We start from the raw sequence: 57,671 nt of genomic DNA on the forward strand, positions 1-57,671 counted from the left end.
TTGAGGCGTCCAATCGTCCTTCCTTTGCCTGCCGTCACTCTAAAAATGGCGTTGGGAGAAGGAGCCACCGTACTCCTTAGGAGTCAACGAGTACTCCCCGTCAAAGCCCAAGCGCTCGGATTTCAATTCCAATATCCATCGTTGGATGTAGCGCTCGCACATATTTTGGATATATCTTCTGTTCATATTCAGTCCATTCCATCTCAACAGGATACCTCTCAAGAGAACCACCCTAAGTCCTCCTATCTCAAGAAGCACCCACCTTCCTACCTGCTCAACACATCCTGTAGGCTTAACAAGAAAGTTGAGGAAGCCTACCATTTTTTCTCAACTCCCGACAACCTCGGATTTCTCACCCCTTCTAAGTTTCATTTCCATATCCAAGAAACACACACTGTAATGGGGCAAGGCACTGAAATCCACTATCGATTACGTCTTGGCCCTATCCCACTCCGGTGGCGAACCAAAATTGAAATCTGGCAGCCAGGCCGCTGTTTTGTAGATTCTCAGCAACAAGGTCCTTACTCTTGCTGGTGGCACGAACACTACTTCGATACGGAAGGGGGGCTTACGGTGATGAAGGATAAGATCTACTACGCACCTCCTTTCGGATGGCTAGGTAGGATTATACACTGGTTGCTGATCGCTCCCGCTCTGCGCGAAATTTTTAGCTACCGGGCTCATATGATTCAATTGCGATTCGGTGTTTCTCACAAAAGTTGAAACAACTTTCAGAAGAACAACTCTCCGGAGAACAAAACAAGACTTTCCGGAATGGAGAGGGAAAGTGGAATTGCCCCAGTCCAAAGGACAGATCAGCCCTCTTCACAGGATTCCCCTTCTTAAGCACTAAAGGAGAGCCTACTTTGATCGACGATCAATGGAATGCTTGTTCCGCAGACCTATTTTAATCTGGACGCAATAGAACTAGATTCCGAATCTAGATCAGAATTCGGTGTTTTAAATACTCTGCAGCAATCTGAAGAAAACGATTGCGAGCAAAAGGGTGGTTGACCACAGGAAGAGGGTAGTTCTCGCCCAAACATACGCCAGCATTGCGCAGAACGGAATCAGGAGCCTGCCATCGACAACAAATGTAAGGAGCGGGCATATGCGCTAATTCCACTACCCAACGACGTATCTCCCCTTTTGGATCGAACTTTTTGCCCTGGGTGATGGGATTGAAGATACGAAAATAAGGTTGTGCATCACAACCACAACCAGCTGACCACTGCCATCCCGCATTGTTATGTGCCCAATCGCCAGCAGTGATGTACTTCATGTAATGGGCTTCGCCATACCAATAATGAATCAGCAAATGCTTCTTCAGAAAACTCGCTGCACTCATCCAAGCGCATTTGTGTACAAAACCCTCCCCAAGCAGCTACCGAGCAGCAGCATCGACGACAGGACACCCTATTTTACCAGAAATCCACGCCTGCTACAGCATCTCATCATACTGCCACGGAAACTCGCGAAAAGAAGCGTAAAAGGGACGCTGTAGCAATTCAGGTCGATCCTACAGGATACTACACACAAACTAACGCCAGAGGAGTTCATCGAGGAAAGAGCGAGCTGGTGCTGGTTCTCCATTGAAAGCACGCACCACCACAGTTCACACTTGACGGACAGAAAGGGTGCCGAATTTTAAATCTGCGGAAAGTTGGCTTGTATAAGGTAAATCCATCCGATCGCGATGAATTGCATAGAGAGGTACGCCTCATCTAGAAAGCACTGGAGTCTCTTCTGCGCTGCATCCTCACCCCCAGGAGGAAGAAAAGCAGGATTCCAGTCAATACCGAGGCATGTCACACGTCGGGATCGCTGCTTGCTCCGTCGCGACATCCGACTGAACGGAGGCAATCGACAAGGTGCTTCAAGCGGTTTCTCAAGGGTTATACTGTGATGGGATGCTTTGGAAAAACTAGTGAACCCAGAATAAGGCGTCCCACTCCCTGTCCGCAGAGTTCCAGGCTTCCCTTCATAGAGCTAGAATCGGTCACCAAGAGCTTGACGCACCTGTCGATCTTGTTTCCGCGCGAATGATTCAACCGCTCGATGAGCCACAACGCGCTCGACCCTCCATGCGTTCAGCCAACCGGGAAGCTACTTCAGCACTCATTCCTGACATCATTCAAGCGAGAACCGAAATGAACGAGAGAGCCCTGCAGCGTACGCAGTGAATCGAGAAAAGACTGAATGCGGTAAGGGAACTCACAGGACCGAGCAGCATTTCCCAGAAATTCGGATCGGGCACGAAAGAGGGGGAAGACCTCATCCACACGAATGGCGTTACAGAGAGGAGTATGATCCGCAACCCGCAAGTCCTTGCCACGAAACCACACAATAGCTCTCATAATCGTAGAACAAGCTCCGGCTGTAGGACTCGAACCTACGACCAAGCGGTTAACAGCCACCCGCTCTACCAACTGAGCTAAGCCGGATCAGCACATTAATTTCCACTCCCTTTTAAAAGCGTCCCCCATCCGATGCAAGTAAAAAGAAAAAAAGAAACGTAAAGTGCTCATCCTGTGGCATAGAACTCATCCTCAACCAAATGGCAGGAGATACGTAATTTGCTTATGCATCGATCATCCATCTTGTCTCTATAAAAGGAGCCATATACATTTCCAACTCTCGTAAAAACACTCAGAAAGCTTCATTCCCATGGCTACTTCTTTTGATTCTACCCCTTTTGTGTCGCAGAGAATCCCTTTAACCCACGAGGAGAAAAGGCTTCTGCAATCCAATGCGCGTGTTCTCCATTGGAAAAAGTGGGGGCCTTATCTCAGTGAGCGCGCATGGGGTACCATCCGGGAAGACTATAGCGCTCAGGGAGATGCGTGGCATTTTTTTCCCCATGAGCATGCTCGATACAAAGCCTATCGCTGGAATGAAGATGGCCTTGGAGGGATTTGCGACCGCCGTCAGCTCATTTGCTTTGCCGTTAGCCTCTGGAACCGGAAGGATCCCATTCTCAAAGAACGTCTTTTCGGCTTAGCGGGCCCTGAAGGGAATCACGGGGAGGATGTCAAAGAACTTTATTACTACCTCGATAATACCCCCACCCATTCTTATATGTCTTATCTGTATAAGTACCCCCAAGAAGAATTTCCTTATGCAGACCTGGTGAAAACCAATAGTCAACGGAGCAGAAGCGCACCTGAATATCACATTCAAGACACGGGGATATGGGACCAGGGACGTTATTTCGACGTATACATTGAGTATGCGAAAGTAAATGTCGAAGACATACTCATTCGGATTCGCATCTTGAATCGAGGGCCAGAAGAGGCATGGATCGATGTGCTTCCAACCTTATGGTTTCGCAATACATGGACTTGGAAATTGAATATAGCCCGACCCGAATTGCGCAAAATCGATGAACAAACCATTCATGTAGAGCATCCTGAACGAGGAAACTACTGGTTTTACTTCAAGAAAGCCTCTCTTTTGCTTTTTACAGAAAATGAGACCAACTGCGCGCGCCTTTACGGAACACCCAACCCTCAGCCCTACGTCAAAGATGCCTTTCACAGCTATTTGATCGAAAAAAATGAGGCAAGTGTTAATCCGCTCAACCGCGGGACCAAAACCGCTGCTCACTACCCTCTTTTGATCCCTCCAGGAGAAGAGGCCGTCATCCAGCTGCGCCTCTCTCAAGCTCCTCATCACAGCCCTTTTGCTGGGTTTGACAACCTATTCAAACAACGCAAACTTGAGGCAGATGAGTTTTATCAGCGCATCATCCCCTCCTCCCTTTCTGAAGATGCGACGCGCGTTGTACGTCAAGCCTTCTCAGGGTTACTCTGGTCCAAACAGTTCTATCACTATGTGGTGACCGATTGGCTGATGGGCGATCCCACCCAGCATCTTCCACCGAAAGAGCGTCTCACAGGGAGAAACCACAGCTGGTCCCATCTGTACAACGCTGACGTCATCCTGATGCCCGACAAATGGGAATACCCCTGGTACGCTGCCTGGGATTTGGCTTTCCAGTGTGTGGCTCTTGCCCCTATCGATCCAGATCTTGCAAAGGAGCAATTAATCCTCCTCTTGCGTGAATGGTATATGCACCCTAACGGGCAGATCCCCGCTTATGAGTGGTCCCTCAATGAGGTCAATCCACCGGTCCACGCTTGGGCAGCTTGGCGCGTCTACAAGATCGAGAAAAAACGGAAAGGGCATGGTGATACTCTCTTTTTAGAGAGAGTATTTCACAAACTGATGCTGAATTTCACCTGGTGGGTCAATCAAAAGGACTCCGAGGGAAACAATGTTTTTGAAGGGGGGTTTTTAGGTCTAGATAATATCAGCGTATTCGACCGTAATCAGCCCGCTCCTTCAGGAGGCCGCATCGAACAATCGGACGGAACAAGCTGGATGGCCATGTTTTGCCTCAATATGCTTGCCATGGCTCTCGAGCTTGCGGACCAAGATCCCGCTTACGAAGACGTAGCAAGCAAATTCTGGGAACACTTCATCATGATTTCCCATGCTCTCAATACACTCGGCCTCTGGCACGATAAGGATGGATTCTACTATGATATGCTCAACCTTCCTGATGGAACGCGACAGCCACTTCAGGTGCGGTCGATGGTCGGCCTGATCCCGCTCTTTGCAGTGGAATCTTCCAATCCCGAACTTCTCGAAAAACTCCCATCCTTCAAACGGAGGCTGGAATGGTTTGTGGAAAATCGCCCTGACTTAACGAGAGGGTGCTCGGACATGATCACTCCTGGACAAGAACAGCGCCGGCTTGTCGCTATTCTCAATCAGGAGAAGCTGCAACGCGTTCTATCCCGCATGCTCAGCACAAAAGAATTTTTGTCCCCTTACGGCATTCGGTCTCTGTCAAAGGCTTACCTGCACTTCCCTTATTCCATTACCATCCATGGAACTATACACCCGATCGGCTATGAACCTGCAGAGTCCACCAGCGCTTTCCTAGGAGGGAATTCAAACTGGCGGGGGCCTGTCTGGTTTCCAGTCAATTACTTGATCATCGAATCGCTTCAAAAGTTTCATCACTATTACGGCGATACGTTTAAAGTCCCATTTCCAACAGAGAATGGTCCTCTAATGACTCTGCGAGAAATCGCCCAACAGCTCTCCAAAAGACTCAGTCATATTTTTCTCAGAAACGCAAACGGCCATCGACCTTGCTATGGAGAATCAGAATTGTTGCAGACTGACCCACATTTTAGAGATCACATTCTATTTTATGAGTATTTTCATGGAGATAACGGCAAGGGGCTAGGAGCAAGCCATCAGACGGGATGGACAGCTCTCGTCGCAAAACTCCTTATCCAAAACGGAGAATGAATAAAGAAGAAAGTGAGAGTTGACATACAATCATTTTTATGGCTAGCGTTTTTTAAAATGGGCTTGTTGCATCTTTTCTCATCTTTTTTTGTGTGAGAAATGCTTTCCTTTTCTTCAATCACCCACCTCAGGAATCCTGGACCAGATAAAAGGGCTGCTGTTATCTCCTGTCTCTTTTCCTGATGTCTTCTTCAACCCCTTTGAAATCTATCTCTATCTTGCTTCCCTTCTCCACTCTTCTATGGATCTTTCTCTGACCCCCATTTTGTTTTCCTTCGGCTCTAGCCTGCTTCAAAGGTTACTCCCCCCAATCCATCGCCACAAACCTACATTTATGTGCAGGCACCATTTCTTTTTGTCCTGAACTCAGAACCGAGGTTAGCCCATGTCCAGCTCACTTGCACGTACATTAATCACAAGCATGATTGGCAACTTATTCGAATGGTATGACTTTGCTCTCTTTGGCTACCTAGCCCCTTACATAGGTAAACTCTTTTTCCCCTCTTCCGACCCGATGAGTGAGACCATTTTGGCCCTGGGGGTATTTGCAACAGGATTCATCGTCAGGCCCCTCGGAGGGCTCCTGTTCGGATACATTGGAGACCGTTGCGGACGGAAGAAAGCGATGCTCGCCACCATTCTCTTGATGGCTCTTCCCATGGCTCTGATCGGCATGCTCCCTACCTACGCCACACTGGGAATCACAGCCTCTGTCCTACTGATCATCATGCGGATGCTCCAAGGGATCTCGATGGGAGGGAACTATGGAGGCTCCATCACCTTCACTACAGAGCACTTTGTCCGCCAGCACCAGGGGCTTGTTGGGAGTTTTACCGCAATCAGCTGCCTGACTGGGATCATGCTAGGGTCAGCCACTGCAGCTCTCCTTTCCTTTGTATTTAAAGAGGAAGAACTCCTCCGTTGGGGATGGCGTGTCCCTTTTTTACTCGGAATCACCATTTGCGGAGTAGGATTCTACATGCGCAGACAAGTCACCGAATCACCCGTCTACTTGAAGGAGGTCGCGTCAGGACAGATCAGCCAACGCCCTCCCGCTGCGGAAGTATTTCTCAACCATGGGAAAACATTATGGACACTGGTCTTTGTCGTCATGCTGCACGACTTGAGCTTTTACGTACTCCTTCTCTACATGATCACCCACCTCATTCAGATCATTGGTATGGACGAACAAGCCGCATTCACCATCAATACCACCAATTTGTTCACTGCCAGTGTAGCCACATGTTTTGCAGGATGGCTATCGGATAAAGTAGGCCGCAAGCCTGTCTTAATAGGGGCTGCCCTGATGTTTTTGGTAGGGACTTTCCCTCTCATGCATCTCATGTTTTCATCGCAAAACGTAGGGCTCGTTTTCTTCGCACAGTTTATTTTAGCGATTACGGTTGGATGTTATTTCGGTCCCCTCCCTGCTTTGATGGTCGAATCTTTTCCCACCAAGGTGCGCTATTCCGCCATCGCGATCACGACGAACATCAGTGGTCCCCTCTTTGGAGGAACAGCACCGATGCTGGTGGCTTACCTCGTCACGAAGACAGGTTCCAAGATGATACCTGCCTACTACCTGATGCTAGGTTCTGTCTTTTCCCTTTTGGCTCTGCGAAGCCTAAAACTGTATACATCCCCCACCCCTACCTCCTCTTCAACGCCTGTGTTCGATTCCTACAGCATCGACAACAAAAGCCTATCCTAAAGTACACGAGCTATCCGTTTCCCTTTACCGTAAGGATGTTGGCTCTTAAACAGAGGGCCCCTATCTGTCTTTTTCTCTTACAGACCTTGGAACCCATAGGTCGCTTGAATCATAGCCTCCTCTTACCCAGTCGACAGGCCTTGTCAAAATTGGGTTTTGCTCCCATCCAAAATAACAATCCATACCCTTACCTCTATCCATCAACTCAATCGTCGATCCATCAAAACCAATTAGAAACTCCCTGCACGACTTGCACTCTTATTTTCTCCCGTCACATTGATTAGGAAGGCAGGTCTCGTTTTACTTCCCCCTCTGGGATGGACTGGTAATCCAATCAGGTGAAACCTCGATTGATAAAGCATTGGAACAAGAGACAACCGCCCCATCTCAACGCCTCAACCTAAAAAGACGACTCCACGCAAACGACTGATTTATTCCAACACTAGACCAGGCTTAGCCTTAACCTTCTTCTAAGCTTACTGGCAAAATGTAAAGAACAAGCACAAAAAGAAGAGAACTATCCGCACATTAATTGGCAATGGACGCCGGTGTTGAAGAGCAAGATAACCAAATTCTACCAAAAGGAGAAATCACATCTTCTATTCATCAAACACATGAAGAAGCGTCATGGTTAACCACACAAAAAGAGATCGTCGAGAATGCTAATGACCATGCGGCGTTACTTCCAACGCATGTACCAAACGCTAATCAGTTTTGAAGGGAACATGGAATTTATTGGGAACGGGTTTATGTGAGAAGCACTCATCCAAGTTATAATCATGAACCCAGAATTAACTGAGAGAACTATTCAACGCTATGCAGACCGTTTTTCCCTATTGTCCGAAAGTTTCAAGCAAACTGGCGCTTTAATATCCTCTATCCGCTACATCCAACAAAATCTGAACGAAATGATTGGGGTCCTACTAAAAATATATCCTCACATCAACAAATCAAAAATCAGTTGTGAGAAAAACACAAGAGAAATCACCAAGCAATTTGAAACAGAGATCCAAAAAACAAGCACCCAAGAGTCCCTTTATATGCTCCAATTTGGATTGCTACTTAATAAAGCGGTTGGGCAAAGCAGCATCAAACTTGAAGAGTACGTTAGGAGAGCATACACGAATAACCATCAATAAAATAACGCTACATCTAAAAAAAATAATTTCAGATTAAAGTAAGAACACACAAATTACTGTCAAATAAAAAGAAGAAGACGAAACCGATCCTAAAGCTTTTGCCAATGATGAACAGTTCCATTCCCTAAAAGAGCTATCCATTAAAGAGAAACAAGATAGTCCTTCAATACCCTCTCACTCACCAGTCAAGAAAAAAAGAAGAACATCGATAGGAGAAAATCTTAAAAGAAATAAAAAATTATCTATTGTAAGGGAACTAGTTGCCACAAAATCACCAAAACTAAAAGGAAAAGGTTTTATTGACTTCTTCTTTAAATTACAAGAAGAGACTCTCTCACTTCCCACCAATCAATGCATTTTCATCAAGGATTCCAAATGAGAAAATGTAGTCTATTTTGGAAAGCAACGCATCTCATTCCATCGACCTCACCATCAAGGCTGGAAAATGCCTACGTCAGCTCTCAAAGAAGTCAATCTGAGGCTACAAGGAGATGGGATTGTAATTTTTCCTATGAATCCTAAGAAGAAACAAAGCCTCAATTTAATATTTAATGCATAAAAATCTTAAATCAGAAAGGAGACTTATCTTACGAACGTGATCTACAAAACCAAATGAAACAAAAACACAATATCGATCAGCCCGATTGTAGGACTCGTCACAGGATGTGAAGGAGAATTAGCAGAATAGGAGATGTTTTCCTCTCAAAGCATGGCGATGAAATTGAGCACAAAGAAGAAAAAAACGAAAACAATCACGAGTGAAGTGCAAGATTCCACGGATGTTCTCATCACTTCTCAAGAAGAACTTCTACAAAATCCTCCAAGTGAAGAAACCTGGCCGGAAACACGCTACATGATGGTTGATGAAACGAAAGCAGCTGTAGAATATATGGAACGGATGACCGCGCTTTTTAATAGTCCATCTGCCGATCTTGAGTTTGTCACTGCAGAACCTAGAGGGGAGGAGTCCAAGCTCCTCATGATGAACCCATCTACAATGGAACCGATATTTAAAATATATTGCATTCCACTATAATCAAATCAAAATTATTTAAAAAATGAAGCAATATATTAGCAGAAATCCATTTCGAGGGGCCTGAACTGAATGTTGTTCCCTCATTTTTAAATGATACATCCACACAGCTTAGCAAGTATAAAGAAAAATCTCTTAAAACAACAGAAAACATTAATTAACCACTTTATCAAAAGATAGGAGCTCAAGCATCTTCTACACACCGCTGTCCCTATGCTCTACCAAAAGAAATAGACACTGAATTCGCCTTCAGGTATTGACCAACAATACAAGCATGCTCGAAAACAAATCAGATAAATTAAGAATGTCTTACGAAACTGCAATCCTGATTAACACTAAAGCGGGTGATCGATTCGCTGCAGCACACAACAACGCGATCCAATTCCTGCAAGAGATTGGTTCCGTTCTCATTTCTTATAAGAATGCTATCCTTAAGCAAACTTATTTATAAGACCACGGAACAGTTCTTGAGTACTTTAAACAACTTTAGCAAACTTTCGCCTCACTGCTCAGTCGATAGAGTCCATGCAAGGAAAAACCAATCGGAGCAATGCTAATAATTTGATTGTATCATCGACTACCCATCCCTGGCAGAAGAAAAGATAACCCATTCTTTTGAAGAAGATTAGATCATAGCCTTTTCTTCTCCTGAAGCGAGTCTACACAAAGAAACAATCGTGGAAGAGAGCAAGACAGATACATTTTTAACGAATCAACACGCTTCTCGTCTGAAGCAACTATCCATCTATATTCAACAAGAAAAAAAATTATCTGGAATCAGAGAAGAGATCGCTACGCAATCTTCCAAACCAACAACGAACGAACTTGTCTTCTTCTTCACCAAAATGCAAGCAATCACCTCTTCTTTACCCTAAGAAAAACGGATTAAAATATGCAATGCGAAACTGGGATATATAGTCTGTTTTGACAAGGTATGTATTCTCTTTCATCGCTCTCATCGCAATGGAGGGATGATGCCCAAAGCTCATCTAAGATCAGCCCATTCAGCGGTTTCAGACGTTAGAGTAGGATCTAAGAGGATTTCTCACCTTCCGCAAACCATCAAGAAAAAAAGCCCTATACAGCACAATGGAGCCCAGCCATTCAACACGCTTGCAAATTATAAAAAATCAGGAAAAGATACACATGAGTTCTTTTTTCAAGAATTGTTCTGCTTTCTTATAAAATAAGGTATTCATGTCATGTCCTCGCCTGGTGTTTCCTCTCGCTGGATCTGCATTACTCTCTATGGAGCAGGAGTTATCCCGGCTTGTAACTCCTCCTTCACCGAAGATACATACCAACAAGGATCAGAGCTGGAGTCAGAGGACGATCCCTCTTCTCCAAGCATGGGCGCCAAGCAATCCCCCCCCTCTTCTTCTTCACACGAACCATCCCAACGTACACTCCCTCAGTACCCCAACCAAAAGGATGGAAAGCAGAAACATGCATCACAAGATTCAACCGAAAACTTCCACGAAGCGGCAGAAAACAACGAGCTGAATCATGATCCATGCGTGCAACAAGCCTGCCCCTCAGGAACGACTTGCATACTCAAAGACGATCAGCCTCTCTGCACTGCAATCGCCTTTATCACCTCCGTTCGCATCCGAGGAGACATGCAGAGTATAGCTAGCGATCTCGATAACCTTAAGCCGAACGGAACAGGGGTCAAAGCAGCAGAGGATTTCTGTAATCGGGTTGCAGCAACTGGAACGGCTACTCAATCGTTAAAGCTCCATTTTTCTCCATGGCTCAGCACAGAAAAAATAGGTACACCGACCGCATGGGTATCCATTGCGGAATATCCTGTGCACAATCCGAAAAATGAAGAGATTATTTCCAGATTAGCTAACATGTATACTACACTCAAATGGGGTGTCGACATCCTCAAAATACCTATCCATGTGGATGAAAATGGAAACAACGTACAATTATTTCCAGATACCCTTCCATATGTTTGGACAGGGATTTCAGGAGAAGGTCAAGCAACCCATTTTCATTGCAAAGAATGGACAGTAGCCACTCACATTAAGGAGGCGACAGTAGGGTCCTATCAAGAGATCAACTCTCTCTGGACTAACTATACTACTCGAAAATACTGCAACCTGTACTTCCGCTTGTATTGTATCTCTTCTTCGTCGATCCACGAATAGATACATAAGAGACACCGAAAATATTTATTCACAAGTTTCTCAATTCCAGAAAAAACAAAAGAGAAAAATTTGGAAATTCTTGGATCAAGATTCTACGCGTATTGGATTGATTCAACGCGAATGGACGCATCTCAACGTCACCTGTCACCCAGAGGTGGTAACATAAGTTTAGAAAAAGAGAAGTCTATTCCTGTGTTCGATGGATTGATAAATAAAACTTTAGTTTGGCACGAATTTCCTTGGATGAGAGCCAGCTCAAGATCACGTACTTGTATCCAGGGAGGAAGGGGATCCATGCACTTGCAATTTCAAAGCTATTCTTCATGTATCTTTAACGGAGGATCTTTTTTCGTAATGTGCAAACATCCATCTACGCATTCACAAGAGAGTTCAGATTTAGATGAGTAAATTCCATCTTGTCCGAAAGATGCTTCCTCTTCACAGCACAGTGCTGATCATCAAACACATCAAGCTTCACGTGATGAGCCAACAATCCATCCACCTGTACTCAATTCAAATCAAAAAAGCTCAAATACGGAGCAAGAAAAAACAGAAGGAGAGCAAAGCAAATTATCGATTGACGCCAGCTCCACCCAACCTCAACGAAGAGGAACTCCAAAAAAGAGAAGCAAAAAGCCTAACTGCTCTGTGCAGCGATAAAAATTGCCCACCAGGCCTCTTTGTATTTCCAAAATACAGCACATCCGCCTGTACCTCGATCATCTTTATTACCTCAGTCAAAATTCGAAGAGATATGCAAGAAACAAACTGCGATTCCCTTCCTTTTCACCCAACCGGAAAAGGGTTTGAAGAAGAAGAATTTTTTAATAAATTAGCCATTACATGGAAAGCCACCAAAGATCTCAATTCGTATTTCACGTCTTGGTTAAGTACACTAGGGAAAGAAATGAGAAAGATACTTGGTACCATCAAAGAATATCCGGTCCACGATTTAGAGTACGAGGAGTTCGTCCCCAAGCTGAAATACTTCTTTAATGTGACAGAATCTACCATGTTACAAAAAACTATTCATGTTACCGAAGACGGAAGATCTTTTATGGAAGAACACGGCTTTATCGTAGTCACTCCTGCACGCAACAATGAAGAAGACGAATATATATGGACAGGGACAAGCCATCAAAGCCAACTTGCCTCTCATTGCGATTCTTGGGTGGGTGTTATCGCTTTAAATCAGGGCACAGGGGGGAATCATACCAAACAAAACTACCAATGAACGGAGACTACCAGCACACCGTGCAATGGGTACAATCCTCTCTATTTCTACAGGCTCAAGAAGAGCTGCACTTTTTTCATCTGAAGAGGAAAACCAAGAAAAGAAAGAGAAGGGAATCCATCTTCCCTTCCCCCATCCCAACTCTGCACAGAAAACAAGAGAAGCCGCAAACTTCTTCCGTCAAAAACTAATCAAACAGAGACAAATGTGTTAATTGTGAATTGCTCATTCTTTTTCTAAGCGTGAACTAACGGGGAGATGCCCATGTTGTTCGATAAGTATACCTACGCAAATTTTGAAACTTGGCAAGGTGATTTTTTGCTAAATGATAGACAGCAGCACTCGCATAAAGGGGAAAAGGGGAAATACAACCATATAAATCGGTCGATTCACGTTTCTCAAAAATCGAGCCAGTATGATACAACACTTTCAAGTTAAGAATTTCAAATTAAGTAATCATCATCGCAAAAAGTGACGAGTGATAAATATGTAGAAATTTGTGACATATCTTTTCTAAAAAAAAGCCCATCCTTCCTTGCTTCCTTATTATAGATCCCCTTCTCTCCTATTATGATGTATGGGATCTCACCATGAGGCATGTTAGATTGTGGCAACAAACGCAAGCGCGTGCAGTTACTCTCTGGCGGCAAGTGAAAGACGAACAGTCCTCACCTGCTCAATTATCTTTAGCTGTAGGGCTCGGCGTTTTTATCGGATGCAGCCCTCTCGTAGGACTTCACGGATGGTTGGCCATAGGGGGAGCAACACTGCTCCGACTTAATCGGCTCTATTGTTTCCTTGGATCTAGAATAGCGAATTTTCTCACGCTCCCATGGATTATTCTAGCTGAAATTGAACTTTCCTATCGATTCCGAAGAGGGGTGTGTGCCCCTTTGGATATCGTTACCATCATTGATCAAGCAGGAGAATTATTTCTTGATTGGTGGATTGGCTTTCCCCTGGTCGGGATTACACTAGCTTTTTTCGTTGGATCGTTAACCTGGTTCTGGCTCCGTCGACAGGCGCTCCATAGATCATCCGATATCCCTTGAGTTTTCCCTACATGCTCCTTCTACTTCTTGAACCGTCTTTGGAAGCTCAGAGGTCAGATTGAGGAATCCGTCCTGCGTCACGATGATGTTATCTTCAAGGCGAACGCCTATCCCACGCCATTTGTCCTCCACCCTAGTGCAGTTCGCGGAGATATAGATCCCTGGCTCCACAGTAAATACCATACCAGGGGCCAAAACACGAGGGGCCCCCTTTACAAGATAAGCACCTACGTCATGGACATCCATGCCCAACCAGTGGCTTGTTCGATGGGGGAAAAACTGTTTATAGCCACCATTCTCTATCAGCTCCTGTGCATTCCCTGTGAGTAAACCCAACTCCACTAAGCCATGCGTGATAACCTCCACACTGCGTTGATGAATCTCCTCCAATGTTGTACCCACCCGAACGGACTGGAGACTGGCAAGCTGTGCGTGGTAAACCAGTTCATAGATCTCTTTTTGTTCCGGGAAAAAAATACCGTTTGCTGGGAAGGTTCTCGTCACATCGCTCGCATAGTAGTCATATTCGCACCCCGCATCGACCAGAAGGAGTTCACCATCCTGAAGCCTTCGAACTCCTGCTCGGTGATGCAATGTTGTCGCGTTCGAACCTGCAGCAACAATTGAAGGATAGGCTTCCCTCGCTGCTCCACGCCGTCGAAATGTGTCAAGAAGCATTGTCTCTATCTCATACTCACACAGGCCTGGACGAGCAAAGCGCATCACGCGCATGTGCGCTTCAGCCGTAATCGATGCAGCTTCACGCATGGCCAGCAGCTCCACGTCTCCTTTCAAAAGGCGCATCTCATGGAGATAGAGACTGAGTTCAACAATCCGTGTCGGCCGTTCCGTACCCCTCCGTTCCCGTAGTTCCCGTAAACTATCGAGAACCAACGCATCCCATGTTGGGAAGACTCCCAGATCATAATAGACCACAGAGTGGCTCTGGAGGAGCTTGGGAAGCTCGACACGTATTACAGAAGATGGGAAAGCTTGCTCAAATCGATAGCATTCGAGGGCCCCTTCTAATCCTATCCTGGGACCGTCCCAGAGCTCGCGCTCGCTGTCCCGTGGCTGTAAAAAGAGAGAAGCTTTCCTCTCACGAACATCTATCACACAAAGACTTTCTGGTTCTTCAAAACCGGTCAAATAGAAAAAATTGGAATCCTGACGATAGGGATGTTCCACGTCCCCATTCCGGAAAACGCGTGGAGCGGAAGGGAGCACTACTATCCCATCCTCCGCCTCCTGAGACAGAACCTGACAGAGTCGGGTTCGACGAACAGCACAGGTTTCGGGACAGAATGCCTCGCCTACCGAGAAACTCACTGACAGACCTCTACGTAACGACGGGGTGCTCGCCCTTTCCATACGCCTGTATGAAAAGCGTAAGAAATAATCAAAGGCATGAGTGTAGTCGCTTCACCGAAAACCATCTGTTCAAAAGCGAGATCGACTTTCCCCCAAGAGCAGGCCTCGCGCAGAGTAGAACCAGAAAGTCCCCCGTCGCGTTCGTCGGCGACCGTCACCTGCACTGCATATTTATGCATACTGACAGGCTTTCCAATCATCTCAGCAGAGACAACCGTATCTTGAGCAAAATTTTTAGGAACTCCACCCCCTATCATCAAAAGCCCCGTCTCCTCGGCAGCGAGCTTGATCTTGGTTAACTCAAGAAAATCACGCGCACTATCAATAGATAGGCACTGCTCTCTCTGCCGATCCCATTGGTGGCAGATAAGTCCAAATCCTGCCGAACAATCGCTAAAAGCAGGGCAGAAAATAGGGACCCCCTCTTCCCACGCGGCAAGGACAATTCCATCGACTCCTTTTTTCTGTCCTGCTATCCACTTCCCCATTTCTCCGATAAATTCCCGGGATGAATAAGGCCTAGGCATCAACCGATCAGCGAGCTGCGCAATTGTACGATCGCAAATACGCAGCTCCTCTTCATCAATAAACGTATCATAAATGCGATCGATCCCCTGTTCACGCAATTGATGGTCGTCCACAAAGGGGGAACCGATGTAATGCTTAAAGCCAAGACCTTCAAAAAAATCCTGATCGACAATATTGGCCCCTGTGGAAACAATTGCATCCACCATTTGATTTCTGATCATATCCACAATGACCTGCTTGAGCCCAGCCGAAACCAGAGAACCTGCTAGGCAGAGAATCACCCCTCCTTTCTGTTCCTGAAGCATAGCCTCATAAATCTTACAAGCGCGATACAAATTCCTCGCTTGAAACCCCATTTTACCCATGGCGTCCACCAGTGGACGAGCATCCCACTGTTTAATATCAATATGCTCAATCGGCTGCTGAAGGTAATCTTGTTTTGTTACTATCATCGTCATTTCGTTTTCCATCTTTGTTCTCATAGTAGCAGTAGATACATCTTTTTACAATGTACACGTCAAAATGGCCTCGCTTTCATCCTTTACAATTAGAATGTTCCTGCCTCAATCAATCCAAGCCATCCGTTTCTTCCTCACGATGAAAAACGGATGAAGCAAAAAGCGCTGCTATTCCCAATGGGATAGGCGATTCCGATTGACCTAATCTTCATTTCACGCTAGGGGCTTTTCTTGGATGAAGGCAAGATTTCCCCTTCACCCGTTAACCACTCAACGCTCATTCTTTTTGTTGGAGAGCTCTATGAGGGTCCCTTCCTTGCCACTTCCACAAGCAGGTGGCGAAATCGATAGCTGGTGCACGAAGTGCCTATTAACACTGAATCATCGAATTATTGCTGTTGTCAAGGGGGTTCCGGCGAAAGTAGAATGTCTTACCTGCTATAGCTCACATAAGTACCGTCCGAATCCACACAACTCTGCCTCTTCTATACCACCTTCCCCTTCACGTAGTGCGCTTTCTTCTAAAACTCTATCCAAAAAAGGGCGTAAGACTAACTCAGAAGAAAAGAGCATGAGTTTTTGGGCTTTCGAAGTAGCTCAACAGCCAGCAGATGTGTTCAAATTATACGCAGTCTCTTCCCTATTCCAAGAGGGGGACTGGATTGTTCACTTTAAGTTCGGTAAAGGGAAAGTGAAGCGGGTGATAGAAAGGCACAAGATAGAAGTGCTGTTTCAAGATGGGGTCCGCCTTTTGGTGCAGGGTTTTATTGCGAGCTAAGTGCTCCATTCATCCACGCCCCCTTTCCGTTTTCGCATGCGACCCGTTTTCCTAGGTTGCTCTTACAAGACAAGGTGGTTGTTGTTGTTTGTAGCCGTCTCTTCTCCTGCCTCTCCTGAAATGGCCGAACTCCACAATCCTTCTTCCGTTCCTCCTCTTCATGAAGAGGCAGAGATCGTCCCTGGTCATCAAGGTCATGTGGGAGCGTGGTTAATAGCAGGACCTTATTCCGTCCCTTCTCTTCCCCTTGAACTTCAATCCAATCCAATAACGTATGAGCCTTTCGCTGTTCTCCTAGAAAACAGCGAGCAAGTTCCCTCCACCCTATGGAAACCCATTTTCACTTCAAAAGGGGCCCTTCGGCTGAATGCAACATGGAAGGGGGCACCCAAAGGGACACTAGCCTACCTAGGGGGCGTGCTCCGGCTCCATCATTCTCAACGCATACTCCTTCTCATAGGTGTTAATGGGCCATTGACATCGTGGGTAGATCAGCAAGTCGTCCACGAAATCAGGCAAGTATCTTCATTCCATGAAGATGAATTTCTAGTATCTCTCGATTTAAGCAAAGGAGATCACCCCATTCTTTTTAAACTCGAGAAGAGTCAAACGGAGTGGCTGTTTCGTATTCGCGTGATGGATGAACACCTATCTATCCCCGATCAGGTGTCACTTGTCCTTCCAGGCATTGGCTCTCAAGAGGCAGAGGCAATGGCAGAGGCAATGGCATCCATCTCCATCACAAGGCAAATGGAACATCGCTCCTACCATCCATTTGCAAGCATCCAATTCGAAGAGGGAACCCCTACAGGGATATCGCTTCAAGTAGAATACTCGATCTCCCAAGCCTTCCCCTCTTCTTCCCTCCAGCCATCCCATCCCCCTATCCCCACGCCATCTCAGAAAATACCTCAACAACCTCGTCAGAAATCAGTTGCGGTATTTCTTCCGGAATACGCACGGAAAGATCCTCTTATTGTTCCCCTTCCCCCGATTCAGGAAAGCGAGTTAGCGCAGTTTGAAGGGAAAAACTGGCAGATTGAAGTAAAATTAGGGGGACGAAGAGTGGAATCTCCATTTTATCCACGCGCCCTCGTGCGTCAAGTGATTGCGCGAGCGGATTCCGCCCTCGCTCGCCTGCAAGCCCACACCCCTCCCTCTTTTCAACCCGATGTTCTAGATAGTGTTCTTCTCCTCCGAGAGCGAGCGGCCCAGTGGGTAGCTCAAGGCGATGGGGACCTAGCCGCACAGGATCAAGAAATACGAGAACTGGATAGAGAACTGAGCGACTTGGAAAAAGGTATTAACCCTTACTCCTATCGGACAGGAGTCCTTCGAAGAGCATACCGCTCTCCCCTCGATGAACAACTCTCCGAGTATGGGCTATACGTTCCTTCTACTTTCGCTCCAGGAAAAAAGCGTCTCTATCCATTAATTGTAGCACTTCACGGGCTCAACGGACGTCCCCTCGCTATGCTCCGCTCTTTGCTAGGATTTCCCCCTTCTCATCAAGGTCAAGAGTGGGAAGACAGACATCTGGAGAATCCACCCACCCTGGATGCATTTGTCCTTGTTCCCAGTGGAAGAGGGAACAGCATGTACAGAGAGATGGGAGAAGAAGATGTTATGCACGCCATCCACCTGGTGACTTCACAGTATCCTATTGATCTTTCACGCATCAGTATGACAGGAGTCTCGATGGGAGGCACGGGGTCCACTGCCATCGCTTTCCGACATCCCGATCACTTTGCAGCCATCGCTGCTCTATGCGGATACCACAGTTATTTCGTACGTCAAGACATGGCTGGAAAAGCATTAAAGCCTTGGGAACAGTTTCTGGCTGAAGAACGTTCCCCAACGGAATGGGCATGGAACGGGTTGGGGATTCCTTTATGGGTCGTGCATGGAATACAGGACAAACCCGAATCCAACAGCAATGTCCTCATCGAACGATATCAAAAACTCCATTACCCCCTTCGGCATCACCACCCCTTCCTGGGACACAATGTCTGGGATTGGACATATCAACAACAGAAAGGAGCAAAATGGCTCCTCTCTCACAAGAAAATCAGGCATCCCAAGCACGTGCGCTTTCGTACAGCCCGTTTGCGGACCGATCAGAGCCACTGGCTCCGTATTCATGAATTAAAACAGCCCGGATTGTGGGGAGAAGTGGATGCTACGATTCGCTCCCCAGTTTCAATCGCTATCCAAGCAACTGGGGTTGCAGCAATTAGTATCGATCGAGATCCCTTGTTATTGAGCCACAAACTTCCGATTCAAGTCTCCATCCAAGGGTCCACGCTGCAATTTCCTCCTGACGAGCCGATCCATATGCACCAGGTCAATCATCAGTGGTTCAAAGGAAAAGCAGAACGACCCTTGCTCTGGAAAAAGAAAGGACTGAGCGGCCCTTTTCGGGATATTTTTCATGAGCCGCTTCTTTTCGTGTACGGCGCTTCCATCCCTGAACAAGCCTCCATCCATCGAGAGATTGCTCAAGCTTTTGCATCTGTACGCGGGGGCGTCACGACGCGCTACCCTATTCTCAGCGATACGGAATTTTTTGAACGCAAAGAGCCGCTCGCAAATTCCCGCTGCCTTTTCCTAATTGGAAACAGTGCAAGCAACCGCGTTGTGCGCGCACTCGAATTCGAACTGCCCATTCGCATCGTTCAAAACGCTATTTTCCTCGGAGAGCAGAGGATCACCGGCAATCAACTCGGCGCAGCCTTCATTTTCCCAAATCCTGCCAAGCCCGATCGCTACATCGCAATCGTTGAAGGGGTAACCGCTGTGGGCGCCTGGCGCTCCCTTTCCCTACCGGACATCCTGCCTGACTTCATTATTTATGACGAACAGATTGCATCAGCCAAAGGGCAAATTGTCCTCGGTAACAGCCAGGTTAAAGCAGCAGGTTTCTTCGAGAACAATTGGTCCCTACAACGATAGAAGAATTCTCCGAGTCGCGGAGCATGGATAGAGGAAATATCTTCATGAGCCTTGTGTGAGTTCAACAGGGAGGAGGAGGGGTACCCATTCTCTGCACCCATAGGCCCATGAGTTGTCCATCGATGGAGGAGTACCTTCTTTTGCTTCTTTTTCATCCTGGATCTGCCGGACTAGCATGGAAACGGTGACGAGCAGAATGGCATTAGACAGCTTTTTCCAATGCTCTTCCATTTGAACCTACGTCCAATTCGAGGAGCTCTTGTTCGGCCTCCCTGAGGTTGTGCGCTGCTATGTAGTCGTGCAAAAAATACTTGTCTTAGATTGTGCAATTGCTGAGATGGGGCATACCAACTTTAGCTCCAGCTTTGTGATGGAGATGCAGGGGATGCATCTCTTTCTCTAGTTGTTTTTAGAACCAAGTGCGATGTTCTGTATGTGTGAAAAGGAGGCGACGTACATCACCAGAGCCTGGACATGTTCTCAGAAGCACCCGTTTATTTTCTTGCTTGGCTTGCATGGGATAGGGGGAGAACCTTGTTGAGAAGAAGGTAATGAGTAAGGCCAATGCTTTAAATGAGGCGCAAAGAATGATGGGGTTGGGGATAGTTTTTTGTATGGGCTGTAGCTAGAGGATAGAAGGGGAAGAGGAGCAAGTGGAGGCCAGCATGTCCACTTCTGCCATGAATGGTAGGAAGCCTCCACTAGGTTTCTCCAGTTATCGTATCTACTGTAATCCCCTCTTACGCGGTTTGTCCCTAGCCGAGATGGTTGCTAAGGAATGCACTCTAGTCTACTCGACCACAGAGATAAACTCCTTGAGTTTAGCTAGAAATAACTTAATTACCGACAACTTCGAGGCTCTTACCAATACCTCTATCAAGAACTTGAACTTGAACAACTCCAGAGTCTCCCTCGACAACCTGCGCATCCTGGCAAATTCAGACAATCCTCTTCTCAAGTTCCTCAAAGCTATCAAGCTCAATGCCCTTCTTGGCTACATACAATATGGAAAATAGTGAAAAGAAATGGAGCTCAGATGAAAGAACAGCTTTTGAGCTGATAGCCAAGCCTCGTCCCCAAAAGCTCAAAGAAAAGATCAGGGGCCATTTCTGGATTACCTGTGACTTTTCCGAATGGGATGACAAGCGGGCACAATTGTGCAAAGCCCTCAAAAAAATTGGCAATAGCGTAAGTAACCTGCCCTTCGTTTTACACTTCGAGCACTTTCAAGACTCTGCACGAGATAAAGAGCTCAAGGAGCTTCTGCAAATCAAAGTCTACAAGCTTGTCTTAGCAAGTGTTCCCCCTGAGCGAGTTGATCTTTTTACACGATCGAGTAAGAGTGTATGGCAAACCACAGTGAAAGAACTGATGGTCTATCATCTGGATAAAGAGCAAAAAGGCATTGATAGCGAAGAAACTCGCAAGCTGCTAGCCGCTTTCCCTAACCTAGAAGTGGTCCGCATCAGCAGCATATGGAAGGATTCAAACAATAAAAAACTCTCGATAGGCGCTGGAAGGAACGGGAATACCCCTCATATGAATGACGGAACATTGGAGGTTTCTGCAGAGAAAAACCAACTCAATTTTCGCGAGCTTTATCTAAGAGGATGGTGTCTTACTGATTACGAGGCATGCCCTTTGCTGAAACCTAACCAAATGCTTAAGCGCTTTGAACTTAAGGGGTCTAGGTTTACAGGGCAACTTCTCTACTTCATTCTGAGATTGAAGAATCCCGAATACATTTGGCTTGACGATACATTCATGAACTTCGATAATTGCCTAATTCGTTCTTTCAAAACTGCCTCACCTTAAACACATCGCATTAAGTTTGGCAAGCGATAGTAGAGAAGCATCGGAAGAATAAAAGTAGAAATGGAAGGAAAAATAAAAAACTTTATGCAGGCGCATCCAGACCTCGAAACATTTTCCTTTCGAGGGGGCAATATGTTTACAAGATGCCTATATGATCAAAACGGCGCATTCTCTTCCGCTTCCGTGAGAGGATTCGGTTCCTGAGAAAACCCCATGGAAAACTGTAAAAATAAGTCGGTAGGGGTGAGTGACCGGCAGAGCAAGTGGAGCGCACTACCAGTCAGCAGAACAGCGAGGGGGAGCTGTACTTCTTCTTCAAGAATAAAACCTCCTCTGAAGTTAGCTTACGCCACTCTCCAGGCTGGAGGCCTCCTGCACTGATTCCCGCAAATGACAGCCGAGTGAGGTGTATGACCAGAAATCCCGTGGCTTTTCCCATACGGTGGATCTGCCGATTCCGCCCTTCCGTCAAAGTGAGCAAAAACCAGGTTTTCCTTTCCCCATACCGCACATGAGAAACTTTCGCAGGGTGAGTGATCCCATCTTCCAAACGGACTCCACGGCACCACTTTTCGAGATCCTGTTCTTTCATATGCCCATGAACTTTAACGCGATACACCTTCGGAACGGCTTGTCGGGGATGGAGTAAACGATAAGCAAAATCTCCGTCATTGGTTGCAAGCAGCACCCCACTTGTCGTGTAATCGAGTCGTCCTATTGGATAAGCACGCGCACCAACCTGACTCAACAGGTCAGCCACAGTAGGACGACCTTGCGGGTCGTGCATTGTGGCTACAACCCCCCTGGGTTTATAGAGAACAAGATAGACTTGCTGTTCCGCCTGAACCTGTTGACCATCGACTTCAATCCGAGCATATCGCGCATCCACCTTAATACCGAGCTCGTTCACAAGGGAGCCATTGACTCGTACTCTTCCGGAGCGAATCAAAAGCTCAGCATGACGCCGAGATGCTATCCCCCCTCGAGCCAATATTTTCTGGAGTCGCTCTACCATCATAGTGAAATATTTTTTCGCCCCTTCTCAAAGCACTAGCTCACCCAAGCGAGCTGTTGTAACAAAACAACCATGCAACATATCGAAAAACCGTGGGGATATGAATTAATTTGGGCAAGCACAAAGCATTACGTAGGAAAAATCCTTCATATTCGAGCTGGTCATTGCTTGTCTAGACAGTACCATAATCGAAAAGAAGAGACTTTTCTCGTGCAACAAGGGGAGATGGATCTAGAGATCGGACAAGGATCTGAACTCAAAATCATTTCCATGAAAGCGCTCGACCGCTTTCACTGCCCCCCCAAAACCATTCACAGGATGATCGCACGGACGGATGTAGATGTAATCGAAGTTTCAACGCACGAGCTAGATGATGTGGTCCGTCTCGAAGACCGCTACGGCCGCAGCTCTTCCTAGCTTTCTTCCCGATCGCTTATCTCCCCTTATCAACCGAAACCAGCTCGACGGACCGAACGACCGACTTTCCCTTCCATCCCAAGCGCAAATAGATCGGATTGCTCAAGGATGAACAGATCCCCTCCCGCAACGCGCGTATAGAGGAGCGCCCCTTCTCGACGCAGAGCTACAATTCGCCCCACCACCAGAGGAGCCCCCTGCCGTCCAGCATACAGAGTCAAGTGTGTCCCCTCTGGAAGGACATCCCAGCCCTCTTCATCCACCGCGGTGTTGAATTTCTTTAAAATCGCTTCAAGATGTTCCGTAATCATAAGCCCACCGTTTTTTTGAGTGATTCCCTATACCTATAAGCCTACAGGTTACTGTTTTTCTTCGCACAATCGATGTGCCACTCCTCTTAAGGGGAGAAAGGTATACCCCGATTTTTGGATCCTATGAAACGTCTCCTTGAAAATCTGACGTTTGAGTTGCCAGTCGATTCGAAGATCAGGCTGATAGCTGGCAAGAGACTTCAACCCATCCGATTGATCAAGCAGATCAATGCCATGGAACTCCAAATTGATCACGGGCTCACCTAGACACATGCTGGTCAAAAGACCAGCCACATTCTTCCCTATTTTCGGCCCTCCCAATACCAAAGAAGTTCCAAAATAGGGGAGACGGAGAAAGGGAGTGACTTGAATAGGGAGTTCCAGAATCCCGTCCCCTCGCTTCCAATAGGGCTTCCCAACGCGATAGGGCCTCCTCGGAGAGCAGAGAACAAATGGGGTATCCAAGATTGTGCGACTCAAACGGCCTCGCAGTTTCATCCACCCAAGGACAGCCGCTTTCACCCCATAATAAGAAGGACAAGGGAATACAGAGGAATCATAAAGAAGCCCTTCGTCTTCGAGCACACGGTACACCGAATCCGTAATGGTATATCCAGGGGAACGGAAGCCTACTGGCCTTTCCCCTATCACCTGCTCAATTGCAGAGGATCCCCCTCGAATCTGAGCAAGCACCTCCTCTCGAGAGAGTCGAGTCAGGCAATAGAGATGATCAAGGGTATGGTTAGCAATCTCGTGCCCTTCTTCATGGGCGAGACGAATGGCCATTGCATTTTTATCAAGTGTCAGATTGGCACCAACAGCAAAAAAGGTACAAGGGATGTCCAATTCCTCGGCAAGCGCTCGCCAACGCATGAGTCCTTTCTCATAGACAGCATGAGCGTTGAACTCCTCACATGAAGGGATCCCGTGGATCCCTTCATAGTGAACGATCTCATCCAGATCAATACCGACAGCACAAAGACGCATCAATCGACAACGACAACAAGGGAATTTATATTAGCTTAGCAACCTCTTCTACAAAGTCATCTGCCTTCCTTTCAATCCCTTCTCCCAGCTCATAGCGAAGGAACTGATGGATTGTGACGGGCCCGTCAAGATTCTTCTCGAGCTTCTCCTTAACTTGACGAACCGTCTGACTGGACTTGATAATGCTGTCCTGACTAAGCAGGCTCATCTCTGCAAGCCACTTGGTCATCTTCCCCTGGACGACCTTCGGCCATTTGTCTTCATCTTGAACCTCTGTCTTGATCTGCTCCAAAAAGATCTCCCGCTGTTTATATATCGATTTTAGATCGATCCCATCTTGATCGATCGCAAGAGGATTCATGGAAGCGATTTGCATCGCGACGTGATCCGCAAAAGAGAGGAACTCTTCATGCGTTGCAGCTTCAGGGCTAGGAGCTTCTACATGAAGAAGGACACCGATGCGTCCCCCACCATGCACATAAGCATAAATGTATCCCCCTGCTGCTTCCGTACGGAAAGAATGCCAGCGGCGGATCACCACATTTTCCCCTGTATCCGCGATCATCTTTTGACGCGCATCGGCTAGGACCTTGCCATCCCCCCACGGCTGGGATTCTAAGTCATCCTGAAGATTTAGGCGCCCTGCAATATCCACAACCTTCTGAACAAATTCCACAAATGCGGGGCTTCGCGCCACGAAGTCTGTCTGACAATTCACTTCAAGGAGAACACCGCGTTTGTGATCCTGAGAAACAAAAGCACTCACTTGCCCTTCTGCGGCGATTCGCCCAGCACGGGATGCAGCCTTAACAATCCCTTTCTTTAAAATGATCTCGACAGCTTTATCGATATCCCCTTCTGCTTCGATCAGCGCATTTTTGCAATCGCTCATCCCCGCGCCAGTTCGTTCGCGGAGCTCTTTTAAGGCAGCAGTATTGATTCGTGGCTGTGACATAGTATCTCCCTTTTCGTTTCTTGGATAAGGTTCGATCGTTTGACGTAATATCGCGATTTAGGCAGTTCTTTCTCGGTTAACCAGCTGAACAGAAGGGATCCCCTCTGCTCGTGCGCAACCTTTCTGCTCTCCATGCACCCCGCGATCTGCGCCTTCCTCGCGATTCAATGTGTCCTTTCGCTGCTGCGTGCCTGCAAGGATCGCATCGGTAAGACAAGAGGTAATCAGTTTGATTGAACGGATTGCATCATCATTGCCCGGAATCATCCAATCGATCTGATCTGGATTGCAGTTGGTATCGGTGATCGCAACAACAGGAATGCACATTTTTTTTGCTTCTCTCACCGCATTCTGCTCGAGAGCAGGGTCAATCACAAACAATGCATGCGGCAAGGAGCCCATGTTCTTGAGGCCCCCCAAGTATTTCTCAAATCTCTCTCTCTCTTTCTCTAAACGGGAGACCTCCTTTTTGGAGAACTGTTGATATGTACCATCTTCCTTCATGCGCTCTAATTGACGATGTCGCTCGAGCCCTTGCTTGATCGTCCAGAAGTTGGTCAGCGTTCCTCCTAGCCACCGATGGACCACAAATGAAGAGCCAGAGCGGATCGCTTCCTCTTGAATGATTTCCTGCGCTTGTTTTTTCGTTCCCACCATAAGTACATGGCCTCCACGGGCAACGGTCTCTTCGAGAAAGGCAAATGCACGGGCCAAAAGGTAGGCGGTTTGATCCAAGTCCAAGATATGGACGCCGTTGCGAACCCCATAGATAAAGGGTGCCATTTTAGGATTCCACCGTTTGGTTTGATGGCCAAAATGAACACCCGCATCCAGCAAAGCTTGGATAGAAAGCGGGAGTTGAGGGGGTTCAGAAGTGTGAAGAGGTGATGTTTCTACAGATTCGGTCATGGGCGCGCAGTTCCTTTCGGTTAAACCTCCGCCTTCTGCTGCAGCCAGCAAATCTCATCAAATGAGGGTTGCACCGAGCCACAACGATGCGCATCAAGGCGTGTGGATTGAATTGAGAGTATGAAGCAAAAATACTCTTTCTCTTTATGCTATTCTAGCGATTTAGAAAAGATCAAAAGAGCGGGTGGGGAGCTAAAGAAGGGATAGACTCTTCCCGTTGGAGGGAATTAAGCAGAGAAATCTCCTTCTTGAAAGGAATGTTGGGATCGCGAGGAGCTGTCTCCAAAACGGCTGGGAGATGGTTAAATCGATCATCGCGACCAAGCCTCCAGAAAAGAGGTAACCCGAGATGCCCCTTTCCGATATTCTCGTGTCGATCTACCCGCGACCCTAGAGGTTTTTTGGAATCATTAAGATGGAAAGCGCAAAGAGAAGCGAGCCCCACAACACGATTAAATTCATCAAAAGTGGCCTGATAACCCTCTGCCGTAGACAAATCATACCCAGCCGCAAATGCATGCTGCGTATCAAAACAGATTCCGATTCGATCACGCCATGAAACCCTCTCAAGTATCTGAGCGAGCTCTTCAAAACGATGACCGAGACAGGTCCCTTGACCTGCTGTATTTTCAAGCAAAAGGCGAACGTTAAGGCATGTAACATGCCCCTCTATTTGATTGAGGGCTGCAGCAACACGCGCTACTCCGGCTTGAATCCCCAATCCCATGTGAGCTCCTGGATGCAACACGACAAAATGGATACCAAGCGCCTCAGAACGGATCATCTCCGCGATCAAAGCTTTTTGGGATCGCTCCCATACGTCTTCTTTTTGAGCAGCCAAATTGATCAAATAGTTAGCGTGCGTCAGCAAAGGGAGAGCCCCCATCTTTTTATGTTCACTTCGAAAGAGAGCAATTTTCTTTTCTCCTAGAGAAGGCTCCCTCCACGAGTTCGAATTCTTCGTGAAGAGTTGAATCGCCTGACACGCATCCACGCGACCCCGCTCCAATGCGCATACAACCCCACCTTCAATTGATTCATGAGCTCCAAAAAGCATAATTGTTGACCCTTTCTTCACCAAAACTCCACAATACTTCTTTACTCACTTTTTCTACTTTTTCATCTGACTCAAGCATTTTAGAGACATCTCTTTATTAAAAATGATCGGATCGAATCTCACCGATCCCATTTCCACTGTTAGTCACCATGCCCCCTCCACGAATCCCTCTTTGTGCTCTTTCGCAATTCTCCAGAACCCGCCATTTCTCTACTCCAACAGATCTGTCACAAACAACTTCTAGACTACACATACGTCCAAAATGCCTCAGAAGACTTCACTCAGATCGTCCCGACCAAATACCAAGCAGATTTCGCCACGCTCCTTCACGATCGAGCTTACACCCCAATCCATGCTATCATTGTCGAAGTCCAACTTCTACCGCGACCCTAACAAACGCTTTTCCTGGTCCGCTTATCTCATCAACCCCCGCGCCCATTTCCACTGTCCCACTTCCCTACTGGTCATCGCCCCCCCAACTCCACTCGCCCAGTGGTGCAACGTATCGATCCATATGGGACATCCTAACTTTATCTTTTCACCCATTGTCCTAGACCCCTATCTCATTCCGTCTACCACTCATCCGTCAGATACTGATAAGGCTCCAGGACTTGCTGTCCTTCCCTCCATGATCCATGGCCACCTCGACATCGCTCTTGCTTCCCTTGCCGCCATCAAAAACATCGACGAGGAACGGAGCCGACTGTATGCTGACTCTTATTCTGGCTCCCCTCAATCAACACGCTCAACTTGCACTGGAGACAATTACGAACTCAGGACAGTACCAACACCAAAGCGAATTCGCAAAATGCCTCTTCTCAAAAGGAAAAATCGAAAGCCAAAAACAAAGAAGAGCAGAAGGAGAGGTATCCCCCAACACCTCCAAAATCATATCCTCCATTGCCCTAACCTCGATCAGCTTGACCACTAGCTACAACGCGCCTTCCTCATCCACCCCCCACCAACCTCCCCGAAGAGATCGGTTAAACAGTATCTGAGGATTTTGATGAGTCAGCAAAGGACGCGAATACACTCTCAAAAGTGAGCTCGGAGTCTACGGCTACGGGATAGTCAAAAGGAAGGGGGAGGGCTTTGAGCTGGGTTGCTTTACGGCCTGCCAGATGGAGAGCTTGATGGAGAAAGGCCGAAGACGAGGGTAACAGATAGTGCAGTGGTGAAGACATACCAGCAGTTAGCCCTCTGCCCCCAACTGAGCAAGAGAAGCAGCTAACCTTGGAATCCTGTGTTGCAGAAAGCCGCTCTTTCTTGGTCGTTAAATAGACAGGAGGATCGAGTACAATGAGGTCAAATTGGCCTTTCTTCATACGCATCCTAGCTAACTAAGCAAATACGTCCTCTGCGTAAAACGAATGGCGATCACACAGCACACCTAACCTTTCCAACTGCTGATATCCTCGCTCTAAAACCGAGGCAGAGGCATCTACACTGACCGTGCACTCTACTCCCCCCAAGGGAAAAGCAAGGGTGAAACCACAGGTATAGGCAAATAGATTGAGTACTAAGCGCCCCTGAGCGAGCTCATGCACCCGCTGTCGACTTAGCCGCTGGTCTAAAAATAAGTCTGTTGATAATCCATCCCGAAGATAAACCTGATGAGGAATTCCCCCTTCCATGATTATCAGCTCTTTTGCTGCAGCCCCTGTTCCCATAAACGTGAGGAGCATAGGCATCGATCTCGCCTCCCTGGATCCAATTAGGCTGCTTAAGGCAGACCTTCAAACAGATCCCTTCAAAACCAAAAGAATAGAGCACATCAAGCACCTGCTCAAGACGACCTCCCCCCTCTTGCCAAATGCTTCCTCTTCTTTAACAAAGCCTCGGCAAGGCGTCCCCCTCTTCATGCACCAAACGGAAAGCATTGGTCTCTCCCCCCTTAGATCCATACACGGCCAAACGAAAACGGCGTTGGATCGCTTGGTCAAGCGCCTGCTTCAAAACTTCAAGATGATCGTAGATTCTGTCACCTCATGGACCATGGATAAGCCAATCTTCGAATTCAGGGGGGGCTATAAAAATCAGTGGTTTTCCCGTGATGGGATGTTCAATACAAAGGTGATACGCATGAAGCAAAAGCCGAGAAGCAAGACTACCCCCTACAGAGACGATCCCCCGCGACCGGGGCATCCCCCGACACGCTAACTGGACTCGCGCTTGATGTGTCCCTTCCGTCTCGCTGCAGAGCGTTAAAAGGGTATGATTGTTAATCATTTTGGTTAGCTGCACCCGTGTGACAGCAAGTTGCCCCCCTTTGCTTCCTTGTTTGACAACCCGCATCTCCCCCTTTTGATCCAGAGCAGAGAATATCCCTCGAAATGGCCTTCTGTACATCCCTGGGCCAACCGACCACACCCACAAGATATCCCTTACGAACGGTACGTCTTTCCAACTAACAGGCGAAAGAGGGATTAGCCGGCTTTGAGTGGGTCACCACTAGCAACCCCGACATATTTTGATCGAGCCGCTGGTGAACACTGAGGTAAGGTTCCGTCTCACCCTTCTCGATCAAATAGGCTCGCAGCAGGGATACCACATTATCCGGATAAGCCAAATCCGCAGGGAGCGTAGATCCCAAAAGGATATGATTTTCATTCACCAACATAACACACGTTTTCAACACATCTCTCTTTCGAGAATCTTTTTTCAATCCTCCAACAAATATTTCTTCTTTAGGTGCATCAACGCACAGACTTAGCTCCTTTAATTCCGCATTGCAGATATCTACAGTTTCCTTTTTTTCTAAAAGAGAACACATAAAAACCAATGCGATTTTAATTTCATATGATTCGCCAGAATAGCTATTATATCCTATTTCGCATTTCGCATACCGAAAAATAAATCTCTTCCTCATTTAGATCCAAAAGTAAGATATTCTAAAATTAACAAGTCGTCTTAAAAAAGCAAGTCGTCTATGCAAGGTTATGATCCAAAAGAAATGGATTCTATATCACCCATTATAGGATCATTTTCACAATGATTTTTTAGATCAATCTTTGAGGTTATTAACCTCAATAGATCTTTGCTCAGGAGCTTTAAACTGTATGTTTTTTCCTTTCTTATAGAAAGATGTGTCAACTTTCCAAAAATTCCACCTAAATCACCGATTTGACCGAAGACAAGTGGATTCTCTAATCAAAGAGATGTAACAGCGGGGATCGCATTAAAAAGTAATTTTACTTTCCTAGTAATCCAAGAAGAACCAGCTAATGTTAATTCTGACGAACTTTTTAATGTAGGGAATCCATCCAAGTCACTCTCTGCAGTGCACTTTAATTTCTCCAATTTCAAAGAAATAAGATTATGAGTCTGCTTGAGAAGCAATTTTACTTTTTGAGCACTCCAAGAAAAATCCTTTGGTGTCAATTTCTTTAGCCTACCTAAAATAGAGAATCCTTCGCTGGCTTACTCAGTATTAGGCATATCTCCCAGGCAAAGTGCTTCAGCATATGTGAGAGTGTTTCGTCTTTTTAATTCTTCTTCAGTAATATGTATAGTAAAATCATCAAACGTGTTTTCCTCAGCTATACTGGAAGAAAACTGAGAAGCTAGTTTTCCGGATATAAAAGTTCTTTTATCCACTGCCTAGAGCAGCAATAAGCTTCTGCTGCTCTTCTTCTCAACTTCTTGTTTCCTTCCATTTCACTGATTATCTCAATCCTATTTCTTCTTCCTTCGTAGAGAAACTCTGTTGAACCCCCTCTCCATTCTCACCTATGACCAAGCCATTCGAGGCTACAGCCTTCCATGGTTAGACTTAGACTGATTGATACCCTCGCACACTGATTACCCCCCTCCTTTTATTCTTTGGTAAGTTGTTTCCATACCTTTTTTACTTCATGCATTGTTCAACTCATCCTTTTATAGAGCAGATTCTTAATTATGAAGGAGCCGAACAATTATCCTAACAATGGACAGAAAACCACTGCTTTCTTCCCCTCCTCTACCGACACTGGCAGTTCCCCTACATGGAAATAGAAAGAAAGCTCCCTCTAGGTCAGTTAGGATTCCCGTATATCCCTATGTCGTCTTAGGCCGTCAAGACGGAAGACGCTTTCAGCAATACAGTGCCAACAATTAAGAACGACCGCCACCCTTGCCCTGCAGTGAAGAAGGATCGAAACGCAACGGACAATTCCACAAGCCAGCTAAGGATTCTGGTTCGTAGAGAAAAAGATAGGCACCCATGCTCGCCAACACTCGTTTGACATAATTTCTCGTCTCTTCGTATGGAATATGTTCAATCCATAAATCTGTGTCCAGAGGAAAATCCCTGCGAAGCCACTGGCCGACTGCATTCTCACCAGCATTGTACGATCCGATCATCAAGGCTAAGTGAGGTGTAAACGCTACTTTCAAATTTGCTAGATACCTAGCTCCCAATGCAATCGACACCTCCGGACGAAATAGGGTGGCTTCTTCTATCTTGACAGGCAGCTGAATTTCTTTAGCTATCTTCTGCGCGGTAGGCATGATAAATTGCATTAAGCCAAAGGCATCCGCAGGACTTTTGGCTTTCGGATTGAAGGAGGATTCCTCACGCATAATTGCCCAGATCCAGGCTGGCGGGATTTTCTGGTTTCTCGCCTCGCGTTCAACCCATTTTTGAAAGGCACGCGGGTAGGCCACTTCTCCATGGATTCGCCACCACCCCACAGGATAGTGCTGAAGATTGGCAAAAGAAGGAAGCGTTTTTAAAAGTTCATACCCGACTTCCGGCGCATAGGCTTGCATGTACAGTCGAATGGTGGATAAAAAGACCTCTGGATCGACAGTAGCAGAGAGAACACCTGCCCTGCTCCACTCATCTTGAGCAAGTTCTAGCTCCCCTACTTCCAGAAGCCGCATGGCACGCTGATAGGAAGGGAGGTCAAATTCAGGGTGAGACTTCGTTGGGAAAATGCCTACCCCCTCTTTCTGAAAAATGCGCTCAAGTGTGTGTTGTGCCCGTTCAGGAGAGTGGGCGGAGAGACGCGCATAGGCCTGCATCATCACATAGGAGAAGGGGTACTGGGAAATCACCTGTTCATAGCCAGTCCATGCCTTTTCCAGATTCCCTAGTTGTTCAGCAACACGCGCCATATAATAGTCCGCTCGTCCTATTTGTATCCAGTCTTTCCAAGAGACCCGAGGTTGGTTGGGATTCTCGATTTCTTTCAGACGCTGTAAAATGGGGAGCGCCTCGTTCCATTCCTTTGCGGCCAGATGAAACAGAGCAGCACGAAAAAGAGCCTCTCCTCTCATATCTCCGCGCGGATACGCCTCAGGAAGAGAAAGCATGAGAGACAGGAAAGATGCAGTATCTGCTTTCTCCAAAGCGACTAGCCCACGATAAAAACGGGCATCATCTGCATACGAATGGGTGGGAGCTAGTCGTTCGAGAGCCTCATACCGAACAGACGCTTCCTCCAACCTGCCGCTTCGACGGCTGGCCTTAGCACCTCCAAACAGAGCATCGATCTTCTCAGGGTACGGAGCACAGAGAGCGATCGCCCTACCCCATGCATCAGCTGTAACAGGATCTTTCATAGGTTTAGCGCGAGCCACTACTAGCGCCGCCCTACAAAGAAGAGGTGAGGACTTCTTTCCAGTACGGTTCTCTTTTAAAATCGATTCCCCCTCTTTGAGAGCGCGCTTATAATCCCCTGAATCCAACCATGCCCTAGCTCGCTGGACTCTCTCTTCCCATGTCCAACCTGCGCTCAACTTGATCCCCTTCTTTTTAAGGAGAGTCCATGCCTTCATCCGGACTGACATCATGCCAGAGGATTCTGCGAGAGAAGGAGCCTCTATCAGGACCTTCGAAGCATCATCAAAAACCTCACGAAGCGCAGCAAGCGAAGGGGACGAGTTCGCCTGCAATATCCCTTGGGCAAGAAAGGCATGCGCCTTGGATTTCTGCTGCCCAGAAGAGGAATGAGCAAGCACATCATGCCAAAGAGGGAGAGCAGAAGAGAAATCACCCCGCTTCTGCAATGATTCCGCCATGGCTATTTTGGCCTTCTGTAAGAGCCCAAGAGGTACATCTGCAATTGCTTTCACGTCGACAAAAGCAGCCCGAGCTTCTTTTATAGCGCCTGCCTGTGCATAGGCCTGACAGACTCTGACAAGAGCATAGTCTCGGAGAGAAGAGCAGGAAGCAGAGGACGGATCCACTCGACTCATCATGGCGATTTGAGAAAAAGCAAGCGCCGACTTCAGTGGATATCCCGCAAGAGCATACAGGCGCCCTAACCAATACTTCTCTGCACATCTGACTGGCCTCTCTTGGGAAGGATCTCCTTCCTGAATCCGCTCAAGAGCAAGCGCCGCTTGCTCAAATTCTCGCTTTTCCCAATGTTCCTTAACCTCCGCCAGCCCTGGATGATCGAGAGACCAATCCAAGGAAGGAAGAGGATAGGGAGAAGTAGTAACAGGAGGAAGATGCAGATGAAATTCGGGAGGAATGGAGGAAGGAGAGGGGGACACTAGAAGAGAGGCCTCCACCTTTTGGAGAGTTCTTTTACTTCCTGGATGACACGCCATCGCGCACAGACCCAGTCCCCAAATTATGCCTATCCGCTTCCATACGCCAACCATATCTATCCCGTCTGTCCTATCCTCTCTGCGTCGGATCGTTCCATATGTTATCCACAGACTTCGAAGAAGAAAAGCCTCTAGACAATCCAGAAAGCTAAATACAAAGCCACTCGTGCAAAGAATAGACATGTATCTCCGCATCATCTTTTACAGCTTCAAGTGCATCGCACGCTGCCAGTGCAGCAGCGATTGTAGTAAAATAAGGGATATTAGCAAGCAGCGTATACCTTCGAAGAGAGTAGCTATCCCGTACTTCTTTGGCACCTAAAGTTGTATTAATAACCAGCGCGATCTGGCCACTTTGAATCGCATCGAGGAGATGAGGTGAACCCTCATTCACCTTCCGAATCAACTCAACAGGGACACGGGCACGTTCCAGTGCAGCGCAGGTTCCTCGGGTTGCATAGATGTTGAAGCCTAACGCTCGAAGTCGACGTGCAATAATGCAGGCCACAGGCTTATCTTCATCTTTGACACTGATGAAAGCGACGCGGGGTTGATTGGGAGTAAGAGAGAGAGCAATTTCTAGACCAGAGGCCGACATGGCTTTCCCAAAAGCCCGAGCAAAGGTATTCGAGATCCCCATCACTTCCCCGGTCGATCTCATTTCAGGACCCAGGATAATATCCGTCCCGGAGAACTTAGCAAAGGGGAACACACTCTGCTTGACAGCCACATGCCTTGGCAAGGGGGTATCATGAATGCCGAGATCATCCAGGGTGCAGCCGACCATCAGCTTAGCAGCGATCTTCGCCAGAGGAAGTCCCGTCGCTTTGGACACAAAGGGGATGGTACGGCTAGCGCGGGGGTTGACCTCAAGGACATAAATCTTCCCCCCTTTGATAGCGAACTGAACGTTGACCAACCCGACTACCCCCAGTTCCAAAGCCAACATCCGAGATTGTTCTTCAAGAGATAGCACGATCTCAGGACTTAGTGAATAGGGAGGGATGACTACAGAAGAATCCCCCGAATGGATACCTGCCTCTTCAATATGCTGCAAGACCCCCCCGATGACAACTCGCTTGCAATCCGAAATGCAATCCACATCGACCTCGATGGCATCTCGCAAAAACTCATCGACCAGAATGGTAGAAGAACCCACATCGCGCGCGACTTCCACCGCATCACGCGCAAAATTGACTAGTTCCTCACGGGTGTAAGTAATCGTCATGGCTCGACCCCCAAGCACATAGCTAGGACGGACAAGAACGGGATAACCAATCGATTCCGCAACTTCCACTGCTTCTTGGACAGTACGGGCAATGCCATTGTTGGGACGATGCAACGACAACTTATTCAAGAGGGCTTCAAACCGCTCTCGATCTTCCGCTCGATCGATCGCATCCGCCCCTGTCCCCAATAGCTTTACCCCTCTCTTCTCAAGAGGAACAGCTAATTTGAGAGGGGTCTGCCCACCGAACTGGACGATCACCCCCTGCGGCTTTTCTTCTTCCAGGATCCCAAGAACGTCTTCCAAGCTCAAGGGCTCAAAATAGAGCCGGTCCGCAGTATCATAATCCGTGGAAACGGTCTCCGGATTGCAGTTGATCATAACCGTCTCAAACCCGAGCTCGCGAAGCGATTGGACAGCATGGACACAACAGTAATCAAATTCAATTCCTTGCCCAATACGGTTTGGACCCCCTCCTAGAATGACAATTTTCTTCTTATTGTCCTGGGGAGCAGCCTCACTTTCTGTCTCATAGGTAGAATATAAATAGGGAGTATGCGCAACGAATTCAGCAGCGCAGGTATCCACCTTATGGTAGACAGGGGTAATTCCCTGCTGTTTGCGAAGCGCTCGGATCTCCTCTTCATCCTTCTGAAGAAGAAGAGCGAGCTGGCGGTCAGAGAAACCCAAGCGCTTGCATTCCCGCATCCAGTACTCTGACAAAGAAGAGGCGCGAACACAGGCCTCCACTTCAATAATACGGCGGATCTGCTTAAGAAACCACGGGTCGATATGCGTCAGAGAGACTAGCTCCGCATCGGTGAATTCCATGCGCATGGCATCACCTACATAAAAGAGACGGCTCGCGCTCGGAATTGACACCAGCTCACGCAATCGCGCCTTCAGCTCCTCCTGTTTCTCTAAATGCTCAGAAGAAGGACTCTGTACATCCCCTGCTACTGCTGCATCCACAGCCCCCTTTTGCTCTTTAGGCGCAAATGAATTCCCCCACTCATTGAGAAGAGAAACCAGACCATCCTTTCCTATTTCAAGAGAACGAGCAGCCTTTTGCAAAGCTTCCGGGAACGTCCTCCCGATCCCCATCACTTCCCCCACACTCTTCATCTGTGTACCTAATGTTGTATCGGCTCCTGGGAATTTCTCAAAAGCGAACCGAGGCCATTTGACGACAACATAATCCAGTGTCGGCTCAAAGGCAGCACTGGTCTTCGTGATGTCGTTTTGCAATTCATCTAATGTAAAGCCTACCGCTAGCTTTGCAGCGATCTTGGCAACCGGATAACCTGTTGCCTTAGAAGCCAAAGCGCTAGAGCGCGACACCCGCGGATTCATCTCGATGACATGCATCAGACCATCATGAGGGGAAACAGCAAATTGGACATTCGCTCCACCGGATTCCAGCCCCACTTCTTTCACAATGGCAACCGCCGCATCCCGCAGCTTTTGGTATTCGCGATCCGTCAAGGTCATCGCAGGAACCACTGTAATGGAATCCCCTGTGTGCACGCCCATCGGGTCAAGGCTTTCAATGGTGCAAACAACAATGAAGTTGCCCGCTCGGTCACACATAACCTCCAATTCAAATTCCTTCCACCCGATCACACTCTCTTCCACTAAAAGCTGTGAAACAGGCGATTGCGAAAGCGCCCATTTCACTTTCTCTTCAAACTCCCCTCGATGCTGAACGATTCCTCCCCCACTCCCTCCCAACGTAAAGGAAGGGCGCAGGATCATCGGAAATCCTATTTCAGAAACTGCTGCACAAGCCTCCTGGAACGAGTGCACCACCATCGCCTTCGGGCAAGTTAACCCAATCTTTTCCATGGAAGCTTTAAAAAGGGCTCGGTCCTCCGCCTTTTCAATGGATTGAGGAGAAACCCCCAACATCTCGATGTAAAGATCTCTTAAGACCCCTTCTTTTTCCAGCTTGAGCGCAATATTCAAGGCGACCTGTCCTCCTAACGTCGGCAGCAACGCTTGGGGCCGCTCACGCTTCAAAATAGCGGTGACCACCTTCCAGTCCAACGCTTCAATATAGGTACGCTTGACCAACTCAGGATCCGTCATGATCGTTGCCGGATTGGAATTGACAAGGATCACCTCATAACCTTCTTCCCGAAGTGCTTTGACCCCTTGGGTACCGGAATAATCAAACTCACACGCCTGACCAATAATAATAGGACCCGCACCGAGAATAACGATCTTCTCAATTTCATTACGCCTTGGCATACCCCCTTGGAGTAGCAGCTCATCATCCAATTGGCTAGTACTCCTTCACAAAGATGGTGCAGTTACGCCCAATCACTACCCATTGAAAGAAGATTCAATAGGACTCCTCTGTTCTAAACAGCTTCAATCTTTTTAATGTCATCAAAAAGTTGGCGACAGACCTCATTTCATTTATCTTGATCAATACATTTCATTTATCTTGATCAATATGAGTGTCTCCTCATCGTGGGGTGCCAACCGAATTGATTTAACACCCCACCCCTCCCCAGAAGACCTGAATGCTCCTGTTCTCCCCCGCTCATTTCACCGCTTTTTTCTTTTAAAGCGCCTTGCTCAAGGGGGAATGGGAGATGTATACCTCGCTGCCACAAGAGGAATCAAAGAGGCAGAATTTCCCTGTATTGTTAAAACAATACGAAAAGCATACACCACAGACAGCTCTTTCCTCGCCCGCTTTTTCGACGAGGCCAGAATTCAATCCCAATTAAACCACTCAGGGGTCGCTCGTGTTTTTGAAGCCTCGGTGGACGAAAATAATCAGCCTTACACTGTAGTCGAATATGTCGAAGGGCATTCTCTCTCTCAGGTGCAACGTCGAGCTTATTTAACAGGAATACGTCTCGACTGGACGCAAGCGGTTGCTATCGCATTGGAAATTGCTCTTGCGCTGGCTTACATCCACCAACGCACCAACTCTAACGGCACTCCTCTAGGAATCATCCACCGCGATCTCAGCCCGCAGAACATCATGATCAGCTACGCTGGCGAAGTAAAATTAATTGATTTTGGCACAGCCCACGCTCGCAATCGGCACTGTGAAACAGTAGCCGGAACCGTTTTCGCAAAACCTGGCTACGTGGCTCCTGAAGTAGCCCGCGAAGAAAAAGCAGACCAGCGCGTTGACCTGTACGCTCTTGGAATTATTCTTTGGGAATTATGCCAAGGGCGCCGGCTGGTCAGTGGTGATCCACATAAGCACCTTGAACGGATAAGTCATGGTGAGATTCGCATCCCCCCTATTGCCAACCAGATCGGAGCCCCTCCCCTACTCGACCATATTGTTACTCAGCTCACTCATAATCTACCTGAATGCCGCTATGCCAACGCGAGCCTAGCTGTTTCAGACCTAGCTCGTGCGCTTGCAACCAGCGGGGAGAAAAAAGCACAAAATCAAATTCCAACATGCTGTATCGCCAATCTGATGCATATTCTCTGGCCTCATGAACCAAGACGTTCCCAAGCCGAATTCGCTAGTTTGCTCGGACATGCGCAAGGGCTTCAGACGGACACACCTCAAGAAAAAATAGCCTCGTCTTCCAAAGGGGAAGAACCGAAAAGCACTATGTTTCTTGGGACCCCATACCGTTTGCTAGGTCTATTCGGCAAAGGAGGGAGCAGTCTGGTCTATAAGGCAGAGCATCAACAACTCAAGCGCAAGGTAGCACTCAAGATTCTCAAGTCAAACATCGCGGCCACAGGTCAAGGGATTGCTCAATTTCGTGAAGAAGCACGCGTCTTAGCGCAATTTTCTCATCCCAACCTCCCAGCTCTTTTTGAATCCGGTCGTTCCGAAGATGGGTGGTATTACCATGCGATGGAATGGATCGAAGGGAAATCTCTGGATCAGATTCTCCTCCACCAAGGGGCTATCGATTGGTGTGAAGCAACGCGCATCATCATCGAAGCAAGCAAAGCTCTAGAAGCAGCTCACGCAAAGGGGATCATTCACGGAGATATCAAACCCCATCATCTCTTACTGACCCAACAAGGGGAGGTCAAAATCATCGACTTCGGAGTCGCCGCTGCATTCAAACTCAAAGAAATGCAAGCGAACAATTCCTCACCACCCTGCTCCGAACCTGATTTCTCCCTCTTAGGCACCCCCAACTACATGGCACCTGAACAAATTCAAGGGGGCTCTATCCAAATGGAGGCAGATCTGTACGCCTTAGGCTGTGTGCTTTATCATATGATCACCTCAACCCCCCCGTTTGCAGGAGCAACGCCACTCCAGATTCTTGCAAAGAAATTGAATCAAGTACCCCCTTCCCCAAGCCAATATAAGCCCGATGGGAAGATCCCCCGCTCGCTCGAGACAGTTCTCCTACGAACACTTGAACGAAAACCAGAAAATCGGTTTCGCTCAGCGAGGCAATTGCGAGAAGCGCTCGAAGCCATTCATTTTCCCCACCATCAAGAGACAACTTCCTCTCGGAAAAACAAAACCATTGCTAGCATCCTTGGACTCGCTGCCATGGTTCTTATCTTAGTCCAACTGCTGCATCACAACTCTTCCAAATCGCCCTCTCCCCAAGCGATCAAGGAGACCCCTATCACTCCCCCCTCAGCGACTAAGGTTCGCAAAGACCGCCTGGAGCACGATCGATAGTCTTGATCTTATTACGTGCTTCGACAGCTACCTGCTCTTTTCCAAAACGCTTCTCACATGTGCTAAAGGCCAAGCGCGCATTTACACAATCATGCAGCGTGAGATAAGCGTTCCCCATCCCCAAAAGAGCCTGACCGAGATAAGAAGAGTTAGGGTATTGACGCAATAAACGATTGAATTCTCCTAACGCAGCCCCCGGCTTACTCTCCTGCAGGTAGGAATCTCCCATCCAATAAACTACCTTACTCGCTTGATCGTCTTTCGGATAACGGCGGATGTATTCCTCCCCAAGTGGATAGAGATCGCGGGCAGCCTTTCTCCGGTAAGAGGACTCAATGAGCGCCATATGAGCCCCTCGATCTGGTGGGGCCTCTGGACCAGATACCCTGCTCTGAGCAATTGAATCCTGCTTTCTTTGAAGTTCATCAAGCTGCGCATTCCATTCCTTCCGAGCTGCAGCGAATTGCGCTCGGAGCTCTGAAAGGGCGTGTTCTTGCTCTTCTATCTTACCGGACAACCGATTGAGATTGACCTGACCTGCATGCCATTCAACAGCCTTGTCCGCATGAGAGCTGAGCACATTATCGAGTCGGGCATTTATGCCACGAATCTCAGCGCGCAGCGATTCCAACTCCTGACGCTGGCGCTGCCCCCCTCCTTCAAGAGCTGCTTGCTTCTTCTGAAGGACATCTACATCCCGCTGCATCGCGACGAGACTGCAACCGCTCTCCACCACACCATAAACAAGAAGAAAAAGATAGGTTTTGTGAATAGATGCGAGCGTTTGCTGGCTCCGTGTCACTGACCAACCTCAATATCGACCCGGCGATCCTGAGCCCATGTAGCCTCATCAATCCCTTTCGCATCAAGTTTACCTCGAGACGATAAGCGCATCTTGTCAGGAGAAACACCTAACCCCAGTAAAAAAAGATGAACTGACTTGGCTCGATCAGCCCCCAAAACCATATTGTATTCTGGCTCCCCACGGGGATCACAATGACCCGTAAGTACAACAGGAGACCCCTGCAGCGAACCAGAAGTGAGGCATTGTGCTAATTTTTGCAGAGCGGCTTTCCCTTCCGGCTGCAATTCCCTTGAGTCGAAAGCAAAATAAACGGAGAAAAAGGTCTCACATCCAGATATGTCTTCACGAGGTGCAATGCAATGGCCATTGACACAACGTTCACCCGTAGGGCACAGGTGCTCTTCATCACACTCCTGGACCTCATTTTGCTCATCACCATTAGAGGTAGGGGGCTGAGGAGGTTTTGCATGGCACTGACGATCAAAACCGCACTCATATCCCACCTCACATGGATGCGCATCATCGCAAAATGCATCCGAAGAAGATACAGGAGGCTTACAAACCCCTTCCTGACATACATTCCCCTGATGGCACATCGAATCGGTTCTGCATTCGACACATTTTCCTTGCACGCAGGCTGCCCCTCGTCCACTTTGTTGACATTCTTCGTCTTTTTCACAAAGGGGTGATTTAGCACGGCCACATGCTACCATTAAAATTCCTACCCCGAGAGACAAGATGGTTTTTCGCACAACCTGAAGTAGCATAGGTCCTATCCCACGAAGAGATCTACCCACGCAGAAAATCAAACGCATCTCCTCCCACCACCGCCTCAACAAGAGGAAAAAAGAAATCGATGGACACATGTGCATTCCTTTCCTATCAAGATGTGATCTCTCATCCCTACTAGACAACAAACTCATGTTACCACATTAGCCACAGAATCTCAATGTCTCAAGATGGATTTTAACCAGAATAAACTATTTGCCATCATTCTCTAACCTGCTGCGCAACCTCTTGAACTCGATCTCGTATTCATGCCCCACTGGTTCTGTTTCAGAAAGTCAGCGCTATCGCATTATTTTACGCCTCGCAACGCCCACTGTAATCGCGATGCTTTCGCAAAGCATTGTCAACGAAATCGATGTCTTTTTTTTCTCAAAGCTCCCTTGTCACGAATCTTCTAATGCTCAAGCAGCACTTCTCCCTTCTCTAATTACTTTTTGGCTCTTTGGAGGGTCTCTCTCTGCCATCACTGTAGGGACTCAAGCGCTCACTGCAAGGCGCTATGCAGAAGGGAATTGGAAGAAAGCAGGGCATATTCTGACCAACGCCACTTTCTTCTGTCTGTTTGCAGGCACTCTAGGCTCTTTGTTAGGGATCCTATTTGTGTCGGACCTGCTCCAAATGATGATCAAGGTACCCGAAGTGTGGACCATTGCGGTGGCCTACTCCCGTTGGCGGATCTTAGGGATTCTCTCGATGCTGCTAACCATGGCCATTAAGGCATTTTTCGATGGGATCGGGCGAGCTCATGTGCATATGATAGCAGCCATCGTGATGAATATCTGCAATGTGCTTTTCTGCTGGATGTTTGTCTATGGACAATGGGGTGCCCCACGAATGGGAGCGCCAGGAGCTGGACTGAGCGCCTTTCTAGCCACGTGGATCGGCCTATTCGTAATGCTCTTCTACACATTTAGCGCACGCAAGGAATTCAGCCTCTTTCATTTCCACCATATCAAACGCAAAACCATCCTAGAGCTGTTGCGCCTTTCCGCACCTGCGGCTGTAGCTACTGTTGCGTTAATGGGTGGATTCGGCCTTTTCTCGACGGTCGTTGGAAGGCTCGACCACAACCAACCCACTGTTTCAATATCCATCGCCGAAGAGAGCACCTGCGGTGTCAAAGAAGCAGTTAACAGCGCCGCGACTACGGATATTGCAGCGGTTCTCAAGCTGACGCTGACTGCGTGCATTGCATTTGGCACAGCAACCGCCACGTTAGTGAGCCAGTCCCTTGGAGCAAAACGACCAGATGAAGCCAAACACTATGGATGGGCAAGCGTACGGCTAGGTCTTCTTCTCTTCGGATTCATCGGAGTCTGTGAAGGGATTCTTTTCACCCCATCCGTCGTACACTTTATCACCCAATCGGAAGCTGTCCAGAAGGCTGCCATGCTCCCGATGCGGCTAATGGGGGTCATGACCCCTTTTATCGCTGTTGCCATGATTCTGAGCGAAGCACTTTTCGGAGCTGGGAACACGCGCTTTGTGGCTCTTGCTCAACTCACTATGGTATTTGGTTGCCTTGTTCCCCTCTCTTTTTTACTAGGGCTTCACTTGCAATTAGGACTACTCGGAGTATGGTTGTCTGCCGCTATCTATAGCCTCATCGCTTCCATCACAATGGCCATCAAATTTCGAAGAGGAAGCTGGCAACACATCACGCTATAATTTTGAGGGTCTTCAATGCCCCATATCCCACAAATCATAATGCGCTTCAGCATACATATACTACTTTAAGCCTACAAAACATACCAAAAGCATGCTCTCAGCATTGAAAGCCCTGATGGTTTGATGCATCATGATCGCAATGTCATAGTTGAGTTTCCTCTTCTTAAAAGCACTTCTCCGCCTCCTTCTAAGAAACCCACTCAGCATAAGAGAAGTCCCCTTCATCTCCTGTAACCATCTGATTTTATTGATCTATCTCATTTTATCTGATAAATTCATACCTATAGAAAAAGGAAGAGCTGGAAGCGATTTTTGTAAGGTATAAGCTATAGCATGACTACTGCTCGCTCTTAGGGTGATCTCCTCGGATGAGAAATCTAAGAATAAGGTCAGTTTCCCAGAAGACACATTGTTGGTAACAGCTCTCCCCCACCCACCAAGAACCAGCGACAAGAAGCAAATCCCTGTAAGGGCTTAAAAACAAATGGACTCCGCGATAAACGAAGAAAGAGCGAAGAAACACAGTTCAGGTATCTCCCATCCGGATTTACGGCTTTAAGGAGATTGCAGTCGTTCTGTAGGAAAAAATATTTGTTCACAGTTTGTTGAAAGCGAATCGATTTTAACTAGGTTCGTTGAATGCTAAAAGAACTAGAGGAAGTGATGATGGCTAAATGGAGAAGCGATAAAATAACGGCAACCTTAGCTGAAAAAAAGAAACCTCAGCATCCGCAAAGGTATCTGCATCTGTAGAGGACATACTAAATCCCATTCCAAGAAAAGAGTTTTTGCCCCCCAGCACAGTAGGAAAAGGTCACGATTCAGCTAAGTGGTTATTTACTCATTATGTTAAACGAATGAATTCTTTCCCCACGATGAGGGCTGAGGAAGAATTACCACAGCTCTTGAGATTGAGCATGCAGAGCTCAATTATCTTATCACTACGCTCGCTTGCCTCCAGCTTGCTCCTTTCATTCTCAGCTGCTTCGAGAAAGAGCTGCTAACAACCGAACACCAAACCAGTTTAGCTCGGGCTCAAAAGATGCAATAATGGCTAGTCAAGGAGAGAAAAACCTGCATTTATTGACCAAGGCAGTGCAAAAAAATAGAAGGAAAGGGTGGAAGATTTAGCCAAAACCATGCGCGCAGGTGGGCACATTTACACTTGGACGCAACATACAGAACATGCTGTAAGAAAACTTAGAGACGACATTAAAAAAGATCCGGAAAACGGGAAGCTCTCCTCCTCCCTGTGGATACGCCATCTATCGACAGTACATTCGGCAGATCTCCAATGCTCACCTACAAGCGAAGTATATCAAAAATAAATTTATGCAAGCAAATCTTCGTCTCGTGGTGACCATTGCTTACCGGTACAATCGAGGGTGGATACGCCATCATCGATCTCATTTAAGAAGGGAATCTAGGGCTTATTAGATCAGTAGAACGGTTTAACCCACATCGCGAATATCACTTTTCCACTTATGCTTCTTGGTGGATTCGCCACAGCATCAGCCGAGTTCTGCTGCAAAAGGGCATCTGATCCGAATTCCAACCTACGTATCTGAGCAAATTCACCAGGCGAACAGCTCGATACATACATTATCGAGAGCCACTGGAAAAGAACCCACAAACCAAGAGCCTGCAAAAGCGATTGGGCTATCGGAAGAAAAAGTAGAACAAGCTCGAAAAGGCTGGTTAGACACTCCTATCTCTCGATCGCCTTATAGACGAAGACGGAGAGCAGACATTCCTCGACTTGCCACAGGGTATGCCCAACCCTTCACATGATGAGGTTTTGATCGAAGAAGGCTGGAATTAACAGATCCAACACTTCTTAGCACTGCTCAATTCTTTCGAAGCGTTCATCCTCAAGTGGCGCTTTGGTCTCGATAATGAAGAACCCATAACGCTGCAAGAAACTGCCGATCAGAGAAATCTATCGCGCGAGCGAACCCGACAATTGCAAGAAAAAGCTATCAGCAGGATTAAGAGAGTATCTGTCTCAGCTTGAACTTGTCTAAAAACAGGACAATTGACATCGATTGAAACAAGGAGGTCACAAAAGAACCTCCTTGTTTACGAAAGCACCAGTTTTTAGATCACCGCCAATGCCGCTTTGCAATGGCTCTAACTAATTGGTCAGCAGCATCACGCGCTTGTTCTATTTTCCCTTCCACTTGATTGAAAAGAATAGAAAAAGCAACAGGCCCTTTTTTATTGGGGCTCAACACATACCCACTCAGGGCGACAACGTCATGTAGAGATCCTGTTTTTGCTCGAATCATGCGTTGGAAAGGGAGCTCACGCAAGCGCTGACGTAGCGTTCCATCAACACCAGCTATCGATAGCTGAGCAATAAATTCAGCATGAATTTTGGGATCACGCCAAGCTGTGCAGAGAATTTGTACAAGACTAGCTGCGCTGACTCGATTCGCATCGAAAAGTCCTGATCCATTTTTTAAGATCATATTCTGCTCGTACGCGCCTATCTTTTCAGCCCACTGCACAACGACTTCACTCCCATCCGCACTCCGAGCCGGATGTCTTTTTTTTCCCCCTCCCAATGTTTTAAATATCATTTCTGCGTAAAAATTATCGCTATCTTTGCCCACCGCATAAAGCAATTGGCTTAAGGGGGCAGACTGATGCCGTACAAGGATTGGAACATCATTGATACGACCTATTTTCACCCCTCCTTTAATAGCAATATTCGCTTTTCGAAGCTCATGAAGCAAGACATACCCCGCCAGCAACGTAGGATCCTCGACTCTCCGCACATATCGAACGGGTGAAGATCCCATTGGAATCACTCCACTGATTCCGATGGTCAGCCTTCCCCCTTCCCCCATAAGAGAAAGAGAGATTGTGTTTTTCCCTCGTCCCGTCGTCATGACCTGCCCTCGTACAGTTATCAAACCGGTTGGAGCCATGAGTCCAGGGGGATCTATCGATACAACCGCAGGCTGAGAAATTGCTGTCGGGCAAATCTTAATCGCAATTGTGTTTCGATTCAAGGCCAACGCACTGATGGGCGCACGAAACGCAGCCCACTCATTGGGCTGTTGCTCAAATGCGGGAGGGACAGTCTCCTCGTCATAAGCGCTTTGATCAAGCAACACATCGCCTGTGATCTGTTTAACCCCAAGCCCTTTCAGTTCCTGGACCATTGCCCAGACATCCTGCGTTGTTAAAGAGGGATCCCCATTCCCTCTGAACAAAAGTGGACCTTCTATGATCCCACCCTTAAGACCACCCCCAAAGCTTGTTTCATAACGATACTCAGGCAGCAGTAGCGAAAGCGATGCAGCCGTAGTATACAATTTCGCATTGGAGGCTGGATTGAGAAGAACTCGTTCTTGGAAACTAGCCCATTTCTTACCGCTTTCCACTTCTACCACAGAGATACCTATGCGAGCTTTCTTAAAATTGGGATTATCGATAAGATGTTTAACAGCTGCTTCGAATTCCTGAATAAGAGGATCAACTGGAAGCGATTCTACTTTCGAAGAAGGGGCCCGCGCTACACCCGATGTGATCACTAGAAGAGAAGAGCAGAACGCAAGATGAATCCATCGACGGCGACTAATAATCATACTACATGGTGTAAGCGTTTATACTTCATCATCAAAGGATTTTTTCGCCTTATTGTTTTCGCTTCTCTTGCGTGCAGTCGATCAGCTTCCCACCACTCGCACACTGATCATAAGGCCCCATCCAGCGCTCAACCGCTTGTATTTCTGATTGGCACCGAACCCGAAACGCTCGATCCCAGGTTTGCAGTCGACATCATAGGAATACGGATCAGCCGACTTATTCATGCCGGGCTTGCGAGACTCAATCCCATTGATTTAGAGCCAATCCCTTATCTGGCAAAATCTTGGAGATGGATCAACCCGCTCACGTTACAGATTGATCTGCGGGAAGATGTATTTTTTCATTCAGGTGCCCATTTTACAGCGCAAGACGTTGTTGCTACTTTCCAGGCATTTTCTTCAGGCCATGTAGGGGCACGCCATGCCCGCATGATGGAACCCATCGCATCCGTTGAATCAGAAGAACTCTATCGCGTCACTGTACGCCTCAAGCGAAGCCACGCCACCTTGCTCACCGATCTCGAGCTCCCGATTCTCCGAGCAGACGAAGCTGCTGGGCGGCCACAACAGGATAAACCTCTGGACGGCCTTGGCCCTTTTTATATAGGACGCCGCACATCGGGGGAAGTCCTTCTGCTCCCGAGTCAAAAAGGGGCACTCCCTCCGGCCCACCGTGCGATTGTTTTTCGCACGATTCGAGATGAAAACGTGCGCGCGATGCGATTCTACGCGGGGAGTGCAGACATAGCTGTGAACTTGATTTCTCCAACGCTGCTCCCCTCTCTTAAGTCCAATCAGGGATTGGCAATCACCGCACAGCACGCTGCTAATCTCACCTATGTGGTCTTGCGCGTCGATCAAGCCCCTTTTGCAGATGCACGGCTACGGAAAGCCTTCTCAATGGCGATTGATCGAGAGCTACTGGCTCAAACACTGCTCGGCGGATACACGCAACCGGCAGACACCTTGATCCCTCCCGTACTGTGGTCATACACACCCCCCCCGTTTTCTGAAGCAACTCACTACTATCCTGAAAAAGCGATCGCTCTCCTTGATGAAATGGGACTCCACCCGAATTCCCAAGGAGTCCGCCTGAAAGTGAATTATCTAACTTCTACCGATCGCACTCGGGTTATTTTAGGGCGCACGATTGCCCAACAACTCCGAGCAGTAGGGATTCAACTAGACGTCGCCCCTCTCGAACCAGGTGCCCTCTTTGCGAGACTCAACGCAGGTCAATTCCAATCCGCATGCCTACAAATGCCAGAAATTACTGAACCCAATGTGTTTCGAGTCTTTCTGCACAGCACTTGTATCCCCCCCCAAGGAGCAAATAGAGGACACATTCAAGATGTAACGCTTGACGATCTACTCGATCAAGGGGCCAACACACAAGATCGAGAAAAAAGACGTAAAATCTATGCCGACATGGAGATATGGCTCCAGCACAAGATGTACATCATCCCCTTGTGGCATGAAGATCATGTGACTGTGACAAGCTTGCAAGGGCGATCCTTCGCTCCCACCCCCGACGGCCGCTGGCTTCGCCTTGCGGAAATCCCTTAAAATCACGTTGCCACAAGCCAAGATAAGCCTGCTCCACACAAGACAAGTATATTGGCTTTTTTCGAGAATAAGTCAAAAGCATATGAAGCTAAATGGAATGCTAAGAAGCGAGAAAGCAGCAGGTTTCTCGTTTCGTTAATTTCTGATAGATGATGAAAATAAGTCAAATCCCTCCGCCTTAAAAATAGAAGACCTGAGGCAAGGCAGTCTGGATGAACTGTGGTAAACACCTTGCATGATGAATATGGCCTATCAAAAACAACCAAAATATATTTTTGTAACGGGAGGCGTCGTTTCCTCTATCGGTAAAGGACTCACGAGCGCATCAGTAGGCGCACTGCTGGAAGCGCGTGGACTTTCGGTCACTTTGATGAAGCTTGATCCTTACATCAATGTCGACCCGGGCACGATGAGCCCCTACCAGCACGGTGAGGTCTTTGTGACTGAAGATGGGGCGGAAACCGATCTTGATCTTGGCCATTATGAACGCTTCACTAATGCCAAAATCGGACGAGATCACAACATCACCGCAGGGCGTATTTATGGGTCTGTAATCGCAAAAGAGAGGCGAGGAGAATACTTAGGGGCTACTGTGCAGGTCATTCCGCACATCACAGATGAAATCAAAACGCAAATTCGCACAGCCACAGCAGGGGCTGATGTCGCCATCATTGAAGTGGGGGGAACTGCAGGAGATATCGAATCGCTCCCCTTCCTAGAAGCTGTGCGGCAACTCAAACTAGAGGCGGGATTTCAAAATTCTCTCAATCTTCATGTCACGCTCGTGCCCTATATTGCAACAGCAGGAGAGCTTAAAACCAAGCCAACTCAACACTCGGTCAAAGAGATGCTCAAAATCGGAATCCAACCGGATGTCATCATATGCCGCACGGAAAATAAGCTTCCTCTGGCAGTCAAAGAGAAGATTGCACTCTCTTCCAACGTCCCCTTAGAAGCAGTGATCTCCGCATCCGATGTACAATGCATCTACGAAGCGCCTCTACTCCTACACGAAGAGGGGGTAGACGATCTGCTCTGCGCGAGGCTTAACATTTGGAGTCGCCACCCCAATCTCGCCCCTTGGAAGCAAGTCGTCGAACGGTTTAAGGTTCCATCTCAGAGGACAGCGCATATTGTGTTGGTGGGCAAGTATGTTCACCTCAAAGACGCATACAAATCACTTCACGAAGCTGTTGTCCACGCAGGGTTGCATAACGATTGCCACATCACCCTTCATTATATCGATGCAGAACAGATCGAAAAAGAAGGGCCCTCGCATCTTTTGAAACATGTAGATGCGATCCTTGTCCCAGGAGGATTTGGGAATCGAGGGACTGAAGGAATGGTTTCAAGCATTCAATATGCTCGTGAGCATCAAATCCCATTTTTTGGCATCTGCTTAGGAATGCAAGTCGCCGTCATCGAATTTGCTCGCCATGTAGCTGGGCTGATCCATGCTAACTCAATGGAATTCGATCCCCGGACACCTTATCCTGTGATCGATCTGATGTCAGAGCAACAAGCTGTAAAACAAAAAGGAGCAACCATGCGGCTTGGTACCTATCCGTGCGTGTTGCTCAATCACTCCAGGGTCGCTGCTGCTTATGGCACGAAGACCATAGGGGAACGTCACCGCCATCGCTATGAAGTCGCCAATCGTTATCGAGAGCAGCTCGCCGCTGCAGGTCTTGTTTTCTCGGGCACGTCTCCAGACAACCACCTTGTGGAAATCATCGAGCTCAAGGATCACCCTTACTTTGTAGGATGCCAGTTCCACCCGGAATTCAAGAGCCGCCCTTCCACCCCTCATCCCCTTTTTGCTGGATTCGTACAAGCTGCGCTCGAATATTCAAAAAATCATCGTTCATCTGATTCATCTTAAGGCATACTATTTTCATTCATTGTATTGGTTCATAGGCGATGAACTCATCTCAACGCACAATAACGCGCCTCCTTGCAGGATCAAGGCTGAAGGTTTTCCTCTCTCTTATGGGACTTGCCATTCTGCTTCACCCTCAGAGTGCCCAAACAGCCCCCAACGATTCATCCCTATCTCGCTTTGATCCCTCAGAGCTCTTCACCTCTCTTTTCGAGTCACTCACCCATCACAACCAACCTCAAGCCCACTCAGCCGCCAAGTTCGCTTCGGAATTGCCCGAGTATACTTTGCGCGCAATTCAATCGAAGCTTGAACAGCTTCGCGCCACTCCTCAACCAGCAACCATTGATTTGGTGCGGACGATTTATAAAGAGCAATCCGAACAACCCTCTTTCGATTTGGTCGAAGCTCTTCTCTCGATCGATCCATCGAGAACTTCTGGACAACGAGATGCGCTTACAATCGCATGCTTGCTCCGCTCGCTTGCACATATAGGGACAACTCCCTCTATTCGTCTCATCTTCCCCTTTATCTATGCATACCAGCGGGTCTTTCGCCCAGAAGCAATACGACTCATCAAACAATTAGGGGAAGAGGCAGTCCCTGCACTCATTGAAGCTACCCGGTCTCCTATTAAATATTGGGCTACCTTGCAATTGGATGCGCTGGGAAAGCTTGTCCCCACCCAAGCCATCCAGATGAAATACATGACAACGCAAGCGGATGTTCTTCGAGCATATGGACGCATCCACGATATGGATGCACTTGGTGTGGTGGTTTCTTTTATCGATTCCGATCACCCCCAAGTGCGACAAGCTGCCCGAGAAGCCACATTAAAATATGGAGCAGATGCAATTTGGAAACTCCGAGAAGCCTATACCAATCTGATCGGGAAATCCCCCCCCGATTACTGGTCAGTAGAAACGCTCGCGCGAGAGCTTTTTACAACTTGTGATCAGTTTCGTACCCGCGAAATCTACCCGATTCTTGAAGAGGGTCTTGCCCACGCCAAAAAAGGGGACTTTAAAAAGGCTGTCGCACGATTCGATCTGATTCTATCCAAATACCCCTTACTCGATCGAAGAAGGGAGATGATCGGAACCTACCTCCGTTACGCTCAATCGCTTCAGCATTCCGATCCTGCAACAGCCGCTGTCTATTACCGCAGAGCAGCCAACCTCGATCCCTCTACCCCCGAAGCAAAACAGGCACAAAGCACTCTTGTTTATCTTGAAGGGATAGCTTTATGGAAGAAAGGAACAATAGACATGTCTCTCTTCGAGCAAGCCCTCGAGCTGAATCCTGCTTATCAAGGTGCCAAAAAAGCAGTGAGCGAGTTGCGCTCCCCTCCCCCTAGTCAACATGGTTACATTCGTCAATTAGCCCTAGCGGGTTCTCTTTTTCTTGTGGCGCTAGCTCTCATCATCTCCTTGGGGGGGCCTGCGTTTACATCACATTCCCTTCCCTCCCGCCCCTATAATTCAAAATAAAAGTGCATGTCACAGCTTTACTCTCAAGCACTGCTTTTATATAAAATACGAATGACCTTCCTTCTAACCCATACGCAAGCAACTAAGGAGAATAAGAATAAACTACCCTGTGCTCTTGAAGATATCCTCCCTGCCACCGAACAACCACTCGAAGGGAAAAGGAGTTAGTCAGGGGAAATATTAGGATCCTGTTTGGCTTGGATTCAAGACATTCCGAATAAACTGTTCATGTTCGGAGACAGCAGTAAGAATGCCATGATTACTGAGGCTACAGGCTGTTATTTCAGCCCAAGAGACAATTCTTATAATAACCCGCTGATCACCCCACTTTTGATGAGCCGGCCCTCCGCTATCACCAGCGCATGCTCTCCCAATAGAGAGCTCTTTTGATAGCGATCATTCTCATGAATGACCTTCACTTCTATATTTTCGAGGAACTGAAGTTGAGAGATGCCCCTTTTCATCGATTATCCTCCAACCACTCAGAGCAACTCGATAGGTTTCCCCTTCTTTTATCTTGTCGAAGCTGGGAGAAGCAATTTCCGCATGGTCGATAGGCTGATCAAGAGTTAGGATGACAATACCAGCCCCTTCACAGGGAACACTGGAAGGAGGATAACTAATCTCCGCCCTCTTGCTTTGACCCGAGGTTTTTCATCGCCTACACCGATGAAAAGACCCTGCGGTTCATAATCCTCTAAATAGAGGCCACCACGCCCCTCTACCTTCCTACCGATGCACTCAAAGGTCAAAGGGGATTCACTTGCACCACGCAATGACGAGCCGTCAGCACATGGATTGGTGTGAGCAATGCCCCCAAGCATAAGGAGAGCCTTAAACCTCGCGCATGAACAATCGAGACGATAAAAATCTCGATCGCACCATTACCACCCTTAATTTCATCATCAACTATTCAGAAGCAGATGATGCGGGAGAAGAACACGATAGACAAACAATCAGACCAAGCCATAATACAATAACCAAAAATAATTCTTAATTATGAATGCTCGATCGGCTTCCTGATCAGGCCACCTAGCTTTCTACCTTTATTCAGTGGGAGCAGCCACCTGAGTGAGTCTGATGGGATTCATGCTCAAGGTCACCCACAAATTCGATGAGAGACATTGGAGCATTGTCTCCTCGACGCGGACTACATTTAATGATGCGGGTGTATCCCCCTGGTCGAGTGCGAAATCGACGGGCCAGATCCACCATCACCTTCTCAATGATATTCACACGCTTGGAAATTCCACCTTTTTCAAGATATGATCCAAACTGAGGTAAATAAGAACGGAGGAGACGGCTCACATGAAGACGCCGCACCTTATGCTCTTCAGACAATTGTTCTCGTGGTGTATAGGCAATTTCTCCAATACGGACAGCCTTTGTAATTAACTTTTCAGCCACGCGGCGCAACTCTTTTGCTTTGGCTTCTGTCGTTTCAATACGCTCGTGGAGAATTAAATTAGCTGCTAGATTCCGCAACATTGCACGACGATGGCTCGATTTCCTACTGAACTTACGTCCTGAATTTTTATGACGCATTCACCTCTCCTTACTTTACTTCTTGATCAATCCTAACACTGATTATGAATTTTGGGACTGTTGCATTTTCCAACGTTCAAGCATTTGCGGCCAGTTCTCGATTTTGGTGCCCAGAGAAAGATTCATACTGGCTAAGATTTCACGGATCTCTTTCAAGCTCTTGCGTCCAAAATTCTTCGTCTTAAGCATATCTTGTTCACTGCGCTGAACCAACTCGCCGATCAGACAAATGCGAGCGTTCTGGAGACAATTGGCGGATCGAACACTGAGTTCTAGTTCATCGACAGAGCGGAACAGATTTTCATTCAGAGGCTCCTCCTCTCCCATTAAAGCGGGATACGGAGTTTCTTCTGTCTCTTCAAAATTGATGAAGATGGTCAACTGCTCCTTCAGGATTTTTGCGGCATAGGCGACAGCGTCTGCAGGGCGAATGCTCCCATTCGTCCAAACTTCCAACATGAGCTTATCGTAGTCCGTGACTTGACCGACGCGCGCATTGGTCACGGTATAATTCACCTTTCGAATTGGAGAAAAGAGAGCATCGACAGGAATCGTCCCAATCGGCATAGAAGGAGATGTGTTCCGCTCTGCAGGTACATATCCACGCCCTACGTTGACTTTTAATTCTACAGACAAAGGCCCTTTTTTGTCCAATGTCGCAATGACATGCTCAGGATTGACAACTTGAAGCCCATCGACCACTTTAATATCCCCAGCACAGACCAAGCCAGGCCCTTCCTTATTGATCGACACTGTATACGTCTTTGCTTGATTCGCTTGAAAGACGACCTCTTTAAGGTTGAGGATAATATCAGTTACGTCTTCAACAACATCGTCAACACTGGTAAATTCATGGAGCGCTCCATCCAAACGGACTGCTGTGATGGCAGCACCTTGTAGTGAAGAGAGCAGGATCCTACGGAGGGAATTACCAATCGTAATCCCATAGCCGCGCTCTAGCGGCTCGCAGGTAAATCGGCCATAGCGATTCGTACTCATTTCAGGATCTAGAGTAATTCCACGAGGTCGAATTAAATCACGCCAATTCTTTTCTACAATCGCCATCTTGATTACCTCTCTTTGGGTAGGAAGTTCACACGACAATCCCAAATCACTTTAGGAACCCGCTCCCTTAGCAATCCCGCTGTCTGCCTGTGTTACCTATTGTTTAGCAAAACACCTGTATTCCGGATCAATACGGAAATATACACAACCCTGTGCTATGCATTTACGATGCCTTAGCGGCTATAATACTCGACAATGTACTGTTCACGAATAGTTGGTTCATTGATCTCATCGCGAACAGGAAGGCCCTTAAAAACCCCTGTATAACTATCTTTATCCAATTCAAGCCATGAAAGAGAAGGACGTTTTTCAACTTGCGCAAGTGCTGCGTTTACCTCAGGCACCTTTCGGCTCTTTTCTTGTAATTCAACCTTATCGCCAGGCGATAGCATATAGCTAGGGATATTGACTAGTTTACCATTCACAAGAAAATGTTTATGAAGAACCAGTTGTCTCGCTTGTGCTCGCGTCGCTGTAAAACCCAGTCGATACACAACATTATCCAACCTTGATTCAACCAAAGCAAACATCTGCTCTCCAGTTCTTCCCTTTTTTCGGGTTGCGGTCAGATAATACTTTTGGAATTGCTTCTCTACAATTCCATAGATGCTTCTCATCTTTTGCTTCTCACGCAAACGGATCGCATATTCCGACAACTTAACGCGAGCTTGTCCATGCTGCCCTGGAGGGTAGGGACGACGCGTCACGGAGCATTTTTCTGTAAAACACCGTTCCCCTTTTAGAAACAGCTTAATTCCTTCTCTGCGGCAAAGACGGCAAACGGGACCTGTATAACGAGCCATATCAAACTTTATCCTTTTTTCTTTTTTAGATCATTACATCAAACTCGACGCCGTTTAGGAGGACGGCAACCATTATGAGGGACAGGAGTTACATCACGGATTAAAGTGATTCGAAACCCAACACTTTGAAGTGCACGGAGAGCACTCTCTCTCCCTGCTCCAGGACCTTTTACAAAAACAGCAACAGAGCGCATTCCGTGATCCATCGCCTTACGAGCAGCATCCTCAGCAGCCAATTGCGCTGCAAAAGGAGTGCTCTTTCGAGATCCTTTAAACCCTCTCGTTCCTGCGCTCGACCATGAAATGGTATCACCATAAACGTCTGTAATTGTAACTTCCGTGTTATTAAAAGTCGAATAGATATGTGCAATACCCTCTGCAACATTCTTTTTGGCTTTTCGTTTGCCAGCCTTCCCTTTTGTTGTTGCTCCTCCACTCTTTACAGTCGACATTCTTTTCTCCTATGACGATTCGTGCATGCCATGTATTTCAACTCTTTCAACTTGATCGATTCAACCGCCAGACGGCTTGCGAGCCCGTGAAAGGATCCCTTTACGAGGCCCTTTGCGCGTTCTAGCATTGGTATGAGTCCTCTGCCCATGGACTGGCAAATTCTTTCGATGGCGTAACCCACTATAACACCCTAAATCCATTTTTCTCTTGATGTTCATCTGCACTTCACGCCGCAGATCTCCTTCTACCTTGTATTCAGCATCCAGAAGATCTCGGATCTTTTTAATATCCGACTCCGTCAGTTGCTCAACGAGGAGGTCCGCAGGGATACCGGTTTTCTCACAAATCTGGTAAGCAAGTGACCTACCAATTCCATAGATTTTGGGGAGAGCATAAGCCAACTGTTTATGAGACGGCAGATCGATGCCTGAAATACGAGCCATAATTCTAGTTCCTCTCAATCATGTGCGTTGAGTATAACACCTATGCACCTTGCCTTTGCTTATGACGTGGGTCTTCACAGATAATACGCACCACCCCTTTTCTTCGTATGATTTTACATTTGCTACATATTTTTTTCACAGAGGGTCGAACCTTCATTACAGGTTTCTCCTTTTTCTTACAACATCATGTTTACTTGATTAGATTTTTTTATTTATGACGATAAGTGATACGGCCATGCGTCAGATCATAAGGGCTTACTTCAACAGTTACACGATCTCCCAATAAAATACGGATATAGTGCTGCCGCATACGACCGCTGATCGTTGCAAAAGCCATAAGACCATTATCACACTTTACACGAAAGGTCGCATTAGGGAGTGCTTCTTCAACCACTCCATCGAATTCCAATTTGTCTTCTCTGGGTTCCTTTCGTTCACGGCGCTCAATACTCAACTTTTTTCCTCCAAAAGCCTTTTACTTTTCGTTAATGGCAGACAAGATTCGCTCTGTGATGATTTCAACAGCACCCACACCATCGATTTGTACAAGCAGTCCTTTATTTCTGTAATATACAAGGAGCTCCTCTGTTTGCCGTTCATAAGCTTCAAGCCGTTGTAGCACAACGTCTTTATGATCATCTACGCGATGTTCCAAAACAGCATCTGCAGGGGGAATTTTATACTTGAGATGATAAATCTGCCCAGTACGCTTATCCATACGACGCAGAACGACTCTCTCAAGTAATAAGTCACGAGGTACGTTGAATTCAATCACCTTGTTGAGAGTCACCTGAAGAGATGAAAGCAGCTGATCCAAAGCCTCTGCCTGATGAAGAGTCCTAGGAAACCCATCCAAAAGTAACCCTTGCTGACAATCTGATTCACTCAAGCGGCGTTGAATCAATTCGATAACGGTCTCATCCGAAACAAGATGACCAGCCGCCATGTGTTCTACTACACTCGCGCTGAGTCTCCCCTCCGCCTGAGCAACTCGCAACATATCACCTGTCGAGATAGAAGGGATACCTTGCTTTCTCGAGATGATCGACGCTTGGGTCCCCTTACCAGAGCCAGGGGGGCCTAAAAATACAAGTCGCATTTCCTCTTATGTTCTCCGTCCATGGACTTTAGTAACATGGCCGCCTCCATCGGAAAGCCCATCGTAATTGCGAGAAATAAGATAAGCCTCTATCTGGTTGACCGTATCAAGAGCCACTCCCACAACAATCATAATGGACGTCCCACCCCATCGGAAAGGGACTCGAAACAGCCCACCGACAATACTAGGAACAACACACACAGCCGCTACATAAAGAGCACCCCCCAAGGTAATCTTTGTCAGCACCGCGTCGATGTAATTCGCTGTCTGTTTCCCTTGTCGGATATTCGGAATAAAAGCCTGTTGTTTCTTCAAATTATCCGCCACTTCCACTGCCTGAAACGTAACAGCTGTATAAAAATAGCAGAAGAAGACAATCAAAAAAACATACAAAACGTTGAACAGCCAATCCCCTCTTTGAAGCACGGCCTGCAAATCAGCCATACCCGGTATCTTATAATTAGCCAGTGTAGCTGGAAACATAAGAAGAGAAGAAGCAAAAATAGGAGGGATCGTGCCCGCTGTATTGACACGAAGAGGGAGATGAGCTTGATGGCCCCCATAGATACGGCGTCCTACTGTGCGGCGGGCATAGAAAATAGGAATGCGCCTTTGTCCTCCTTCAAAAAACACAACCGTAGCAACCGTCATCAGGATGATAAGAACAACTGCAGCGACATTGAGAGGTTGGATATTTCCCTGATTGGTCTTGAAATAATTGATCACCCCTGCAGGGATATCCGTCACAATACCAGCGAAAATAATTAGGGAGATTCCATTCCCTATCCCTCGCTCAGTAATTTGCTCCCCTACCCACATCATAAAAGCGGTCCCCGTAGTCAAGGTGAGCATGCTCATCA

56 protein-coding genes and 1 tRNA gene (2 of these 57 running past the window's edge) are annotated in these 57,671 nt (G+C 47.4%); 24 read left to right on the forward strand and 33 right to left on the reverse strand.

Annotation, left to right across the window (positions count from 1 at the left end; genetic code table 11):
• On the forward strand, window positions 1-723 hold the end of the coding sequence (locus BCY86_RS06640) for a TIGR01777 family oxidoreductase (RefSeq protein ID WP_083604248.1). The gene continues 738 nt to the left of window position 1, outside the view; the window shows 723 of its 1,461 coding nt (coding positions 739-1,461); the start codon falls outside the window, past its left edge; its stop codon occupies window positions 721-723.
• A 217-nt stretch (window positions 724-940) separates the two neighbouring features.
• Here the strand turns inward: BCY86_RS06640 and BCY86_RS06645 are convergent, their stop codons facing one another.
• The 3 genes from BCY86_RS06645 to BCY86_RS06660 all read right to left on the reverse strand — a co-directional run bounded on the left by BCY86_RS06645 (window position 941) and on the right by BCY86_RS06660 (window position 2,444).
• Window positions 941-1,384, reverse strand: a complete 444-nt coding sequence (locus BCY86_RS06645) for an FAD-binding domain-containing protein (RefSeq protein ID WP_275935856.1) — start codon at window positions 1,382-1,384, stop codon at window positions 941-943.
• A gap of 727 nt (window positions 1,385-2,111) precedes the next feature.
• On the reverse strand, window positions 2,112-2,402 hold the full coding sequence (locus tag BCY86_RS06655; RefSeq protein WP_075277033.1) for a deoxyribodipyrimidine photo-lyase: 291 nt from the start codon (window positions 2,400-2,402) through the stop codon (window positions 2,112-2,114).
• Window positions 2,372-2,444 (reverse strand) — tRNA-Asn (locus BCY86_RS06660). Before BCY86_RS06660 ends, BCY86_RS06655 begins: the two co-directional genes overlap by 31 nt.
• 223 nt (window positions 2,445-2,667) lie before the next feature.
• Between BCY86_RS06660 and BCY86_RS06665 the strand changes: the two genes are divergently transcribed.
• From BCY86_RS06665 to BCY86_RS06715, 10 genes are all read left to right on the forward strand, one after another.
• On the forward strand, window positions 2,668-5,325 hold the full coding sequence (locus BCY86_RS06665; protein ID WP_075277034.1) for an MGH1-like glycoside hydrolase domain-containing protein: 2,658 nt from the start codon (window positions 2,668-2,670) through the stop codon (window positions 5,323-5,325).
• A gap of 385 nt (window positions 5,326-5,710) precedes the next feature.
• Complete coding sequence (locus BCY86_RS06675; RefSeq protein ID WP_075277036.1) at window positions 5,711-7,036, forward strand: MFS transporter; 1,326 nt, start codon at window positions 5,711-5,713, stop codon at window positions 7,034-7,036.
• Window positions 7,037-7,574: 538 nt separating this feature from the next.
• Window positions 7,575-7,754 carry a hypothetical protein gene (locus BCY86_RS06680; protein ID WP_075277037.1) on the forward strand — a complete coding sequence of 60 codons (180 nt, stop codon included), beginning with the start codon at window positions 7,575-7,577 and terminating at the stop codon, window positions 7,752-7,754.
• Window positions 7,755-7,815: 61 nt separating this feature from the next.
• On the forward strand, window positions 7,816-8,175 hold the full coding sequence (locus BCY86_RS06685) for a hypothetical protein (RefSeq protein WP_075277038.1): 360 nt from the start codon (window positions 7,816-7,818) through the stop codon (window positions 8,173-8,175).
• Between the two features lie 691 nt (window positions 8,176-8,866).
• Window positions 8,867-9,211 (forward strand): hypothetical protein, encoded by a 345-nt coding sequence (locus tag BCY86_RS06690; protein WP_075277039.1) that lies wholly within the window; start codon window positions 8,867-8,869, stop codon window positions 9,209-9,211.
• 301 nt (window positions 9,212-9,512) lie between these two features.
• A complete protein-coding gene (locus tag BCY86_RS09850; RefSeq protein WP_156865134.1) occupies window positions 9,513-9,659 on the forward strand; it encodes a hypothetical protein in 147 nt (48 codons plus the stop codon).
• 226 nt (window positions 9,660-9,885) lie between these two features.
• Entirely contained in the window at window positions 9,886-10,083 is a 198-nt protein-coding gene (locus BCY86_RS06695) for a hypothetical protein (protein ID WP_075277040.1), read from the forward strand.
• A gap of 327 nt (window positions 10,084-10,410) precedes the next feature.
• Window positions 10,411-11,364, forward strand: a complete 954-nt coding sequence (locus BCY86_RS06705) for a hypothetical protein (RefSeq protein ID WP_075277042.1) — start codon at window positions 10,411-10,413, stop codon at window positions 11,362-11,364.
• 400 nt (window positions 11,365-11,764) lie between these two features.
• Window positions 11,765-12,598 carry a hypothetical protein gene (locus BCY86_RS06710; protein WP_075277043.1) on the forward strand — a complete coding sequence of 278 codons (834 nt, stop codon included), beginning with the start codon at window positions 11,765-11,767 and terminating at the stop codon, window positions 12,596-12,598.
• Window positions 12,599-13,188: 590 nt separating this feature from the next.
• Complete coding sequence (locus tag BCY86_RS06715; protein ID WP_083604249.1) at window positions 13,189-13,650, forward strand: DUF2062 domain-containing protein; 462 nt, start codon at window positions 13,189-13,191, stop codon at window positions 13,648-13,650.
• Here the strand turns inward: BCY86_RS06715 and BCY86_RS06720 are convergent.
• Both BCY86_RS06720 and BCY86_RS06725 read right to left on the reverse strand, forming a co-directional pair.
• Complete coding sequence (locus BCY86_RS06720) at window positions 13,633-14,979, reverse strand: aminopeptidase P N-terminal domain-containing protein (RefSeq protein WP_075277045.1); 1,347 nt, start codon at window positions 14,977-14,979, stop codon at window positions 13,633-13,635. The genes BCY86_RS06715 and BCY86_RS06720 overlap by 18 nt on opposite strands.
• Window positions 14,976-16,019 carry a 1,9-bis(guanidino)-5-aza-nonane synthase gene (locus BCY86_RS06725; RefSeq protein WP_216636010.1) on the reverse strand — a complete coding sequence of 348 codons (1,044 nt, stop codon included), beginning with the start codon at window positions 16,017-16,019 and terminating at the stop codon, window positions 14,976-14,978. The genes BCY86_RS06720 and BCY86_RS06725 overlap by 4 nt, the downstream gene beginning before the upstream one ends.
• A gap of 223 nt (window positions 16,020-16,242) precedes the next feature.
• On the opposite strand from BCY86_RS06725, the gene BCY86_RS09855 reads away from it, so the two are divergent.
• Both BCY86_RS09855 and BCY86_RS06735 read left to right on the forward strand, forming a co-directional pair.
• A complete protein-coding gene (locus BCY86_RS09855; RefSeq protein ID WP_156865135.1) occupies window positions 16,243-16,785 on the forward strand; it encodes a hypothetical protein in 543 nt (180 codons plus the stop codon).
• A 78-nt stretch (window positions 16,786-16,863) separates the two neighbouring features.
• The gene (locus tag BCY86_RS06735) at window positions 16,864-19,737 is read left to right on the forward strand and encodes a carboxylesterase family protein (protein WP_172824826.1); all 2,874 of its coding nucleotides are present in this window, start codon (window positions 16,864-16,866) and stop codon (window positions 19,735-19,737) included.
• Window positions 19,738-19,779: 42 nt separating this feature from the next.
• On the opposite strand, the gene BCY86_RS06740 is transcribed toward BCY86_RS06735, so the two are convergent.
• On the reverse strand, window positions 19,780-19,968 hold the full coding sequence (locus BCY86_RS06740) for a hypothetical protein (RefSeq protein WP_075277047.1): 189 nt from the start codon (window positions 19,966-19,968) through the stop codon (window positions 19,780-19,782).
• 750 nt (window positions 19,969-20,718) lie between these two features.
• Here BCY86_RS06740 and BCY86_RS06750 point away from each other — a divergent pair.
• On the forward strand, window positions 20,719-21,552 hold the full coding sequence (locus BCY86_RS06750; RefSeq protein ID WP_156865137.1) for a hypothetical protein: 834 nt from the start codon (window positions 20,719-20,721) through the stop codon (window positions 21,550-21,552).
• A 280-nt stretch (window positions 21,553-21,832) separates the two neighbouring features.
• Here BCY86_RS06750 and BCY86_RS06755 read toward each other — a convergent pair whose 3' ends face one another.
• The gene (locus BCY86_RS06755) at window positions 21,833-22,570 is read right to left on the reverse strand and encodes a pseudouridine synthase (RefSeq protein ID WP_083604252.1); all 738 of its coding nucleotides are present in this window, start codon (window positions 22,568-22,570) and stop codon (window positions 21,833-21,835) included.
• A gap of 69 nt (window positions 22,571-22,639) precedes the next feature.
• Here BCY86_RS06755 and BCY86_RS06760 point away from each other — a divergent pair, with 69 nt between their 5' ends.
• Entirely contained in the window at window positions 22,640-22,984 is a 345-nt protein-coding gene (locus tag BCY86_RS06760) for a cupin domain-containing protein (protein WP_075277050.1), read from the forward strand.
• A 29-nt stretch (window positions 22,985-23,013) separates the two neighbouring features.
• On the opposite strand, the gene BCY86_RS06765 is transcribed toward BCY86_RS06760, so the two are convergent.
• From BCY86_RS06765 to BCY86_RS06785, 5 genes are all read right to left on the reverse strand, one after another.
• Window positions 23,014-23,295, reverse strand: coding sequence for a hypothetical protein (locus tag BCY86_RS06765; protein ID WP_075277051.1), 282 nt, complete (start codon window positions 23,293-23,295; stop codon window positions 23,014-23,016).
• A 48-nt stretch (window positions 23,296-23,343) separates the two neighbouring features.
• A complete protein-coding gene (locus tag BCY86_RS06770) occupies window positions 23,344-24,282 on the reverse strand; it encodes a polysaccharide deacetylase family protein (RefSeq protein ID WP_075277052.1) in 939 nt (312 codons plus the stop codon).
• A gap of 25 nt (window positions 24,283-24,307) precedes the next feature.
• Entirely contained in the window at window positions 24,308-25,237 is a 930-nt protein-coding gene (tsf, locus tag BCY86_RS06775; protein ID WP_075277053.1) for a translation elongation factor Ts, read from the reverse strand.
• A gap of 57 nt (window positions 25,238-25,294) precedes the next feature.
• On the reverse strand, window positions 25,295-26,146 hold the full coding sequence (gene rpsB / locus BCY86_RS06780) for a 30S ribosomal protein S2 (protein WP_083604253.1): 852 nt from the start codon (window positions 26,144-26,146) through the stop codon (window positions 25,295-25,297).
• A 172-nt stretch (window positions 26,147-26,318) separates the two neighbouring features.
• Window positions 26,319-27,224: a deoxyribonuclease IV gene (locus BCY86_RS06785; RefSeq protein ID WP_156865138.1), complete on the reverse strand. Its 906-nt coding sequence runs from the start codon at window positions 27,222-27,224 to the stop codon at window positions 26,319-26,321.
• Window positions 27,225-27,555: 331 nt separating this feature from the next.
• Between BCY86_RS06785 and BCY86_RS09860 the strand changes: the two genes are divergently transcribed.
• Window positions 27,556-28,134, forward strand: a complete 579-nt coding sequence (locus BCY86_RS09860) for a hypothetical protein (RefSeq protein WP_156865139.1) — start codon at window positions 27,556-27,558, stop codon at window positions 28,132-28,134.
• A 52-nt stretch (window positions 28,135-28,186) separates the two neighbouring features.
• Here the strand turns inward: BCY86_RS09860 and BCY86_RS06795 are convergent, their stop codons facing one another.
• The 7 genes from BCY86_RS06795 to carB all read right to left on the reverse strand — a co-directional run bounded on the left by BCY86_RS06795 (window position 28,187) and on the right by carB (window position 37,221).
• Window positions 28,187-28,528, reverse strand: a complete 342-nt coding sequence (locus BCY86_RS06795; protein WP_075277056.1) for a hypothetical protein — start codon at window positions 28,526-28,528, stop codon at window positions 28,187-28,189.
• Window positions 28,529-28,543: 15 nt separating this feature from the next.
• Window positions 28,544-28,894 carry a class I SAM-dependent methyltransferase gene (locus BCY86_RS06800; RefSeq protein WP_075277057.1) on the reverse strand — a complete coding sequence of 117 codons (351 nt, stop codon included), beginning with the start codon at window positions 28,892-28,894 and terminating at the stop codon, window positions 28,544-28,546.
• Between the two features lie 136 nt (window positions 28,895-29,030).
• Window positions 29,031-29,159: a hypothetical protein gene (locus tag BCY86_RS10545; protein ID WP_275935821.1), complete on the reverse strand. Its 129-nt coding sequence runs from the start codon at window positions 29,157-29,159 to the stop codon at window positions 29,031-29,033.
• A 30-nt stretch (window positions 29,160-29,189) separates the two neighbouring features.
• Window positions 29,190-29,579 carry an RluA family pseudouridine synthase gene (locus BCY86_RS06805; protein WP_156865140.1) on the reverse strand — a complete coding sequence of 130 codons (390 nt, stop codon included), beginning with the start codon at window positions 29,577-29,579 and terminating at the stop codon, window positions 29,190-29,192.
• Window positions 29,580-29,610: 31 nt separating this feature from the next.
• Window positions 29,611-29,838 carry an RluA family pseudouridine synthase gene (locus BCY86_RS09865; protein ID WP_156865141.1) on the reverse strand — a complete coding sequence of 76 codons (228 nt, stop codon included), beginning with the start codon at window positions 29,836-29,838 and terminating at the stop codon, window positions 29,611-29,613.
• A gap of 1,457 nt (window positions 29,839-31,295) precedes the next feature.
• Window positions 31,296-33,926 (reverse strand): lytic transglycosylase domain-containing protein, encoded by a 2,631-nt coding sequence (locus BCY86_RS06820; protein ID WP_172824827.1) that lies wholly within the window; start codon window positions 33,924-33,926, stop codon window positions 31,296-31,298.
• Window positions 33,892-37,221 carry a carbamoyl-phosphate synthase large subunit gene (gene carB, locus BCY86_RS06825; RefSeq protein WP_075277640.1) on the reverse strand — a complete coding sequence of 1,110 codons (3,330 nt, stop codon included), beginning with the start codon at window positions 37,219-37,221 and terminating at the stop codon, window positions 33,892-33,894. Before carB ends, BCY86_RS06820 begins: the two co-directional genes overlap by 35 nt.
• A gap of 208 nt (window positions 37,222-37,429) precedes the next feature.
• On the opposite strand from carB, the gene BCY86_RS06830 reads away from it, so the two are divergent.
• A complete protein-coding gene (locus BCY86_RS06830) occupies window positions 37,430-39,610 on the forward strand; it encodes a protein kinase domain-containing protein (protein WP_075277062.1) in 2,181 nt (726 codons plus the stop codon).
• Here the strand turns inward: BCY86_RS06830 and BCY86_RS06835 are convergent.
• Together BCY86_RS06835 and BCY86_RS06840 are read right to left on the reverse strand one after the other, a co-directional pair.
• Window positions 39,573-40,412: a tetratricopeptide repeat protein gene (locus tag BCY86_RS06835; RefSeq protein WP_075277063.1), complete on the reverse strand. Its 840-nt coding sequence runs from the start codon at window positions 40,410-40,412 to the stop codon at window positions 39,573-39,575. The genes BCY86_RS06830 and BCY86_RS06835 overlap by 38 nt on opposite strands.
• A complete protein-coding gene (locus BCY86_RS06840) occupies window positions 40,409-41,281 on the reverse strand; it encodes an OmpA family protein (protein WP_075277064.1) in 873 nt (290 codons plus the stop codon). The genes BCY86_RS06835 and BCY86_RS06840 overlap by 4 nt, the downstream gene beginning before the upstream one ends.
• 151 nt (window positions 41,282-41,432) lie before the next feature.
• Between BCY86_RS06840 and BCY86_RS06845 the strand changes: the two genes are divergently transcribed.
• From BCY86_RS06845 to BCY86_RS10815, 4 genes are all read left to right on the forward strand, one after another.
• Complete coding sequence (locus BCY86_RS06845; RefSeq protein ID WP_156865142.1) at window positions 41,433-42,872, forward strand: MATE family efflux transporter; 1,440 nt, start codon at window positions 41,433-41,435, stop codon at window positions 42,870-42,872.
• Window positions 42,873-44,304: 1,432 nt separating this feature from the next.
• Window positions 44,305-44,415: a sigma factor gene (locus BCY86_RS10810; RefSeq protein ID WP_083604348.1), complete on the forward strand. Its 111-nt coding sequence runs from the start codon at window positions 44,305-44,307 to the stop codon at window positions 44,413-44,415.
• Window positions 44,367-44,663 carry a sigma-70 family RNA polymerase sigma factor gene (locus tag BCY86_RS06865; RefSeq protein WP_075277068.1) on the forward strand — a complete coding sequence of 99 codons (297 nt, stop codon included), beginning with the start codon at window positions 44,367-44,369 and terminating at the stop codon, window positions 44,661-44,663. Before BCY86_RS10810 ends, BCY86_RS06865 begins: the two co-directional genes overlap by 49 nt.
• 52 nt (window positions 44,664-44,715) lie before the next feature.
• Window positions 44,716-44,886: a sigma factor-like helix-turn-helix DNA-binding protein gene (locus BCY86_RS10815; protein WP_420814555.1), complete on the forward strand. Its 171-nt coding sequence runs from the start codon at window positions 44,716-44,718 to the stop codon at window positions 44,884-44,886.
• A gap of 88 nt (window positions 44,887-44,974) precedes the next feature.
• Here BCY86_RS10815 and dacB read toward each other — a convergent pair whose 3' ends face one another.
• The gene (gene dacB, locus BCY86_RS06875; protein ID WP_083604256.1) at window positions 44,975-46,468 is read right to left on the reverse strand and encodes a D-alanyl-D-alanine carboxypeptidase/D-alanyl-D-alanine endopeptidase; all 1,494 of its coding nucleotides are present in this window, start codon (window positions 46,466-46,468) and stop codon (window positions 44,975-44,977) included.
• Between dacB and BCY86_RS06880 the strand changes: the two genes are divergently transcribed.
• The 3 genes from BCY86_RS06880 (at window position 46,439) to BCY86_RS06890 (ending at window position 51,403) form a co-directional block, all read left to right on the forward strand.
• A complete protein-coding gene (locus tag BCY86_RS06880; protein ID WP_075277070.1) occupies window positions 46,439-48,034 on the forward strand; it encodes an ABC transporter substrate-binding protein in 1,596 nt (531 codons plus the stop codon). The genes dacB and BCY86_RS06880 overlap by 30 nt on opposite strands.
• Window positions 48,035-48,278: 244 nt before the next feature.
• Window positions 48,279-49,916 (forward strand): CTP synthase, encoded by a 1,638-nt coding sequence (locus BCY86_RS06885; RefSeq protein WP_075277071.1) that lies wholly within the window; start codon window positions 48,279-48,281, stop codon window positions 49,914-49,916.
• 107 nt (window positions 49,917-50,023) lie between these two features.
• Window positions 50,024-51,403 carry a hypothetical protein gene (locus BCY86_RS06890; protein ID WP_156865143.1) on the forward strand — a complete coding sequence of 460 codons (1,380 nt, stop codon included), beginning with the start codon at window positions 50,024-50,026 and terminating at the stop codon, window positions 51,401-51,403.
• Between the two features lie 302 nt (window positions 51,404-51,705).
• Here the strand turns inward: BCY86_RS06890 and BCY86_RS09875 are convergent, their stop codons facing one another.
• From BCY86_RS09875 to secY, 11 genes are all read right to left on the reverse strand, one after another.
• A complete protein-coding gene (locus BCY86_RS09875) occupies window positions 51,706-51,867 on the reverse strand; it encodes a hypothetical protein (protein WP_156865144.1) in 162 nt (53 codons plus the stop codon).
• A gap of 105 nt (window positions 51,868-51,972) precedes the next feature.
• A complete protein-coding gene (locus BCY86_RS06895) occupies window positions 51,973-52,227 on the reverse strand; it encodes a hypothetical protein (RefSeq protein ID WP_075277073.1) in 255 nt (84 codons plus the stop codon).
• Window positions 52,228-52,453: 226 nt separating this feature from the next.
• Window positions 52,454-52,948: a 50S ribosomal protein L17 gene (gene rplQ / locus BCY86_RS06900; protein WP_075277074.1), complete on the reverse strand. Its 495-nt coding sequence runs from the start codon at window positions 52,946-52,948 to the stop codon at window positions 52,454-52,456.
• 42 nt (window positions 52,949-52,990) lie between these two features.
• Window positions 52,991-54,013, reverse strand: a complete 1,023-nt coding sequence (locus BCY86_RS06905) for a DNA-directed RNA polymerase subunit alpha (RefSeq protein ID WP_075277075.1) — start codon at window positions 54,011-54,013, stop codon at window positions 52,991-52,993.
• A gap of 173 nt (window positions 54,014-54,186) precedes the next feature.
• Window positions 54,187-54,816, reverse strand: coding sequence for a 30S ribosomal protein S4 (rpsD, locus tag BCY86_RS06910; protein ID WP_075277076.1), 630 nt, complete (start codon window positions 54,814-54,816; stop codon window positions 54,187-54,189).
• A 38-nt stretch (window positions 54,817-54,854) separates the two neighbouring features.
• Window positions 54,855-55,268, reverse strand: coding sequence for a 30S ribosomal protein S11 (gene rpsK / locus BCY86_RS06915; RefSeq protein ID WP_075277077.1), 414 nt, complete (start codon window positions 55,266-55,268; stop codon window positions 54,855-54,857).
• Between the two features lie 60 nt (window positions 55,269-55,328).
• The gene (rpsM, locus tag BCY86_RS06920) at window positions 55,329-55,712 is read right to left on the reverse strand and encodes a 30S ribosomal protein S13 (protein ID WP_075277078.1); all 384 of its coding nucleotides are present in this window, start codon (window positions 55,710-55,712) and stop codon (window positions 55,329-55,331) included.
• A 40-nt stretch (window positions 55,713-55,752) separates the two neighbouring features.
• The gene (gene rpmJ, locus BCY86_RS06925) at window positions 55,753-55,869 is read right to left on the reverse strand and encodes a 50S ribosomal protein L36 (RefSeq protein ID WP_075277079.1); all 117 of its coding nucleotides are present in this window, start codon (window positions 55,867-55,869) and stop codon (window positions 55,753-55,755) included.
• Window positions 55,870-55,920: 51 nt separating this feature from the next.
• The gene (infA, locus tag BCY86_RS06930; protein ID WP_075277641.1) at window positions 55,921-56,160 is read right to left on the reverse strand and encodes a translation initiation factor IF-1; all 240 of its coding nucleotides are present in this window, start codon (window positions 56,158-56,160) and stop codon (window positions 55,921-55,923) included.
• A gap of 27 nt (window positions 56,161-56,187) precedes the next feature.
• On the reverse strand, window positions 56,188-56,811 hold the full coding sequence (locus tag BCY86_RS06935) for an adenylate kinase (protein WP_075277080.1): 624 nt from the start codon (window positions 56,809-56,811) through the stop codon (window positions 56,188-56,190).
• Window positions 56,812-56,817: 6 nt separating this feature from the next.
• Window positions 56,818-57,671, reverse strand: partial view of a preprotein translocase subunit SecY gene (secY, locus tag BCY86_RS06940; RefSeq protein WP_075277081.1) — the 3' portion only. The gene runs 484 nt beyond the window's last position; only the last 854 of its 1,338 coding nucleotides appear in the window; its start codon lies beyond the right edge, outside the window; the stop codon is at window positions 56,818-56,820.

The sequence above is a fragment of the Pajaroellobacter abortibovis genome, assembly GCF_001931505.1.
Lineage (GTDB): Bacteria > Myxococcota_A > Polyangia > Polyangiales > Polyangiaceae > Pajaroellobacter > Pajaroellobacter abortibovis.

What these genes read in the sequence shown, in the direction of transcription:
- rpsB (WP_083604253.1), bottom strand. Translation starts at nt 26,146, where the DNA reads ATGACCGAATCTGTAGAAACATCACCTCTTCACACTTCTGAACCCCCT.
- BCY86_RS06765 (WP_075277051.1), bottom strand. Translation starts at nt 23,295, where the DNA reads ATGATTACGGAACATCTTGAAGCGATTTTAAAGAAATTCAACACCGCG.
- BCY86_RS06725 (WP_216636010.1), bottom strand. Translation starts at nt 16,019, where the DNA reads ATGGAAAACGAAATGACGATGATAGTAACAAAACAAGATTACCTTCAG.
- BCY86_RS06800 (WP_075277057.1), bottom strand. Translation starts at nt 28,894, where the DNA reads ATGCCTATGCTCCTCACGTTTATGGGAACAGGGGCTGCAGCAAAAGAG.
- BCY86_RS06895 (WP_075277073.1), bottom strand. Translation starts at nt 52,227, where the DNA reads ATGCTTGGGGGCATTGCTCACACCAATCCATGTGCTGACGGCTCGTCA.
- rplQ (WP_075277074.1), bottom strand. Translation starts at nt 52,948, where the DNA reads ATGCGTCATAAAAATTCAGGACGTAAGTTCAGTAGGAAATCGAGCCAT.
- BCY86_RS06690 (WP_075277039.1), top strand. Translation starts at nt 8,867, where the DNA reads ATGTTTTCCTCTCAAAGCATGGCGATGAAATTGAGCACAAAGAAGAAA.
- BCY86_RS06665 (WP_075277034.1), top strand. Translation starts at nt 2,668, where the DNA reads ATGGCTACTTCTTTTGATTCTACCCCTTTTGTGTCGCAGAGAATCCCT.
- dacB (WP_083604256.1), bottom strand. Translation starts at nt 46,468, where the DNA reads ATGATTATTAGTCGCCGTCGATGGATTCATCTTGCGTTCTGCTCTTCT.
- tsf (WP_075277053.1), bottom strand. Translation starts at nt 25,237, where the DNA reads ATGTCACAGCCACGAATCAATACTGCTGCCTTAAAAGAGCTCCGCGAA.
- rpsK (WP_075277077.1), bottom strand. Translation starts at nt 55,268, where the DNA reads ATGTCGACTGTAAAGAGTGGAGGAGCAACAACAAAAGGGAAGGCTGGC.
- BCY86_RS06685 (WP_075277038.1), top strand. Translation starts at nt 7,816, where the DNA reads ATGAACCCAGAATTAACTGAGAGAACTATTCAACGCTATGCAGACCGT.
- BCY86_RS06935 (WP_075277080.1), bottom strand. Translation starts at nt 56,811, where the DNA reads ATGCGACTTGTATTTTTAGGCCCCCCTGGCTCTGGTAAGGGGACCCAA.
- BCY86_RS09875 (WP_156865144.1), bottom strand. Translation starts at nt 51,867, where the DNA reads ATGAAAAGGGGCATCTCTCAACTTCAGTTCCTCGAAAATATAGAAGTG.
- BCY86_RS06705 (WP_075277042.1), top strand. Translation starts at nt 10,411, where the DNA reads ATGTCCTCGCCTGGTGTTTCCTCTCGCTGGATCTGCATTACTCTCTAT.
- BCY86_RS06715 (WP_083604249.1), top strand. Translation starts at nt 13,189, where the DNA reads ATGAGGCATGTTAGATTGTGGCAACAAACGCAAGCGCGTGCAGTTACT.
- BCY86_RS06755 (WP_083604252.1), bottom strand. Translation starts at nt 22,570, where the DNA reads ATGATGGTAGAGCGACTCCAGAAAATATTGGCTCGAGGGGGGATAGCA.
- BCY86_RS06885 (WP_075277071.1), top strand. Translation starts at nt 48,279, where the DNA reads ATGGCCTATCAAAAACAACCAAAATATATTTTTGTAACGGGAGGCGTC.
- BCY86_RS06770 (WP_075277052.1), bottom strand. Translation starts at nt 24,282, where the DNA reads ATGCGTCTTTGTGCTGTCGGTATTGATCTGGATGAGATCGTTCACTAT.
- BCY86_RS06840 (WP_075277064.1), bottom strand. Translation starts at nt 41,281, where the DNA reads ATGTGTCCATCGATTTCTTTTTTCCTCTTGTTGAGGCGGTGGTGGGAG.
- BCY86_RS06710 (WP_075277043.1), top strand. Translation starts at nt 11,765, where the DNA reads ATGAGTAAATTCCATCTTGTCCGAAAGATGCTTCCTCTTCACAGCACA.
- BCY86_RS06680 (WP_075277037.1), top strand. Translation starts at nt 7,575, where the DNA reads ATGGACGCCGGTGTTGAAGAGCAAGATAACCAAATTCTACCAAAAGGA.
- BCY86_RS09850 (WP_156865134.1), top strand. Translation starts at nt 9,513, where the DNA reads ATGTCTTACGAAACTGCAATCCTGATTAACACTAAAGCGGGTGATCGA.
- BCY86_RS06740 (WP_075277047.1), bottom strand. Translation starts at nt 19,968, where the DNA reads ATGGAAGAGCATTGGAAAAAGCTGTCTAATGCCATTCTGCTCGTCACC.
- BCY86_RS06905 (WP_075277075.1), bottom strand. Translation starts at nt 54,013, where the DNA reads ATGGCGATTGTAGAAAAGAATTGGCGTGATTTAATTCGACCTCGTGGA.
- BCY86_RS06760 (WP_075277050.1), top strand. Translation starts at nt 22,640, where the DNA reads ATGCAACATATCGAAAAACCGTGGGGATATGAATTAATTTGGGCAAGC.
- rpsM (WP_075277078.1), bottom strand. Translation starts at nt 55,712, where the DNA reads ATGGCTCGTATTTCAGGCATCGATCTGCCGTCTCATAAACAGTTGGCT.
- rpsD (WP_075277076.1), bottom strand. Translation starts at nt 54,816, where the DNA reads ATGGCTCGTTATACAGGTCCCGTTTGCCGTCTTTGCCGCAGAGAAGGA.
- BCY86_RS06830 (WP_075277062.1), top strand. Translation starts at nt 37,430, where the DNA reads ATGAGTGTCTCCTCATCGTGGGGTGCCAACCGAATTGATTTAACACCC.
- BCY86_RS06890 (WP_156865143.1), top strand. Translation starts at nt 50,024, where the DNA reads ATGGGACTTGCCATTCTGCTTCACCCTCAGAGTGCCCAAACAGCCCCC.
- BCY86_RS06820 (WP_172824827.1), bottom strand. Translation starts at nt 33,926, where the DNA reads ATGTCTATTCTTTGCACGAGTGGCTTTGTATTTAGCTTTCTGGATTGT.
- rpmJ (WP_075277079.1), bottom strand. Translation starts at nt 55,869, where the DNA reads ATGAAGGTTCGACCCTCTGTGAAAAAAATATGTAGCAAATGTAAAATC.
- BCY86_RS09860 (WP_156865139.1), top strand. Translation starts at nt 27,556, where the DNA reads ATGCTATCATTGTCGAAGTCCAACTTCTACCGCGACCCTAACAAACGC.
- BCY86_RS06880 (WP_075277070.1), top strand. Translation starts at nt 46,439, where the DNA reads ATGAATCCATCGACGGCGACTAATAATCATACTACATGGTGTAAGCGT.
- BCY86_RS06795 (WP_075277056.1), bottom strand. Translation starts at nt 28,528, where the DNA reads ATGAAGAAAGGCCAATTTGACCTCATTGTACTCGATCCTCCTGTCTAT.
- carB (WP_075277640.1), bottom strand. Translation starts at nt 37,221, where the DNA reads ATGCCAAGGCGTAATGAAATTGAGAAGATCGTTATTCTCGGTGCGGGT.
- BCY86_RS09855 (WP_156865135.1), top strand. Translation starts at nt 16,243, where the DNA reads ATGAAGGCAAGATTTCCCCTTCACCCGTTAACCACTCAACGCTCATTC.
- BCY86_RS06750 (WP_156865137.1), top strand. Translation starts at nt 20,719, where the DNA reads ATGCCCTTCTTGGCTACATACAATATGGAAAATAGTGAAAAGAAATGG.
- BCY86_RS06675 (WP_075277036.1), top strand. Translation starts at nt 5,711, where the DNA reads ATGTCCAGCTCACTTGCACGTACATTAATCACAAGCATGATTGGCAAC.